This window comes from Metalysinibacillus jejuensis, from assembly GCF_003057615.1.
Lineage (GTDB): Bacteria > Bacillota > Bacilli > Bacillales_A > Planococcaceae > Metalysinibacillus > Metalysinibacillus jejuensis.
Window position 1 is genome coordinate 1 of the sequence record NZ_QAFW01000006.1, and the last position, 57671, is coordinate 57671.

At 43.0% G+C, this 57671-nt stretch carries 53 protein-coding genes, 2 pseudogenes and 4 riboswitches (1 of these 59 running past the window's edge); of the genes and pseudogenes, 44 read left to right on the forward strand and 11 right to left on the reverse strand.

Annotation, left to right across the window (positions count from 1 at the left end; all coding sequences use genetic code 11):
* Nucleotides 1-131: 131 nt before the first annotated feature.
* From DDE80_RS15665 to DDE80_RS03475, 4 genes and pseudogenes are all read left to right on the forward strand, one after another.
* A pseudogene (locus tag DDE80_RS15665) lies at nt 132-1202 on the forward strand (methyl-accepting chemotaxis protein); the annotation flags it as partial.
* A gap of 116 nt (nt 1203-1318) precedes the next feature.
* Complete coding sequence (locus tag DDE80_RS03465; protein WP_108306293.1) at nt 1319-3088, forward strand: dynamin family protein; 1770 nt, start codon at nt 1319-1321, stop codon at nt 3086-3088.
* Nucleotides 3089-3120: 32 nt separating this feature from the next.
* The gene (locus DDE80_RS03470; RefSeq protein WP_108306370.1) at nt 3121-3540 is read left to right on the forward strand and encodes an acyl-CoA thioesterase; all 420 of its coding nucleotides are present in this window, start codon (nt 3121-3123) and stop codon (nt 3538-3540) included.
* Nucleotides 3541-3634: 94 nt separating this feature from the next.
* Nucleotides 3635-4444: a cobalamin-binding protein gene (locus DDE80_RS03475; RefSeq protein WP_108306294.1), complete on the forward strand. Its 810-nt coding sequence runs from the start codon at nt 3635-3637 to the stop codon at nt 4442-4444.
* Nucleotides 4445-4484: 40 nt separating this feature from the next.
* Here DDE80_RS03475 and DDE80_RS03480 read toward each other — a convergent pair whose 3' ends face one another.
* Nucleotides 4485-5780, reverse strand: coding sequence for a TrkH family potassium uptake protein (locus tag DDE80_RS03480; RefSeq protein ID WP_108306295.1), 1296 nt, complete (start codon nt 5778-5780; stop codon nt 4485-4487).
* Nucleotides 5781-5991: 211 nt separating this feature from the next.
* Between DDE80_RS03480 and DDE80_RS03485 the strand changes: the two genes are divergently transcribed.
* Entirely contained in the window at nt 5992-6843 is an 852-nt protein-coding gene (locus tag DDE80_RS03485) for a DegV family protein (RefSeq protein WP_108306296.1), read from the forward strand.
* Between the two features lie 38 nt (nt 6844-6881).
* On the opposite strand, the gene DDE80_RS03490 is transcribed toward DDE80_RS03485, so the two are convergent.
* From DDE80_RS03490 to DDE80_RS03505, 4 genes are read right to left on the reverse strand one after another with little or no spacing between them, the layout of a single operon-like run.
* A complete protein-coding gene (locus DDE80_RS03490) occupies nt 6882-7706 on the reverse strand; it encodes an energy-coupling factor ABC transporter ATP-binding protein (protein ID WP_108306297.1) in 825 nt (274 codons plus the stop codon).
* Nucleotides 7700-8494 (reverse strand): cobalt ECF transporter T component CbiQ, encoded by a 795-nt coding sequence (cbiQ, locus tag DDE80_RS03495; protein WP_108306298.1) that lies wholly within the window; start codon nt 8492-8494, stop codon nt 7700-7702. Before cbiQ ends, DDE80_RS03490 begins: the two co-directional genes overlap by 7 nt.
* Nucleotides 8494-8775 carry an energy-coupling factor ABC transporter substrate-binding protein gene (locus DDE80_RS03500; protein WP_201261488.1) on the reverse strand — a complete coding sequence of 94 codons (282 nt, stop codon included), beginning with the start codon at nt 8773-8775 and terminating at the stop codon, nt 8494-8496. Before DDE80_RS03500 ends, cbiQ begins: the two co-directional genes overlap by 1 nt.
* Nucleotides 8775-9524, reverse strand: a complete 750-nt coding sequence (locus DDE80_RS03505) for an energy-coupling factor ABC transporter permease (RefSeq protein WP_108306299.1) — start codon at nt 9522-9524, stop codon at nt 8775-8777. The genes DDE80_RS03500 and DDE80_RS03505 overlap by 1 nt, the downstream gene beginning before the upstream one ends.
* 131 nt (nt 9525-9655) lie before the next feature.
* Nucleotides 9656-9831: riboswitch (cobalamin riboswitch) on the reverse strand.
* Between the two features lie 165 nt (nt 9832-9996).
* Nucleotides 9997-10174: riboswitch (cobalamin riboswitch) on the forward strand.
* 125 nt (nt 10175-10299) lie between these two features.
* On the opposite strand from DDE80_RS03505, the gene DDE80_RS03510 reads away from it, so the two are divergent.
* The 19 genes from DDE80_RS03510 to DDE80_RS03600 are packed head-to-tail and all read left to right on the forward strand — an operon-like array spanning nt 10300 to nt 28379.
* On the forward strand, nt 10300-10665 hold the full coding sequence (locus DDE80_RS03510) for a (2Fe-2S) ferredoxin domain-containing protein (RefSeq protein WP_108306300.1): 366 nt from the start codon (nt 10300-10302) through the stop codon (nt 10663-10665).
* A gap of 16 nt (nt 10666-10681) precedes the next feature.
* Nucleotides 10682-12355: a precorrin-3B C(17)-methyltransferase gene (cobJ, locus tag DDE80_RS03515; RefSeq protein WP_108306301.1), complete on the forward strand. Its 1674-nt coding sequence runs from the start codon at nt 10682-10684 to the stop codon at nt 12353-12355.
* A 13-nt stretch (nt 12356-12368) separates the two neighbouring features.
* Nucleotides 12369-13319 (forward strand): sirohydrochlorin chelatase, encoded by a 951-nt coding sequence (locus DDE80_RS03520; protein ID WP_108306302.1) that lies wholly within the window; start codon nt 12369-12371, stop codon nt 13317-13319.
* Complete coding sequence (cobK, locus tag DDE80_RS03525; RefSeq protein WP_108306303.1) at nt 13316-14119, forward strand: precorrin-6A reductase; 804 nt, start codon at nt 13316-13318, stop codon at nt 14117-14119. Before DDE80_RS03520 ends, cobK begins: the two co-directional genes overlap by 4 nt.
* A complete protein-coding gene (locus tag DDE80_RS03530) occupies nt 14089-14745 on the forward strand; it encodes a precorrin-8X methylmutase (protein ID WP_108306304.1) in 657 nt (218 codons plus the stop codon). The genes cobK and DDE80_RS03530 overlap by 31 nt, the downstream gene beginning before the upstream one ends.
* Nucleotides 14746-14752: 7 nt before the next feature.
* Nucleotides 14753-15883: a cobalt-precorrin-5B (C(1))-methyltransferase gene (locus tag DDE80_RS03535; RefSeq protein ID WP_108306372.1), complete on the forward strand. Its 1131-nt coding sequence runs from the start codon at nt 14753-14755 to the stop codon at nt 15881-15883.
* A complete protein-coding gene (gene cbiE / locus DDE80_RS03540; RefSeq protein ID WP_108306305.1) occupies nt 15840-17057 on the forward strand; it encodes a precorrin-6y C5,15-methyltransferase (decarboxylating) subunit CbiE in 1218 nt (405 codons plus the stop codon). Before DDE80_RS03535 ends, cbiE begins: the two co-directional genes overlap by 44 nt.
* On the forward strand, nt 17054-17761 hold the full coding sequence (gene cobI / locus DDE80_RS03545; RefSeq protein WP_108306306.1) for a precorrin-2 C(20)-methyltransferase: 708 nt from the start codon (nt 17054-17056) through the stop codon (nt 17759-17761). The genes cbiE and cobI overlap by 4 nt, the downstream gene beginning before the upstream one ends.
* Nucleotides 17761-18549, forward strand: a complete 789-nt coding sequence (gene cobM / locus DDE80_RS03550; protein ID WP_108306307.1) for a precorrin-4 C(11)-methyltransferase — start codon at nt 17761-17763, stop codon at nt 18547-18549. Before cobI ends, cobM begins: the two co-directional genes overlap by 1 nt.
* Nucleotides 18542-19663: a cobalt-precorrin 5A hydrolase gene (locus DDE80_RS03555; RefSeq protein WP_108306308.1), complete on the forward strand. Its 1122-nt coding sequence runs from the start codon at nt 18542-18544 to the stop codon at nt 19661-19663. The genes cobM and DDE80_RS03555 overlap by 8 nt, the downstream gene beginning before the upstream one ends.
* 12 nt (nt 19664-19675) lie before the next feature.
* Nucleotides 19676-21031, forward strand: coding sequence for a cobyrinic acid a,c-diamide synthase CobB (locus DDE80_RS03560; protein ID WP_108306309.1), 1356 nt, complete (start codon nt 19676-19678; stop codon nt 21029-21031).
* Nucleotides 21028-21669, forward strand: a complete 642-nt coding sequence (locus tag DDE80_RS03565; protein WP_108306310.1) for a precorrin-2 dehydrogenase/sirohydrochlorin ferrochelatase family protein — start codon at nt 21028-21030, stop codon at nt 21667-21669. Before DDE80_RS03560 ends, DDE80_RS03565 begins: the two co-directional genes overlap by 4 nt.
* Nucleotides 21659-22402 (forward strand): uroporphyrinogen-III C-methyltransferase, encoded by a 744-nt coding sequence (gene cobA, locus DDE80_RS03570; RefSeq protein WP_108306311.1) that lies wholly within the window; start codon nt 21659-21661, stop codon nt 22400-22402. The genes DDE80_RS03565 and cobA overlap by 11 nt, the downstream gene beginning before the upstream one ends.
* A gap of 12 nt (nt 22403-22414) precedes the next feature.
* Nucleotides 22415-22978: a nitroreductase family protein gene (locus DDE80_RS03575; protein WP_108306312.1), complete on the forward strand. Its 564-nt coding sequence runs from the start codon at nt 22415-22417 to the stop codon at nt 22976-22978.
* A complete protein-coding gene (locus DDE80_RS03580; protein WP_108306313.1) occupies nt 22969-23508 on the forward strand; it encodes a cob(I)yrinic acid a,c-diamide adenosyltransferase in 540 nt (179 codons plus the stop codon). Before DDE80_RS03575 ends, DDE80_RS03580 begins: the two co-directional genes overlap by 10 nt.
* Complete coding sequence (locus tag DDE80_RS03585; protein WP_108306314.1) at nt 23508-24995, forward strand: cobyric acid synthase; 1488 nt, start codon at nt 23508-23510, stop codon at nt 24993-24995. Before DDE80_RS03580 ends, DDE80_RS03585 begins: the two co-directional genes overlap by 1 nt.
* A gap of 3 nt (nt 24996-24998) precedes the next feature.
* Nucleotides 24999-25832, forward strand: a complete 834-nt coding sequence (locus DDE80_RS03590; RefSeq protein WP_108306315.1) for a class I SAM-dependent methyltransferase — start codon at nt 24999-25001, stop codon at nt 25830-25832.
* Between the two features lie 50 nt (nt 25833-25882).
* Nucleotides 25883-26953 carry an iron-containing alcohol dehydrogenase gene (locus DDE80_RS03595; protein WP_282432378.1) on the forward strand — a complete coding sequence of 357 codons (1071 nt, stop codon included), beginning with the start codon at nt 25883-25885 and terminating at the stop codon, nt 26951-26953.
* A gap of 1 nt (nt 26954) precedes the next feature.
* The gene (locus tag DDE80_RS03600; RefSeq protein ID WP_108306317.1) at nt 26955-28379 is read left to right on the forward strand and encodes an NAD-dependent succinate-semialdehyde dehydrogenase; all 1425 of its coding nucleotides are present in this window, start codon (nt 26955-26957) and stop codon (nt 28377-28379) included.
* A gap of 164 nt (nt 28380-28543) precedes the next feature.
* Here the strand turns inward: DDE80_RS03600 and DDE80_RS03605 are convergent, their stop codons facing one another.
* Complete coding sequence (locus DDE80_RS03605; RefSeq protein ID WP_108306318.1) at nt 28544-28987, reverse strand: Dps family protein; 444 nt, start codon at nt 28985-28987, stop codon at nt 28544-28546.
* A 277-nt stretch (nt 28988-29264) separates the two neighbouring features.
* On the opposite strand from DDE80_RS03605, the gene acnA reads away from it, so the two are divergent.
* The 9 genes and pseudogenes from acnA (at nt 29265) to panF (ending at nt 42573) form a co-directional block, all read left to right on the forward strand.
* Nucleotides 29265-31964, forward strand: a complete 2700-nt coding sequence (acnA, locus tag DDE80_RS03610; RefSeq protein WP_108306319.1) for an aconitate hydratase AcnA — start codon at nt 29265-29267, stop codon at nt 31962-31964.
* A gap of 194 nt (nt 31965-32158) precedes the next feature.
* Nucleotides 32159-33142, forward strand: coding sequence for a diaminopimelate dehydrogenase (locus tag DDE80_RS03615; RefSeq protein ID WP_108306320.1), 984 nt, complete (start codon nt 32159-32161; stop codon nt 33140-33142).
* A gap of 162 nt (nt 33143-33304) precedes the next feature.
* Nucleotides 33305-34990, forward strand: coding sequence for a methyl-accepting chemotaxis protein (locus tag DDE80_RS03620; protein ID WP_108306321.1), 1686 nt, complete (start codon nt 33305-33307; stop codon nt 34988-34990).
* Between the two features lie 396 nt (nt 34991-35386).
* Nucleotides 35387-37129, forward strand: a complete 1743-nt coding sequence (locus DDE80_RS03625) for an ABC transporter ATP-binding protein (RefSeq protein ID WP_108306322.1) — start codon at nt 35387-35389, stop codon at nt 37127-37129.
* A pseudogene (locus DDE80_RS03630) lies at nt 37126-38854 on the forward strand (ABC transporter ATP-binding protein). The gene DDE80_RS03625 and the pseudogene DDE80_RS03630 overlap by 4 nt, the downstream one beginning before the upstream one ends.
* A gap of 1 nt (nt 38855) precedes the next feature.
* Complete coding sequence (locus tag DDE80_RS03635) at nt 38856-39560, forward strand: GNAT family N-acetyltransferase (protein ID WP_161952260.1); 705 nt, start codon at nt 38856-38858, stop codon at nt 39558-39560.
* Between the two features lie 73 nt (nt 39561-39633).
* Nucleotides 39634-40764: an S-layer homology domain-containing protein gene (locus tag DDE80_RS03640; protein WP_108306324.1), complete on the forward strand. Its 1131-nt coding sequence runs from the start codon at nt 39634-39636 to the stop codon at nt 40762-40764.
* A gap of 85 nt (nt 40765-40849) precedes the next feature.
* A complete protein-coding gene (locus DDE80_RS03645; RefSeq protein ID WP_108306325.1) occupies nt 40850-41110 on the forward strand; it encodes a YhdT family protein in 261 nt (86 codons plus the stop codon).
* Nucleotides 41110-42573 (forward strand): sodium/pantothenate symporter, encoded by a 1464-nt coding sequence (gene panF, locus DDE80_RS03650; RefSeq protein WP_108306373.1) that lies wholly within the window; start codon nt 41110-41112, stop codon nt 42571-42573. The genes DDE80_RS03645 and panF overlap by 1 nt, the downstream gene beginning before the upstream one ends.
* A 38-nt stretch (nt 42574-42611) precedes the next feature.
* Here the strand turns inward: panF and DDE80_RS03655 are convergent, their stop codons facing one another.
* Nucleotides 42612-43637, reverse strand: a complete 1026-nt coding sequence (locus DDE80_RS03655) for an NAD(P)/FAD-dependent oxidoreductase (RefSeq protein WP_108306326.1) — start codon at nt 43635-43637, stop codon at nt 42612-42614.
* A gap of 129 nt (nt 43638-43766) precedes the next feature.
* On the opposite strand from DDE80_RS03655, the gene DDE80_RS03660 reads away from it, so the two are divergent.
* A complete protein-coding gene (locus DDE80_RS03660; protein ID WP_108306327.1) occupies nt 43767-44354 on the forward strand; it encodes a GTPase in 588 nt (195 codons plus the stop codon).
* The gene (locus DDE80_RS03665; RefSeq protein WP_108306328.1) at nt 44338-45447 is read left to right on the forward strand and encodes a YcjF family protein; all 1110 of its coding nucleotides are present in this window, start codon (nt 44338-44340) and stop codon (nt 45445-45447) included. Before DDE80_RS03660 ends, DDE80_RS03665 begins: the two co-directional genes overlap by 17 nt.
* A gap of 16 nt (nt 45448-45463) precedes the next feature.
* Here the strand turns inward: DDE80_RS03665 and DDE80_RS03670 are convergent, their stop codons facing one another.
* Nucleotides 45464-46414 carry a bile acid:sodium symporter family protein gene (locus tag DDE80_RS03670; RefSeq protein ID WP_108306329.1) on the reverse strand — a complete coding sequence of 317 codons (951 nt, stop codon included), beginning with the start codon at nt 46412-46414 and terminating at the stop codon, nt 45464-45466.
* 46 nt (nt 46415-46460) lie between these two features.
* Nucleotides 46461-46835 (reverse strand): nucleotide excision repair endonuclease, encoded by a 375-nt coding sequence (locus DDE80_RS03675; protein WP_108306330.1) that lies wholly within the window; start codon nt 46833-46835, stop codon nt 46461-46463.
* Between the two features lie 110 nt (nt 46836-46945).
* Nucleotides 46946-47037: riboswitch (SAM riboswitch) on the forward strand.
* A 73-nt stretch (nt 47038-47110) separates the two neighbouring features.
* Between DDE80_RS03675 and metA the strand changes: the two genes are divergently transcribed.
* Nucleotides 47111-48019: a homoserine O-acetyltransferase MetA gene (metA, locus tag DDE80_RS03680; RefSeq protein ID WP_108306331.1), complete on the forward strand. Its 909-nt coding sequence runs from the start codon at nt 47111-47113 to the stop codon at nt 48017-48019.
* 34 nt (nt 48020-48053) lie between these two features.
* On the opposite strand, the gene DDE80_RS03685 is transcribed toward metA, so the two are convergent.
* On the reverse strand, nt 48054-48338 hold the full coding sequence (locus tag DDE80_RS03685) for a HesB/YadR/YfhF family protein (RefSeq protein ID WP_108306332.1): 285 nt from the start codon (nt 48336-48338) through the stop codon (nt 48054-48056).
* A 10-nt stretch (nt 48339-48348) separates the two neighbouring features.
* The gene (gene plsY, locus DDE80_RS03690) at nt 48349-48954 is read right to left on the reverse strand and encodes a glycerol-3-phosphate 1-O-acyltransferase PlsY (RefSeq protein ID WP_108306333.1); all 606 of its coding nucleotides are present in this window, start codon (nt 48952-48954) and stop codon (nt 48349-48351) included.
* A 203-nt stretch (nt 48955-49157) separates the two neighbouring features.
* On the opposite strand from plsY, the gene parE reads away from it, so the two are divergent.
* From parE to DDE80_RS03730, 8 genes are all read left to right on the forward strand, one after another.
* The gene (gene parE, locus DDE80_RS03695) at nt 49158-51110 is read left to right on the forward strand and encodes a DNA topoisomerase IV subunit B (protein ID WP_235612268.1); all 1953 of its coding nucleotides are present in this window, start codon (nt 49158-49160) and stop codon (nt 51108-51110) included.
* A 2-nt stretch (nt 51111-51112) separates the two neighbouring features.
* On the forward strand, nt 51113-53518 hold the full coding sequence (gene parC / locus DDE80_RS03700) for a DNA topoisomerase IV subunit A (protein ID WP_108306335.1): 2406 nt from the start codon (nt 51113-51115) through the stop codon (nt 53516-53518).
* A 35-nt stretch (nt 53519-53553) separates the two neighbouring features.
* Nucleotides 53554-53659: riboswitch (TPP riboswitch) on the forward strand.
* 57 nt (nt 53660-53716) lie between these two features.
* Nucleotides 53717-54721 (forward strand): ABC transporter substrate-binding protein, encoded by a 1005-nt coding sequence (locus tag DDE80_RS03705; protein ID WP_108306336.1) that lies wholly within the window; start codon nt 53717-53719, stop codon nt 54719-54721.
* 11 nt (nt 54722-54732) lie between these two features.
* On the forward strand, nt 54733-55023 hold the full coding sequence (locus DDE80_RS03710; RefSeq protein ID WP_036144863.1) for a thiamine-binding protein: 291 nt from the start codon (nt 54733-54735) through the stop codon (nt 55021-55023).
* Nucleotides 55023-55778, forward strand: coding sequence for an ABC transporter permease (locus DDE80_RS03715; RefSeq protein WP_108306337.1), 756 nt, complete (start codon nt 55023-55025; stop codon nt 55776-55778). The genes DDE80_RS03710 and DDE80_RS03715 overlap by 1 nt, the downstream gene beginning before the upstream one ends.
* A gap of 2 nt (nt 55779-55780) precedes the next feature.
* Nucleotides 55781-56524, forward strand: a complete 744-nt coding sequence (locus DDE80_RS03720) for an ABC transporter ATP-binding protein (protein WP_108306338.1) — start codon at nt 55781-55783, stop codon at nt 56522-56524.
* Nucleotides 56517-57248, forward strand: a complete 732-nt coding sequence (locus DDE80_RS03725; protein ID WP_108306339.1) for a TatD family hydrolase — start codon at nt 56517-56519, stop codon at nt 57246-57248. Before DDE80_RS03720 ends, DDE80_RS03725 begins: the two co-directional genes overlap by 8 nt.
* 12 nt (nt 57249-57260) lie before the next feature.
* Nucleotides 57261-57671: the 5' portion of a GNAT family N-acetyltransferase gene (locus DDE80_RS03730; RefSeq protein WP_108306340.1), read on the forward strand. 390 nt of this gene lie beyond the right edge of the window; 411 of the gene's 801 nt are visible here — the first part of the coding sequence; the start codon lies at nt 57261-57263; its stop codon lies beyond the right edge, outside the window.

Genomic DNA, 57671 nt, shown 5'->3' on the forward strand with positions numbered 1-57671 from the left:
TTTTGCTTGACGACACATATTGTTTTACCGATAGCATGGATTTGGCTATCGAACCTCATACAATATCTAGTTATCAACGAACGAGAATGTTTTAGAGACTTTTACTTGTCTATAGAGCAAGTGTACCACATTTACAAAATATTATTCGTAATAATAGTTCGACAGCGCGTCTCCGTCAGACGTTAACGGAGCATATTAAGCAAATATTTACGGGGCGGATTGATGAAGAGTACATCTCTGTACGTCGGAATGTAGCAAGAGTCCATGTCCGTATCGGTTTATATCCTAAGTGGTATTTGGCTGCATTCCAACGTCTAGAGGTGGATGTCCGCAACGTCATTTTACGTTTAGACGAAGCGCTCGACATCAAACTCCAACTTATCCATTCATTAGGTAAGCTTTGCAACTTTGAGCAACAGCTCGTATTAGAAGAGTATGACAAGTTTTCAGAACAGTTAGTCAAAAATAAGCAACAAGAAGTCAACCAGCGCGTGCGCGAGGAGCTCGGCTCGGTTTCTGGTCAATTAGAGGAGCAGTCGCGTTCTACAGCACATGCGGTTGCCGAACTTATGCAAAACACGTTAGAAGTAGAAGGCAACGTTAAAGTGAGCATGGGCGAAGCGGAAGAAACAAAACGCGCGTCTGAACAAGGCTATACGCAAATGCAACACTTAAGCAATCAAACGTTATTAATTCACGATAAAACGCAAGAGATGTCGGCGATGGTGCAAGCGCTTAACACGTCATCTTCAGAAATTAAAGATGTTATCGAAATCGTTAAAACAATTGCCAATCAAACGAACTTGCTGGCATTAAACTCAGCGATTGAAGCGGCGCGTGCGGGAGAGCATGGTAAAGGCTTCGCTGTTGTAGCTGACGAAGTGCGCAAACTAGCGGATCAAACGAAATCATCCGTTGAGCAAATTGCCATTTTAATCGAAGAATCTAACACCGTAACAGTCGGTGTAGTAGATGCCATTCGCGATATTCAAACATTAGTGGACGAAGGCAAGGCAGAAAATGAAAAGCTTACGTCGTCATTTGAAGTTATTTCAGAACGCATAACAAAAACCATTAACGATTTTGATGTCGTAGCAGAACAAATTACGAGTTTGTCTGAAGTCATTACGACGATGAACTCATCATCTGAAGAATTAGAAACGTCAGCCTCACGTTTAGACGAAACGATTCAAAATTTTTAATCGTTTGACGTAAATATTCCGACAAATTAGCCGATATATAAGAAGAATAGTGTCAACCTCTAATAGCGTACACGTTCTATTAGAGGTTGTTTTTTCGTAGGAAGGGAGAGACAAACATGGTAACACAACAACAGTTCTGGGACGAGATTTTGCCAGAACTTGCGAATAAGTTAGACCAAGTGTCACAAACGATTGCTTCTAATACATATATTGGCGAAACAAAACGTCAACTACGTAAAATTATAGAAGATGCACGCAGCGAAACATTGATTTTATTTATTGGCAATCGTGAAACAGGCAAGTCGACGATTATTAACGGCCTCGTCGGCAGAGAGGTTATTGCAAGAAAAGGAGGCGAGTTTGCGACGGCGAACACTTTTATTCGCTACGGTGAACAAGAGCAAGTGACGGCGTACTTTTACGATGACGTCGAAGAAACATTCGACCTTGATCGCCTACCGCTGCTTACGAGTTCGGAAAGCTACACGTCAAAATTATTACAAAGCCATATTGATTACATTAACGTTTACTTACAAGAGCCGATGCTACAACAAATGACGCTAATTGATACGTTGTCGGTAGAGCAAGAAGATGAGCTACCATTTTTATCACCGGCACTCCTTAACCGTGTGGACGAAATATTTTGGGTGTTGCGCCCAGATAAGCCGATCGGTAAAGAAGAGCTACGCGTCATTGAGCACTTGCGTGAGCGCGATATTCGCCCGTACTGCATCATTAACGAAATTGACGACCAAGCGCAAAATGCGGCTTTTGTGACCGACGTTAAAAACACATACGGTCATTTATTTGATGAAGTCATTTATGTGGCGGCACTAGAAATGGAGAGCTATTTAGCGACAAAAGACCCGATTCATTTAGAAGCGAGCCGTTTCAATGTTTTGCATGAGAAGCTTGCGCAGTTTGCGGAACATAAAGAAGCGCGCACGCGACGCATTTTACTACGCTTTATCGAATGGCTTGAGCGCTTCGAAATCGAAACATCGCTACTACCAGAGCGTGAGCCGCTATGCACAGCTGTCGAAGTGTTAAAACAATACGAACGCAACGTCATGCTCGCAACAGCCCAGGCGCAAGAAAGTATTGCGGCAGTCGAAATGCATCAGCAAGGCTATGAAGAAGTGGCGCAAATTTTTACAAATGTCAACACATTGTACCAACTGTTACAAGCGCTACATGAAGCGCCTTACTTATGCGATGAAGTCGTAACAGAGTTTATGATGAAGGCAGAGGCTTATTTAGATACGGTAGGGGCTTACCGTAAAGCGCATAAAGTGTACGAAGAAGCGCGCGAGGCGTTTGAGCAAGAGAAGGCACAACAAGCGGAGTCACTGCAAGCGGCGTATACGTATGCGGAAGAATGCTATCATAAAATGATGGTTAACTATACGGCGATTGCAGAGGCGGAGCAACATGTAACGAGTCGCTGGGAAGCGGTAGAAGAGCGCCTGCAGTATAATCACCGCATGGAGCTAGCGCATCACGAAAAAAGCGCGAGCCATTTAATTGCAACGCGCCAAAAAGAACTAGCGGCGTTAAAACTTAGCGTAGTGAAGATGGCGGAGTTTACGTGCTTAATTGAAGCGCAAGGTGTGCTACGTGATGTCGTATGGCGCTATATTAAAACGACTGCACTACCGTTAAGCGATAAGGAAAAAGCGTATATGGATGAGCTCATTCAAGCCATTTCGCGCGTAGACTTATCAGGCAATGGCATCGTAGCGCGCAGCGGGGCGACAACGGTCATCAATCAAAAAGTGGCGGATGCATCATTTTCGCGCTATACAATTGTGCCGCTACAGCTTGAAGAAAACGGCTTGAAATCAGCCGATATTCCACCAGTACCCGAAAAAGTGACGTTAGAATGATTTTTCGCTATACTAATAGCGAGGTGAGCAAATTGTATTGTAGTGAAGCTAAAGTAGAAGTACGTTACGGCGAAACCGATCAGATGGGCGTGGTATACCATGCCAACTACATCATTTATATGGAAGTCGGCCGCGTACAATTAATGAAAGATTTAGGGTTTGTGTATGCTGATTTAGAAGACATCGGCTACGTTTCCCCTGTAATGGATTTACAAGTGTCGTATAAAGCCGCGCTTCGTTACGGTCAAACTGTCACGGTACGTACGTGGATTGAAAAGCACGAGCGTGTGCGCACGACGTACGGCTACGAAATTTTACATGAAGATGGCACGGTTGCTGCAACCGCAACATCCGTACACGCACTCGTTACAAAAGATGGGTTGCGTCCTGTAGCTTTACGTAAAGTAGCGCCTGAATGGGACGCAGCTTACGTGAAGGCGGCAAAACAATAACGAAAGGCCGGTAAGCGATTGCTTATCGGTTTTTTTGTCTAGTTGCTTTTCCGCTACGTATCGGTGACAATAAAATGACAAAGGGGGAAGAGCTATGCGAATTGTTTCGATTTGTCCAAGCAATACGGAGTTGATCGCTCATTTAGGATTAACCGATCAACTTGTCGGGGTGGATAATTTTTCAGATTACCCACAAGAGGTAAAAGAGTTGCCGCAACTTGGCTCAGATTTAGCGATTAATATTGGACGGGTAAAGGCGTTAGCGCCCGATGTTGTCATTGCTTCATTAAGTGTACCAGGGATGGAACGTAATATTGCGGCGTTAGAAGAAGCCAACTTGCCACATTTAATTTTAAATGGGCAAAGCCTGAGTGACATTCAAGCCGATTTACTCGCTGTCGCACAACTGTGTAACGCCACGGCGCGCGCAAAGGCCATCAATGCACAAATTGACGAAAAAGTAGCGGAGCTTGCGGCAATTGCACAGCTTATTACACCGGTTAGCGTCTACTGGGAATGGTGGCCAAAACCAATTTTCACACCAGGGGGTGGCAACTGGTTAACGGAAATTAGCGCACTAGCAGGCGCACGCAATATTTTTGCCGCCAACGAACAGGCGAGTGTGCAAGCAACATGGGAGGAAGTTGTAGCGCATAACCCCGAAAAAATTTTAATGGCTTGGGTTGGCATTGCGCATGATAAAATGCAGCCGGCACTTATTAAAAAACGCCCACAAGCAGACGAGGTACAAGCGGTTGCACAAGATGCCATTCATTTACTAGAAGAGCATTTATATTGTCGCCCGTCACTGCGTTTACTTGAAGGCGCCATTCGCCTCGGTAAGCTACTACATCCGGCAGCTTACGCACACGTGACGCTACCTGAATTTTTACAACATGATTAAGCAAAACGCATGGCCATAAATTGCGCCATGCGTTTTTTTGTTAGCCGATTGCTACGTCTTCGTGCGGATAGCCAATTTTAGCAGGCTGTGCCTGTCCGAGTGCAAATAGTAAGGTTAACGGCCCAACTTTGCCGAGGATCATCGTCGCCATAATGAGTAATTTACCGATGATGCTTAACGAAGCGGTAAAGTTAACGGAGAGCCCAACGGTACCGAAAGCCGATACCGTTTCGACGACAAGCGTCAAAAACGGGGCATCTTCTGTAATGGTTAAGCAAAAAATGACAAAGCCAATCCAAAGTAAGCTCGTCGTCGTTAAGGCAAGTGCTTTACTAACGACGTCGCTACGAATCGTGCGGTGTAACACGACAACTTCTTTACGCGCCCGTAAAAAGTGAAACGTCGTCGCTAGTAAAATAATAAACGTCGTCACTTTAATCCCCCCAGCGGTAGAGGCGCTTCCTCCTCCGATAAACATCAATAGCACCATAATAACGAGCGCGCTATCAGGTAGGCTACCCATATCGACGGAGTTAAAGCCTGCGGTACGCGTAGTGACCGCTTGGAAGTATGCCTCGTAAAGCTGTTCGCTAACGCTACCTGCACGGTAAAGGAGCGCAAACAATAAGAGGGTAGCACCCACTTGTAAAAAGAGCGTTGCGCCAATCATTAGCTTACTATGCAAGCTGAGGCGTTTATGTGTTTTGTAATGCCAAAGGTCAACGAGTACGGTAAAGCCGAGCCCGCCGAGCGTAATGAGTACGCTAATCGGAAAAATGACGAGCGGGTCATGGGCAAATTGTACAAGGCTATCATCCCACAAGGCAAAGCCGGCATTGTTAAACGCTGAAATTGCGTGGAAGATGCTATAATAAATCCCTTTGCCAACGCCGAGAAGCGGGATAAAACGCACGGCTAAAAAGCTGGCAATTACCGCTTCAACGAGCAAACTATACACTAGCACGACGCGTATTAACCGCACCATGCCTGTCAGTGACGTTTGGTTAAACATAAACTGAATAGCGAGCCGCTTCTTTAAGCCGATTTTTTTACCGAGCAATACAAAAATAAAAATCGCAAACGTCATAATGCCGAGCCCACCTATTTGGATTAACAGCATAATAATGACTTGCCCAAAGTACGTAAAATCATAAGCAGTGCTTAGCGTAACGAGCCCTGTTACCGTCATCGCAGAAGTTGCGGTAAATGCCGCATCTAGCCAGCTAATAGGCGTAGTAGTGGCAATAGGCAACTTTAGCAGTAGCGTTCCTACGCCAATGCCGATTAAAAACAAGGTGATAAGTGAAATTGTGGGATTAGGTGTGTGTCTTTCCACCGCGCCGCCTCCTTTCGTGTGCGAATATGTATACGGTGTACCCGCTTTGCTTAAGCGTAAGCGTAAAAAAAGTGAGTTGTGTCAAAATTGTTATATTACAAAAGAAATTCACGGGCATATGATAAATGTCACTAGGCAAGGAAGAAATGGCTGTGTATAGTGGATGAAATAGGATAAAATGGCTAGCTTTGAAATTAGAGGAGTTGTCAGCATGACGGAAAAAATTGCTTGGGTTACAGATACCGCAGCATTGTTAGATCAAGCAACAATCGAAAAATATAACGTCCACGTGCTACCATTGCACATCGTGTTTACTGATATGGATATTCGCGAAACGATTGATATAACGAGTGAAAAATTTTACGAAAAACTACAGCAGACGAAAGAGCACCCGAAAACATCGCAGCCGCCAATTGGTGAAGTGATTGCTTTATACGAGCGCTTAAAAGAAGAAGGCTATACGTGCGCAATTGCGGTCCATACGTCAAAGCATTTATCAGGTACGTACCAAACCGCGTTTGCCGCAGCAGAACAAGCGGGCTTTACCGTTTATCCCATCGATTCTAAAATCGGTTCATTCCCGATGCAAAAAATGATTGAAACCGGCTATGCTTTAGCAGAGCAAGGCGTAGCACCACAGCAAATTGCCGCATCATTAACTGATATGGCAGAGCGCACGCGCTTATCCTTTATTCCGACGAGCTTATCGCAACTGCATAAAAGCGGGCGCGTGTCAGGCACGCAATTGTTTTTAAGTAATTTACTGAATATTAAGCTAGTCATTAGTTTTGAAGACGGCGTGGCGACGATGAAAGAAAAGGTACGTGCCGATAAACGAGCGCGCGCTTACGTCGTAAACCAAGTGGGCGAAGATATTTTACACCACGGTGTAACAGAAGTGGCGATTATTCATTGCAATAACGAACAAGGCGCAGAAAAATGGCATGAAGAATTAAAAATTGCTTTCCCGAACGTGACATTTATTGTTACGGAACTGAGCATTTGCGTAGGTGTCCATGCAGGTGAAGGTACACTTGGCTTAAGTTGGGTACAAGGCATATAAAAAAGACTCGTCTCCTATTAGGAGCGAGCCTTTTTTCGTTAACCGAGCGTTTTCGTACGAAGAAAATCTTTTAACGCAGCGCGTGTACGCGGTAGTGGCGTAGGTGCACCTAGCGTAGTAGCTACGTCAAACACCCAAGGTTTTTCAAGATGTGCTTTTTGAAGCAAGTCATCTTGAGAAAAAATATCGTACGGGTTGCCGTCATAAATAATCGTACCTTCATGTAGTACGACGATGCGGTCAGCCCATTCATACGCCAGTTGTGTGTCATGCGTAGACAGGAGCACCGTGCGCTCTGGCGTTTCGAGTTGCCGTAATAACGAAAATATTTGATTCGCATAATAATGGTCGAGCCCAGCGGTCGGTTCATCTAAAATTAATACGGCAGGTTGCATTGCCAGTACTCCAGCAATAGCGACGCGCTTTTTTTGCCCTAAGCTTAAAAAATGAATCGGTTTATCGGCTAATGAATCGATTTCAGTTTGCGCAATCGCCCAGTCAACGCGTGCCTGTACTTCTTGTTGCGTTAATCCTAAATTGGTCGGTCCAAAGGCAATATCTTGTTTTACATTGCCTGAAAATAGTTGGGCATCCGGATCTTGAAAGACGATGCCCACATGTTCACGCACACGTTTTAACTCTTTTTTACGATAGCTCATCTTTTGGCCATTGAACAGCACTTCACCTGTAGTTGGCTGTAAAATACCGTTTAATTGTTGAAATAATGTGGATTTCCCAGCACCGTTATGACCAATTAAGGCGATGCGTTCCCCGCGACCAATCGTGAGTGATAAATCGCGTAAAGCGTGCGTGCCATCAGGGTAGCGGTACGAAATATTAGCGAGCTCAAAATAATTTACCATTGTCTACCTCCTACATAAACCGCAACAATCGCACCGAAAATAACCGCTATACCTAGCCAGTTGCGCTTACGAAATTGCCACTGTTCTTCAAAATAGAGCGGCGTCGTATTGCTTGGGTCATAACCGCGCGATAGCATGGCGCTCGTTAGCTCGGTGGAGCGTTGCAACACCTCAATAAATAAAGCAGAAACAAGTAAGCCGACCGAGCGTAGCCATTGCCGCGGAGATTGGTAGCCGAGGCGTGATTGCTGCGCGATATAAATTTTTTGTGTATTTTCTAAAAAGATAAAAATGAAGCGGTACGTCATCTCACACAGTTCGACAAAAAGCGGTGGGATGCGCCATTTATACAGCACGTAGCAAATAGCTTGTACCGACGTCGTTAAAATTAAAAAGTACAGGGCGCTAATGCTCGCGAGCACGACAAAAAATAATTGCTTAGCGACTGCGACACTCGCTACGCCAATAAACAGCTGAAAGCGCGTAAAGGACAACGCAAAAATATGCGGTGGTAAAGCGCTCGTAGGGCCGGCAAATGATACGAGTATGGCAAGCAAGCTCGTCAGTAAAAAGAAAGAGGGGAGCAACAGTAATTTCACGTAGTACCGCCATGGAATTTTTGCCCCAAAAATGATAAAAGCACTCATCACAATAAATGTGATGAGTGAGATAAGTTGGTCCCGCACCGTTAGTGAAAATAACAGTAATAAAGCGGTGAACACCATTTTTTCCATAGGGTGTACGTCTTTTAATCGATTGATATAAGCATATTTATCGATTAATAACATTACAGCTCTTCTTTTTTACGATGCTTACCGCGTGTAAAGCCTACGAAATAGCCGATGAAACCTGCGCCAATCGCTGCTTGTAACACGAATAATAAGCTTTCAATTTCGCCGCTTGGTGGCTCCCAAAATGACTCAAACCACGGTTCGTAGCCTGCGTTAATTTCACCAATCGCTTCTTCAGCCTCGCCGTCTGCGCCTTCAAACTCTGCATCTTTTAACATAAAGATCGGAATGATAGCTAATAAAATAACAATGGCAAGTAACAGGATGTTTTTCTTCATTACTGTGCAACCTCCTTACGTGGCAACACACGTAGTGATTTTAGTTCTGCAAAATTGTATTTCTTTAAGAAATTCATCACGATAACCGTTAAAATCCCTTCGCTAATTGCGAGTGGAATTTGTGTTAAAGCAAAAATACCTGCGAATTTAGAAAATGAAGCGAAGAAACCGCCAACTTCAGAAGGGAAAGCGAGTGCTAATTGTAGGGACGTTACGACATACGTACCAAGGTCACCTAAAAACGCTGCGAAAAATACCGCAAGTGAGAAAGATAAGCCCATTTTAAGCGCTGCTTTATACGTAAAGTACACTAAAAACGGTCCGACAACGGCCATCGAAAAGGCGTTAGCCCCAAGCGTTGTTAACCCGCCATGTGCTAGCAGTAAAGATTGGAATAACAATACGATAGAGCCGATAACGCTCATCGCAAGTGGGCCAAATAATACCGTACCTAAACCTACACCAGTAGGGTGCGAGCAACTGCCGGTAACAGAAGGAATTTTTAAGGCAGATAAAACGAAAGCAAAGGCACCAGAGAGCCCTAAAATCATTTTTGTTTCGGGATTTTCTTCGATTGTCTTTTTAATAGAGCGTAAACCTAAAATAATAAATGGAATGGTTAGCAACCACCAAAAGATGGCCCAGCCAACAGGAAGGTAGCCTTCCATAATGTGCATAGCGTATGCACGCTCGGGCAGTAGCAGTAAAATCGCTGCGAAATAGCCGAGCTTCGGTACAAATTTCAACATAACAAAATCCTCCTAATAAAATTTATGGATGAGGACATAAAAAAAAACACTCTTGCTTAAGAGTGCACATGACAAAGTAAAGCAAGTCATAAAGACCGCTTTGTTTCGTACACCCATCCTCGTAGGTTGAAACGTTCACAAGTATTGTGGTAGGTCTCCTGGCTCGACTTCAACGCAATACATGGCCTTCCCGTTTTACCAGTGGCACGTCATGTTTGCTCCATCTTACAGTGGCGGGACCGCGTCGGAATTTAACCGAACTTCCCTGTTACGTTGCAATGGCAACACCAAAATACGTAAGTTGTGATCATTCAAAATAAGCTTAGCACGCAAAATAAATTTTGGCTATATGATTTTTTATTATTCTGAAAATCGGGCTAGGTAGAAAGTTCTGAAAACAGTTCGCGCATAGCATGAGAAAAAAAGTCAGTTTGAAAAATAGTGAAAGTAGTATATGATAAAGAAAATGAATAATGACAACTAAGTTAAAAGTGTTTGCGAGTCGCAAATAAAAGGGAAATTGGTGCAAATCCAATACAGCCCCCGCTACTGTAATCGTGTTGCCATACTAATACCACTGAATAATTATTCGGGAAGGAGTTATGGCGTAGAGCGTAAGTCAGGAAACCTGCTTTTAATTTTTGTTTCGCTAATTTTCGGAGGGAAAATGACGGATAACGAATTGCTATGCTTTTTTGCGTACTTTTTATTTGAAGTCTTGACGCCTCCGACCGTTAAGGCTTTTTTTGTTGTGTAAATTAAAGGGGGAACACGTATGACAACTTGGGATTTAGTAGGAACGTCGCACCATATGTTAATTTGTAATGGTGGCACGTGCATGAAAAAAGGCGGCGAGGAAATAACGCTAGCCATTCGCGAGACAATTGAGGCGCTCGGCTTAGATGAGGCGATTCATACGTCGCGTACAAAATGTAACGGACGCTGTAAAGATGCTTGTGTAGTAGTCGCATACCCAGCAGGTAACTGGTATAACGTACCTGATGAAGCGGCAGCACGCACAGTCGTTACACAATTGATGCAAGATGGTCCTAAGGCACATCGCGTTTATACGATAGAGGACGGTGCGCTCGTTCGCACAGAGGAAACACCTGCTATTAAAGGCATAGCAAAGAATAAGTAAGTTGGAGAGTGAGAGTATGACACAGAAAAAAGGAAAGTTACTCGTTGTGGGCTTCGGTCCTGGCGATTTTAAACATATTACGGCGCGGGCAGTTGAAGCGCTAAAAGAAAGTGACTTAATTATCGGCTATAAAACGTATGTCGATTTAATCCAAGACATTTTAACGCCCGAACAAGAAATTATCGGCACAGGCATGACCGAGGAAGTAGCGCGTGCACAAGAAGCGTATAAAAAAGCGCTAGAAGGCTATACAGTTGCGGTTATTTCAAGTGGTGACTCAGGCGTTTACGGTATGGCGGGCTTAGTGTATGAAGTATTAGTCGAAAAAGGCTGGACTGAAGCGGACGGTATTGAAGTTGAAGTTGTACCGGGTATTTCTGCGATTAACTCCTGCGCAAGCTTACTCGGCGCACCTGTAATGCACGACTCATGTACGATCAGTTTAAGTGACCACTTAACACCGTGGAACTTAATCGAAAAGCGTATTGAAGCAGCTGCAATGGCAGACTTCGTCATTGCGCTTTACAACCCAAAAAGTGGTCGCCGTACACGTCAAATTGTAGAAGCACAGCGCATTTTACTAGAGTACCGCTCACCAGACACACCAGTAGGGTTAGTTAAATCAGCGTACCGCGAAAACCAAAACATCGTGATGACTAACTTAGCAGACATGCTAAACCATGATATCGGCATGCTTACAACGGTCGTTATCGGTAACTCATCTTCTTTCTATTATGATAATAAAATTATTACGCCGCGCGGTTACCAACGTAAATATACGCTAGGTGACGAAAAGCAACCGCTTAAACCGCACCAACGCTTAAAGAAAGAAGCTGAGCCTTGGGCATTAGACCAAGAAACAGGCGAGGCAAGCCTTGATTACTCTAACAAAGATTTAATGCGTGAGAGTGAGGCAGCACCGCACCAATCTGTAAAAGTTGAGCAACAAGCGCCAAAAAAGAGCGCACTTGAAATGGCATCCGCTGCACTCGCGATGGTGACAGGGACTGCACCTAAAAAGCTTGTACAGCAACAAATGACGTCCATTTTCGAGTTAGCGGTCAGTCCTGGTGTGGCAAATAAATTTTTCACACCACAGCAAATGACAACGCTCGCAGAAGTCGTGGGCGAAAAGGGTACGATGGAGTACACACCTGACCATCAGATTATTTTAAAGATTCCTACAACAGATCCGCAAGCTATAACCGACAAGCTCAGCGCGGTTGATTTTTATTTAGAACCTGTAGGTGACGTGCTACGCGTAAAAGCGTGTGACTTCTGTTACGGCGAAAAAACCGAGTCCATTCCAGTGGCGAATGAACTTTATGATAAATTAGCCGGCACTACGCTACCAAAAGAGTTAAACATCGGCTTTAACGGCTGCGGTATGGCGTGCTATAAAGCGACGTTTGAAGATATCGGCATCGTCTACCGTAAAGGTAAATTTGATTTGTTTATTGGCGCTAAGCCAGTAGGACGTACCGGACACGCTGGGCAACCAGTGCTTGAAGGGATTCCTGCTGATCAAATTATTCCGATGGTTGAAGAAATCGTTCAGGAGTACAAGGCAAATGCTCATCCAAATGAGCGCCTGTTTAAATATTTCCGCCGCGTCAAAGAAATTGGCGGCTTTAGCTTTATTGATATGATGTCAAAAATTAAAGTAGAACCTGCACCTTGTGGGGACTGAGGGAGAGAACAACATGAAAGCAATTTTATTCGTAGGACACGGCAGCCGCTTACCAGCAGGCAATGATGAGGTACGTAATTTCGTACAACAAATGACACCGAGCATTTCAGATGAGTATATCGTCGAAACTTGCTTTTTAGAGTTTGAAAAACCGAACATTCCAACCGGTATTAAAAACGCGGTAGAACGCGGCGCAACAGAAATTTATGCGATTCCGATTATCTTACTACAAGCGGGTCACTCAAAAATCCATATTCCGCATGAAATTGACGAAGCTAAAGTGGATTATCCGAATGTGAAATTTACGTACGGTCGCCCAATTGGTATCCATGAAGAAGTTATCGAAATCTTATTATCACGCCTACAGCAAACAGGCTTTGCTATTGAAGAAGAACATAAAGATACAGCGATTTTACTAATCGGTCGCGGTGGTAGTGACGCGGATGCTAACAGTGATTTTTATAAAATTAGCCGCTTATTATACGAGCGTTTACACGTGGCGACAGTTGAGCCAGCCTTTATGGGTGTAGCTGCACCGTTAGTAGATGAAGGGATGGAACGCTGTTCACGCTTAGGCGCTAAAAAAGTCATTATGCTACCGTACTTCTTATTTACAGGCATTTTAATGGAGCGCATGGCAAAAATGAAAGCGCGCTATAACGTTGATTACCCTGAGCTAGAAATCGAGTTAGCGGAGTACTTTGGCTACCACGATAAATTAAAAACAGTACTGCATGACCGTATTAACGAAGCGGTTGCGGGCGAAGTGAAAATGAACTGTGATACTTGCCAGTACCGTATTAATGCAATGGACTTTATCGACCACCATCACCATCATGATGATGACGACCATGACCACCACCACGGCCATAGCCATTCGCATTCACACGATCATGATCATGACCACGACCATGCTTGTGACGGACACGACCACGATCACTGCCATGCGGAGACAAAAAATTGATTTTATTTTTAGCAGGTACATCCGATGCGCGTGAATTAGCGATTCAAGTTAAAGCGGCGGGCTATGAGCCGACAGCAACGGTCGTGACAGAGTCGGCGGAGAAGAGCCTAAAAGAAGCGGGCCTTAACGTTAAAGTAGGACGCAACACGGCAGATGATATGGTACAAATGATTGCAAATGAAGGTTACCGCGCAGTTGTCGATGCGAGTCATCCTTTTGCGGAAGAAGCTTCAAAAAATGCCATGGCAGCGGCTAAAACAGCAGGTGTACCGTATATTCGTTTTGAGCGTGAACGCGAATTTTACAGTCACCCACTCGTAACCGTAGTAAAAGATTACGAGGAGGCGGCGCAACTCGCTAAAGCAAAAGGCGGCGTCATTATGCTGACAACGGGCAGTAAAACCTTACAAACCTTTACTAATGTATTAAACGACGTAGAAGGTGTGCGCTTACTGGCGCGCATGCTTCCGCGCCTCGATAATATGGAAAAATGCGCGGCGCTTGACGTGCCACAAAAAAATATTATTGCGATACAAGGGCCTTTCTCAAAAGAACTTAACGTCGCACTTTACAACCAATACGGCGTTGACGTTATGGTAACGAAAGAGAGCGGCAAGGTAGGCTCAGTTGATGAAAAGCTTGAAGCGGCAATTGAATGTGGCATCGAAACGATTATGATTGCGCGCCCAGACATCGCATATGGGCATACGCATGCGACATTTGAAGGCGTTATTAACGAATTAAACGAAACTTTAGGAGGAACAAACGAATGGATTTCCAAACAGACTTTAAACCACTAACAGTAGACCCAGATAAAATTTACGACTACTCTTTCTCAATTATTGCAGAGGAATTTGGTCCGCATGATTATACAGAAGATGAATGGCGTGTCGTACGTCGTGTTATCCACGCATCAGCAGACTTTGATTTAGGACGCAGTGTTGTCGTGCACCCTGACGCAGTAGCAGCAGGTGTTGCAGCAATTCGTGCAGGTAAACCTGTTATTGCAGACGTACAAATGATTGAGGCAGGTTCGGGTCGCAAACGATTCCAAAAACATGGTGGCGACTTACACTGTCATATCGCAGACCCTGACGTAGCAAAAGCGGCAAAAGAAGTAGGAGCAACACGCGCTATTATGTCGATGCAAAAAGCAGCAAAACTTTATGACGGCGGCATTTATGCGATCGGTAACGCACCGACAGCACTACTTGAGCTTATTCGTTTAGTAAAAGCAGGCGAAGTAAAACCTGACTTAATTATCGGCATGCCAGTAGGCTTCGTATCAGCAGCAGAGTCAAAAGAAGAACTGCTTAAACTTGAAGGCATTCCGTTTATTACAAACCGCGGACGTAAAGGCGGTAGTACGGTAACAGTAGCTGCATTAAATGGTTTATCTTTACTCGCTGACGCTAAGGACGAGTAAGATGAGCATGCAACAACCAAAAAAAGACCCAAAGGAAATGCGTCATGGCTATACCACAGGCTCGTGTGCCACAGCAACGGCACGCGCAGCTTTACTAGCATTAATTACAGGTGAAGCGCAAAAAGAGTCAACCATTTATTTACCTATTGGGCGTTACCATACCTTTACGATTGAAGAAAGCGTCTTTAGTGAAGGTGCCGTACGTTGTGACACGATTAAGGATGCAGGCGATGACCCAGATGCGACGCATTTAGCGGTCATCCAAGCGACAGTAAGTTGGGCGGATACGCCAGGCATTCATTTAGACGGAGGTATTGGGGTCGGGCGCGTAACAAAGCCCGGCCTTAACGTGCCTGTAGGTGAGGCAGCCATTAACCCAGTACCGCGCAAAATGATTTTAACCCATGTGCAAGAAGTATTAGATGAATACCAAATTGAGCGCGGGGTGAACGTAGTCATTTCTGTACCTAAAGGGGAGGAAATGGCGAAAAAAACACTTAACGGGCGCTTAGGCATTTTAGGCGGCATTTCGATTTTAGGCACGCGCGGCACCGTCGTACCATTTTCGAGCTCAGCGTATATGGCGAGTATTGTACAGGCGATTAGTGTAGCACGCGAGGCAGGTTGCGATCACTTAGTCATTACAACAGGTGGACGTAGCGAAAAGTACGGCATTGCCGAATACCCTGAGCTCAAAGAAGAAGCCTTTATTGAAATGGGCGACTTTGTCGGCTTTACGCTAAAGCACTGCAAACGCTTAGGCATACGTAAAGTATCGCTTGTCGGCATGATGGGTAAGTTTTCGAAAGTGGCCCAAGGTGTAATGATGGTGCACTCCAAAAGCGCGCCCATTAACTTTGAATTTATGGCCAAGCTTGCCGAAGATGTAGGCGCAACAGGTGAAGTACTAGAGCTTGTAAAAAATGCAAACACCGCTTCGCAAGTAGGCGAAATTATGGCAGAGCATGGCTTTGACCAATTTTTCACACATTTATGTGAGGCTTGTTGCTACGCGGGGCTTAACCACGTACGCGGCGGTCTTACGCTCAGCACTTCGATTTATACGATGAAGGGCGAGCTACTCGGAAAGGCGGATGACATTGACGAAATCGATGAAGCTAATTGGCATAGGGGATAACGGGATAGCTAGCCTACTCCCGCAATATATAGAGTGGATTAACCAAAGTGAAGTATTAGTCGGTGGCGAACGCTTACTAGCATTCTTCCCGCATTACCAAGGCGAAAAAATCGCTGTTAAAGGCGGCTTAAAAGCATTGGTACAACGACTTGAGCAAGAGACGCGTAACACCATTATTTTAGCATCAGGTGACCCATTATTTTACGGCATCGGCAGCTATTTAGCAGCGAAGCTTCCTATCGAAGTTTACCCGTATATGAGCTCTGTACAGCTAGCATTTAGCCGTATGGGCGAGGGCTGGAGCGATGCGTATATTACGAGCGTGCACGGTCGTCCGATTAAAGGGTTAGCACAGCGTATTGATGGCAAGAAAAAGGTTGCGCTATTAACAGACGAAACGAATAGCCCAAACGCGATCGCAAGCTACCTTAAACAATTCGGCATGACGGAGTATAAGGCGTTCGTAGCTGAAAACCTACAAGGTGAGCAAGAAAAATGCGGTTGGTATACGTTAGACGAGATGGAAGTCGGCAATTTTTCGCCATTAAATGTCGTCATTTTAAAGCAAACCGCACCTGCTCGTGTGTGGCCGCTAGGCATTGACGACGAGGAGTTTTCGCAGCGTAAGCCTGAAAAAGGGCTGATTACGAAAAAAGAAATCCGCGTGTTAACACTGCAAGCGATGCGTTTGCATGAGCGTAGCATTATGTGGGATGTTGGCACATGCACAGGCTCCATGGCAATCGAAGCGGGTAAAATTGCGCGTGAGGGGCAAGTATTTGGCGTCGAAAAAAACGCGCCTGATCTTGAAAACTGCATGGCCAATCAAAAAAAATTCCGTGTGGATATGACAGCCATTCATGCGAAAGCACCAGAAGGGCTTGACACCTTCCCAAATCCCGACAGTATTTTTATTGGCGGTACAGGCGGCGAAATGACCGATTTAATTGCGCTATGCTGTGAGCGTTTAAACGAAGGCGGCACCATTGTGTTAAACGCCGCAACCATCGAAAACCTTTACCTTGCTGTAGAGGCATTTAAAAAAGCTGATTTTAATGTTTCTGTTACGCAGGCGCAAATTGCACGCAGTAAGCCAATCTTACACATGACACGTTTTGTGCCACTTAACCCGATTTATATTATAGCGGCTACGCGAAAGGAAGAAGAAAATTGACAAACTACGGTACATTATGGGGGCTAGGCGTAGGCCCAGGCGACCCTGAGCTTATTACAGTAAAGGCTTTCCGTTTATTACAGGAGTGCCCTGTAATCGCTTATCCTAAAAAAATGCGCGGCAGTAAAAGCTACGCACACCGCATTGTAGATGTGTATATTAACCCTGATGAAAAAGAAATGCTAGGGCTTGTCTTCCCAATGACAAAAGACCCTGCCATTTTAGAGCGCGACTGGGTGAAAGCGGCTGAAGCGATGCACGAAAAATTAGCAGAAGGCAAGGACGTAGCATTTGTTACAGAAGGCGACCCTATGCTGTTTTCGACGTTTATTCATGTGATGCGTATTTTTGAAGATAAATACCCTGACGTACCAACAAAAACAGTTGCGGGTATTTCTTCTTTCAATGGCTCAGCTAACCGTTTAAATTTACCATTAGCGGACGGTGATGACCGCGTAGCGATGATTCCTGCGTACGATGATTACGACGCGATGCGTGAAGCGATCGAAACACATGATGCTATTGTCTTTATCAAAGTAGCAAAAGTGCTTGATTTAATGCTTAACGTGTTAGATGACCTAGGCATACGCGATAAAGCGCATGTTGTTACAAAAGTAACGTCAGATGAGGAAATCATTTGGGATATTAACGAGCTAGACGGTGTAGAACTTAATTACTTATCATTAATGGTGGTGCGAAAATAATGGAAAAATTCATTTATATTGTAGGCTCAGGTCCCGGAGATCCGGATTTGATTACCGTAAAGGGCTTAAAAATTTTACAACAAGCCGATGTTGTGATGTACACAGACTCATTAGTGAGTGAAGAGCTTATTAAAAATGCTAAGCCAGATGCTGAAGTCGTTAAAACAGCAGGTATGCATTTGCAAGAAATGGTGGACTTTATGGTAGCGCGCGTTAACGCGGGTAAAGTCGTAGCGCGTATGCATACAGGTGACCCTGCGATGTACGGTGCAACAATGGAACAAGTAGCATTGCTTAAAAAAGAAGGCATTGGCTATAAAATCATTCCAGGTGTAAGCTCGGTATTTGCCTCAGCAGCAGCTGTTGGCGCAGAGTTAACAGTACCTGATTTAACACAAACGCTTATTTTAACGCGTGCAGAAGGACGTACACCTGTACCTGAATTCGAAAAACTACGCGATTTAGCGAAGCACCATTCGACAATTGCGCTATTTTTAAGTGCAACATTAACGAAAAAAATCGTTAAAGAATTACAAGATGCGGGTTGGAGCGATGATACACCAATCGCAGTCGTGCAACGTGCGACATGGCCAGACGAAAAAATCGTGCGTACAACGCTCGTTAATTTAGATGAGGATATGCGCAAAAACGGCATCCGTAAGCACGCGATGATTTTAGCGGGCTGGGCGCTTGACCCTTCGATTTTAGAGAAGGATGAGTACCGTTCTAAGCTGTATGACAAAACCTTTACGCATGGCTTCCGCAAGGGTGTGAAGGATAATGATTGAGCTACAAGAGGGCATTATTCCAGAAGTAGATAAGCGCCACGACTACGCCATTGTTTCGATTACGAAGCATGGCGTAGAAATGGGACGCAATCTGCACCAAACCTTCCCCAATGCTGATCTTTACTATATGGCAAAGTTTGAGCGCGGGGACGAAAAACAGCGTCATATCCAACTGTTTACAGGCACAGTTCGTTTATTATTACCTGCATTATTTAAGCAGTATAAAGGTTTAATTTTAATTATTTCATTAGGTGCGGTTGTCCGTATGATTGCGCCAATTTTAGTTGATAAAAAGACAGACCCAGGCGTAGTCGTTGTTGATGACCGTGGTGAAAACGTCATTAGCGTACTATCCGGTCACTTAGGCGGCGCAAATGAATTAACATATGAAGTAGCAGCAGCAATGAACGCGCGCCCTATTATTACAACAGCATCAGACGTGCAAAAAACGATTCCGGTTGATTTATTTGGCTCGCGTTTTGGCTGGACATGGGATAGCGACGAAAAGCTAACGCCTGTTAGTGCTTCAGTTGTGAATGAAGAACATGTGGCTATTATTCAAGAGACAGGTGAGCGTGATTGGTGGATGCGCGATGTACCAATGCCCTCGCATATTAAAATTTACCCGAATTCGGCAGCGGTTATTGAGGCCAAGCCAGATGCGACGCTATGGATTACCGACCGTATCATTGAGCCGCATGAAGAAGTATTGCTAGAGAATGGTACGATTTTCCGACCAAAATCCATTGTCATTGGTATGGGCTGTAACCGCGGTACATCAAAAGAGGAAATCCAAGCCGTTATTCAAGAGACGTTAGCGGAGCTTAAATTATCCGAAAAAAGCGTTAAGGCGCTTTGTACGATTGACTTGAAAAAAGATGAGGTCGGTTTCTTAGAAACAGTAGAAGAGAAAGAATGGGAGTTTATTACGTACACGCCAGAGGAGTTAAATGAAATTGACTTTAACAACCCATCTGACGTTGTTTTTAAATATACAGGCGCGTACGGTGTGAGCGAACCAGCAGCACTGCGCTACTCAGGTGCAAGTGAATTAGTGCTCGAAAAGAAAAAGTCAGGCAATGTGACGATTTCTGTAGCTAAAATACCGTTTTAAAGGGGGAGTTGTATGCAAACGAATCGTTTTGTGATTGCAGGAACAGGTAGTGGTGTCGGCAAAACGACGTTTACGATTGGTTTACTCGCGGCGCTAAAACGTCGTGGTAAAACTGTACAAGGCTTTAAATGTGGGCCTGACTATATTGACCCAACGTATCATACGGCGGTTACAGGCCGCCCATCACGGAATATCGATAGCTTTATGTTTAGTGACGAAGCGGTGCGCGATGTCGTAGCACGCGCGAGCGCTGATGCAGACGTTGCAGTGATAGAAGGTGTTATGGGCTTTTACGACGGCAAATCACCGCTAGATGATAAGGGCTCGACCGCCGATATTAGCGTAATTACCGAGAGCCCTGTCATTTTAATTGTCAATGCGGCAAGTATGGCGCGCAGTGTGGCGGCCATCGTTAAAGGTTTCCAAACCTTATCCGATAAGCCTAATATTGTTGGGGTCATTGTGAACCAATTAGGAAGTGAAAGCCACTATAACATTGTAAAGACTGCGATTGAACAAGAGTGCCACATTCCAGTGCTAGGCTATTTAAAAAAGAATGCGGTATTAACCGTACCAAGTCGTCATTTAGGGCTAGTGCCTGCGATTGAACGCGGCGAGTTAGCTGACTTTTTTAACACATTAGCCGACGCTATTGAAGAAAACATTGATATCGACAAGCTACTAACCGTAACAAAAGCACCAAAACTTAAAAAAGTAGCGAGTGTATTTGATGATAACGTAGCAAAGCGTGCTGTCATTGCGGTAGCACGTGATGCGGCTTTTAACTTTTATTACGAAGAAAACCTTGCCATTTTACGTGCCCGTGGTGCCGAACTCAAGTTCTTTTCACCATTAGCTAATGAGCCAGTACCAGCAGATGCACAGGGGCTTTACCTTGGCGGTGGCTTCCCAGAGGAGTACGCGGCCACATTAGCGCAAAATACGATAGCAAATGATGCGATTAAACAAGCGATTGCGCGCGGGGTAGTGACGCTTGCAGAGTGCGGCGGTTATATGTATTTAACCGAAGCAATTACGACAACATCAGGTGAACGTATACCGATGCTTGGCATAATTGCGGGAGAAGTCGCGATGCAACAAAAACTTGCGGCGTTAGGCTACCGCGAAATTTTTGGGCGGAAAGGTAACTTTTTACTCGGCGAAAATGAAGAAGCGCGTGGGCATGAATTTCATTATTCAAAATATACAGGTGAGCAACAGCCTGCCTATGCGACAAAAGGGCGTTTCGGTAAAAAAGAAGAAGGCTATTTAACGCCGACACTTGTAGCAGGATATGCCCATTTCCACTTCTTATCAAACCCGGCGATGGCAGACAATTGGCTAACGGCATGTGAGGCAGTGCAATGACACATGTACCGGTAATGCTAAACCTTACGAATCAGGCGGTATTACTTGTCGGTGGTGGGCACGTCGCTTGGCAAAAGTATCGTACACTCGCCCAAAGTGGTGCGCGTATTACCGTAGTGAGCCCTGAATTGCATCCTAAAATGCAAGCGCTTTGTGAAGAAGGGGCATTTGTGTGGCAAGCACGTGCGTTTGAAGCAAGCGATGTTGTAGGAAAGCTCGTTATTTTTGCGGCAACAGACGACGAAGCAGTCAATGCAGCGGTGCAAGAAGCGGCACTACCGACACAACTCGTCAATCGGACGGATAAGGCGATGCATAGTAATTTTTTATCGACCGCTACTGTACAGCGTGGCGACTTAGTAATTGCTGTGTCAACGAATGGCGCAAATCCAGGACTTGCGCGCAAAATTAAGCAACAGTTAGACGAGCAATTTGACGACCATTATGAAGCGTATGTCGCATTTTTAGCCGAGGCGCGTTTACGTATTCTCGCAGTTACAGAAAAGGGCGTGAAGCGCAATGTTGCGTTACGCCAATTGTTAGACGATCAAATTTTAACATGGGTACAACAAGGGAACAGGCAAGCATGCGATGACTTTGTGGCACAGCTCATAGAAGGAGTAAGATATGACAGGTAAAGTATATTTAGTAGGTGCAGGCCCAGGCGACCCGAAGCTTATTACAGTTAAAGGGCTAGAGTGCATTCAACAAGCAGATGTCATTTTGTATGATCGCTTAGTCAATAAAGCATTGCTTGAACATGCTAAGCCAACAGCTGAGTTAATCTTTTGTGGCAAATCCCCAGGCAGACACCATTTAATCCAAGACGAAATCCATGAGGTACTCGTGGAAAAAGCGAATGAAGGTAAAGTGGTTACACGTTTAAAAGGCGGCGACCCTTGTGTGTTTGGTCGCGGCGCAGAAGAGGCAGAAGTTTGCGCCAATGCCAATATCCCATTTGAATTTGTGCCAGGGATTACAGCAGGCATTGCAGCACCGCAGTATGCAGGTATTCCGGTTACGCATCGTGACCATGCGGCAAGCTTTGCGATTGTTACAGGGCATGGCCGTGCCGAAAAGGGACAGGATTATTTAAACTGGGAAGCACTTGCAACGGGCATTGATACCATTGCCTTTTATATGAGCGTTGGCAACCTTGCTTATATTACTTCACAACTCATTGCCCACGGACGCAAAGCAACAACGCCAGTTGCGGTAATCGAGTGGGGCACAACAGAAAAACAGCGTACAATTACAGGCACACTCGAAACGATTGCACAGGATATTGTAGCTAGTGGTTTGCAAAATCCATCTATGGTGCTCGTGGGTGATGTCGTAAGCATGCGCGAAAAAATTAAATGGTTTGAATAAGGAGAGAGACAAATGTCAATTTTCACAGCATTAGAAAAGCGTCGTGCCATTCGTAACTATACGGATCAGCCAGTAGAACGCGAAAAAATCGAACAAATTTTAGCGGCAGCTGTGCAAGCGCCGAATGATAAAAATCGTGAGCCTTGGCGCTTTTACGTCGTACAAGGCGATGCACTGAAGCGCTACGAACAAGTGGCAACCGCTTATTTAGAGGAGCGCTTCCCGACGAAGCCACATTTAGTAGAGAGCTCATTAAAAGTCATTAAAACAACACCGACTGTCATCGTCGTAACGTCGGCTATCGTTGAAGGTGACGAGGGCGCAACAAAGGATAACGTCTTTGCGGTATGTGCGGCAATTCAATCGATGTGGTTAGCGGCAGATGAGCTAGGACTAGGCTTTGTTTGGCGTACACGCGGCGTTGGCTTAGTACATGACGTACGCATGCACCAGTTTATTAATGCAGGTGAAGACGAACAAGTTGTCGGTACCATTTTCATGGGTTACCCAGCAGAAGACAATAAACTCGGCGACAAAAAACGTACGCCAGCTGAGGAGAAAACCGTATGGCTGTAAAACGAGGTTTATTTTTAATGTATACCGGCGATGGTAAAGGTAAAACAACAGCTTCACTCGGTGTAACTTTACGTGCGATTGGGCGTGGCTTAAACGTGCGCTATATGCAATTTATTAAGTCACCTGAGCGCACGTACGGCGAAAAAATCGCCTTAAAAAAGCTCGGCGTTGAGATGGAACAAATGGGCATTGGCTTTACGTGGACAAAAACGCCAGAGGAGCACCGCGAGGCATTACAAATCGCGTGGGCCAAAGCCAAGGCAGCCTTAGCGGATGAGTCTATTGATTTACTCGTACTCGACGAACTAAATAATGCGTTAGCGATCACGAAGTTTCCGATTGACGATGTATTGCCTTTAGCTGAAGTAATTGAGGCCATTCAAAACCGCCCAGCAGGCATGCATTTAGTCATTACAGGTCGTAGCGCTAAACAACAGCTAATTGATTTAGCAGACTTAGTGTCTACCATTGAAGCAACTAAACATTATTACGAGGAAGGTATACCTGCAGTAAAGGGGCTGGAGTTTTAATGGCAACTTCTATTATGGTACAAGGTACTGCGTCAGACGTCGGCAAAAGCATGATTTGCACGGCGCTCTGCCGCATTTTTTTACAAGACGGCTATAAAGTGGTGCCGTTTAAATCACAAAATATGGCGCTTAACTCCTTCGTGACACAAGACGGTGGCGAAATTGGGCGCGCGCAAGGCGTACAGGCGGAGGCAGCGGGCGTAGTAGCGGATACGCATATGAACCCGATTTTACTCAAGCCTAAGCAAGATATGGTATCAGAGGTCATTGTACACGGCAAACATTTTTTAGATATGACAGCGACAAGCTACCGTAATGAGTTTGTACATAAAGCGCTACCCATTATCGAAAAATCCGTGCGTAAATTACAGGCAGAGTACGACATTATTGTGCTAGAGGGCGCAGGTAGCCCAGCTGAAATTAACTTAAAAGACCGTGACATTGCCAATATGCGAATGGCGCATATGAGCGATGCTGCTGTAGTATTAGTTGCTGATATTGACCGCGGTGGCGTTTTTGCGTCAATTATTGGTACGTTGGCATTACTTGATGAGGATGAGCGTGCGCGTGTCAAAGGGTTAATTATTAATAAATTTCGTGGCATGCGTGAGTTATTAGATGATGGCATTGAGTGGGTAGAGCGCGAAACAGGCATACCTGTGCTTGGCGTTGTGCCATATATTGATGTCAATATCGAAGCAGAAGACTCACTTGCGCTATCTTCACTGCGTTTTAAAAAGCCAAAAGCAGGCGAGTTTGCGTTAGATATTGTGATGATTCGTTTACCGCGTATTTCAAACTTTACAGATATTGACCCGTTCTTTGACGAGCCAGAGGTTGGCGTACGTTTAGTAGCTAAGGTGCGTGAGCTTGGTACACCTGATTTGATCGTGCTACCTGGCACAAAAGCTACACTCGATGATTTGGCATGGCTACGCAAGGAAGGATTTGACGAAGCCATTCAGGCGCTAGCAGCACGTGGCACAAAAATCATTGGTATTTGCGGTGGCTTCCAAATGCTTGGCGAGACGCTAACAGATCCTGATGCCGTTGAAGGCGACGGCACAGCAGCTAAAGGGCTAGGGTTACTCCCAGTAGCGACGGTTTTTTCGGCAGGCAAAAAAACGGTACAAATGACAGGAGAGCGCAACGGCTTATCATTAACAGGGTACGAAATTCATTTAGGCGAAACGACGTTACTTGGTGGCGAGCCATTTATGACATTAGCCGATGGTCGCGTAGACGGAGCTGTTGTGAATAACGAACAAATTATTGGTACGTATTTCCACGGCTTATTCCATAACCGTACGTATACCCGTGCTTTAGTAAACGCAATGCGTGCGGATAAAGGATTATCCCCATTACCTAGTGACGTGAAAAGTGATAGTGAACGCCGCGAGGAAGCCTATAATATGGTGGCTGACCACCTGCGTGAACACGTAGATATGGCAAAAGTGTATGACATTATGAACATTGAAAGAGGTTAAGCGATGAGACGTGGACCATTAGCGATTGATTTTGCAGATTTATGGCGAGAAGGCATGAAGGACTGGACAGGTAAGTTACCAGAGCGCATGGTAGATGATAGCCTAGAGGAAGCCTTTTGGGCACAATCGATGGCAAAAAAACAAGCAGGTAAAACCGATCCTTACGCGGACGAAATTTTTGCGGTACTGAGTAAACATATTGCACTGCACCACCACGTGGCGGAAATTGGACCAGGTTGGGGTAACTATACCTTTCCCACACTCGAAACAGCACAGCACGTAACGTGTATTGATAGCTCGGAGGCCGTACTGAGCTACCTGCAAATGTGCTGCGGTGAGATGCTGTTAGACAATGCAGATTTTGTGCACGCCAAGTGGGAGAGCTATGACGTACCAAAAACGTATGACGTTATTTTTGGCGTTAACTGTTTTTACCGCATGCTAGATATTAAAGAAACACTTGAGCGCATGAATCAATTCGCCACAGAAAAAGCCATTATCGGCATGACCAGTGGTCCCATTCAGCCGCATTATTTAGCGCTTGAGCGCATGGGTTACACTATCAAGCATCCGCGCCGTGACTATATTGACTTAGTTAATATTTTATATGGCATGGGCATATTTGCTTCTGTGGAGTTAGTGCCATTAAAGCGCACGTATGTGTATGATACGCTCGATGAATTACTCCAAAAACAAAGTGTAAAGGCATTAGACAAACCCTTCACCCGTGAAGATTTACTAACCGCCTTAACCCCATTTATTGAAGAAGTCGATGGCAAATGGCATTACCCGCATGATTTCCATGCGGCACTCATTAGTTGGATACCACAAAATTAACAACTGTGCGAACCCCAAGTGCCCATAAAAAGGCTAGGAGGTTCGCACAGTTGTTTTGCCTTAAAAGTCACTTACCCAACCATGTGATTGCCCCGTTAGAGGAGCTTGGCATGACATACGAGGTCTACACAGAAGTAGTACCTGAGCCGCCACTTGCGGTTGGTGAAAAACTTGTAGCGTTTACACGCGACAATCATTTTGATGCCGTTATCGGTATTGGTGGCGGTAGCGCCCTAGATTTAAGTAAACTTGCGGGTGTACTATCACAGCATGAAGGTTTAGTAGCGGATTACTTAAACTTAACAGGCTCACGTCAAGTAACGCATAAAGGTTTACCAACCATTTTAATTCCTACAACATCAGGCACTGGCTCTGAGGTAACAAATATTTCGGTATTAGCGCTTGAAACAACAAAAGACGTTGTGGCACATGATGCATTAATCGCTGACGTCGCAATTGTTGACCCTGAGTTAACCATGTCTTTACCACCTAAAGTAACAGCAGCTACAGGTGCAGATGCGCTAACACATGCGATTGAGGCATATGTCTCGAAATTTGCGAGCCCTGTTTCTGACGCATTAGCACTGCAGGCGATTCGTTTAATTAGCGCATCTATCCGTACAGCTGTACACCAAGGTGACAATAAAGAAGCGCGTACAAAAATGAGCTATGGTAGCTACTTAGCAGGTCTTGCTTTCTTTAACGCAGGCGTTGCAGGTGTACATGGTTTAGCTTACCCATTAGGTGGTCAATTCCACTTAGCGCATGGTGAGTCAAACGCGGTATTATTACCCTATGTGATGGGGTATATTCGTTCAAGTTGTGAGGAGCGCATGAAGGATATTTACGAAGCAATGGGCTTCAGTCCATCAGGCATGTCACAAACCGAAGCATCACAAGCTTGTGTGCGTGAGCTTAAGCGTTTAGTAGAGGATATTAATATCCCTTCAACATTACAAGAATTTTCGATTCCTAAAGAAGCCATCCAATCATTAACGGATGATGCGATACTGCAAACGAGAATTTTAGCGCGAAGTCCGTTAAAATTAGAGTTGGAAGATATTTTTACCATCTACGCAGCAGCTTACGAAGGTAAAGTTGTTGAAAAGGGAGAGAAGTAAAATGAAAAACTACGAACTTTTAATTAATGGTGAATGGGTAGGTAAGGACTGGAAGCAATACGAGGTCATTAACCCAGCCACAAAACAACCAATGGCATCTGTACCATACGGTGGTGAAGCAGAAGCAACAGCAGCAGTAGATGCAGCTGCTGTTGCTTTCACAACATGGAAAAAGAAAACCGCACAAGAGCGTTGCGACATTTTATATCGCTGGTACGAGCTTGTAAAAGAAAACGAACAAGAAATTGCAGCTTTAATGACAGAGGAGCAAGGTAAACCACTCGCAGAAGCATTAGGTGAAGTACGCTATGCGAATGCTTATATCCAGTGGTATGCCGAAGAGGGTAAACGCGTATACGGCGAAACAATCCCAGCTTCTGCACCAGATAAACGCATGCTTGTACTACGTCAACCAATCGGTGTTGTAGCGGCAATCACGCCTTGGAACTTCCCAGCGGCAATGATTACACGTAAAATCGCACCCGCTTTAGCAGTAGGTTGTACAGCTGTACTTAAACCTGCTAGTCAAACACCACTAACCGCGATTAAATTAGTGGAATACGCAGAGCAAGCAGGCGTACCAAAAGGCGTTATTAATATCGTAACAGGTTCGGCACGTGCGATTGGCGGTGCTTGGACAAGCGACAGCCGTGTGCGTAAATTAACATTTACAGGCTCAACAGAAGTTGGTAAACAATTAATGAAGGACTCTGCAGATACAATGAAAAAGGTATCACTTGAATTAGGCGGTCACGCACCATTTATCGTACTAAAAGACGCTGATCTTGAAGTAGCAGTTGCAGGTGTACTGGCATCTAAATTCCGTAATGCGGGTCAAACATGTATTTGTACAAACCGTGTTTACGTGCATAAAGATATCGAAGAAAAATTTGTAGCGCTAGTAGCAGAAAAAGTAAAGGCAATGAAGGTCGGTAACGGCTTAGATAAAACAACAGACATCGGTCCAATGATTGATGAAAATGCAGTTGACAAAGTAAACGAACACGTAGAAGATGCACGCAATAAAGGTGCAGTAGTCGAAACAGGCGGTAAGCGCGCAGCAGGCGAAGGTTATTACTACGAGCCAACAGTAATGTCTGGCGTAACAGATGACATGCAGTGTATGTCAGAAGAAACATTTGGCCCATTACTACCAATCGCTACGTTTACAGATGTTGATGATGCGATTGCACGTGCGAATAACACACCATTTGGTTTAGCAGCCTATGTTTTCACAACGAATCTTTCTGAGGCGTTTTATGTAAGTGAAGCGCTTGAATACGGCATCATCGGTTTAAATGACGGTGGTCCTTCAGCGGCACAAGCACCATTTGGCGGCTGGAAAGAAAGCGGTACAGGACGCGAAGGCGGACGTCAAGGTATGGAAGACTACCTTGAAACAAAATATATTTCGATTAAATTATAAGAGCTAAACAGTCACTCCGGTGGCTGTTTTCTTTTACATTAACATAACAAATTAAGCGACACTATTTTTATTAAAAATAAAACAAACAAGCTATTAAAAAATTATACCTAAGCCCAACAAAAAAGCAGCGTCCTCATTTAAAAGGAACACTGCTTTTCTAAAAATTATTTGCCTAAGTAGGCGTTTAACATCCATGTATGCTTTTCTAAACTTTGGAACTGGGCATTTAATAAGTCTTCTGTGCGATCGTCACCAGCGTCGGCTGCAAGCGTCATACCATTGTCTAACGCCTTCATAATTGTTTTGAAGTCAGCGACTAGTTTTTCAACCATCTTCGTTGCGTCCTCTTTACCTGACGCCTCTTTAATTAGTGACAACTCAAGGTGCTCTTTTAATGTCGCAACCGGCTTGCCACCTTTTGATAAAATACGTTCGGCTAAATCATCCAAGTTTAATGTTACTTCATTATATAACTCTTCAAATTTAACATGCAGTGTGAAAAATGATGGGCCACTTACGTACCAGTGATAATTGTGTAGCTTAGTATAAAGTACTGACCATGTTGATACTAACTCATTTAATTGTTTGTCTAAGTTTTCCGTTTTCATTAGTAAATCACTCCGTTTCATAATTAACTTTACCCTTACAAAATCGTGCATAAACCTATTTTTATGCTAAAGATTAATAAATTAACGCATTCAGAAATTATCATACTATTGAGAACGTTTCGCAAGTGTAATTTATCATCAGTGATAAGTTTAACTTATAGTAAAATATAAAATTAATGTAATTTACTTATGTCGCAAAATCGGGTATCATAGGTGTTGGAGGAAAGTAGCTGAGACATCAGCCTTTTCAATAAGAATTATTAGGGGGAAACCGTAAATGGCAAATTTACACAACAGCCGCGCTTCATTTGATGTAAACGGCAAAACGTATAACTACTTCCGTTTAGGCGCAATCGAAGAAGCAGGTATCGCAAAGGTATCAAACCTTCCTTACTCAATTAAAGTATTATTAGAGTCAGTTTTACGTCAATATGATGGTTATGTAATTAAAGAAGATCACGTTGACAACTTAGCAAAATGGGGTAAAGACGCTGACGCAGAAGCAGAAGTTCCTTTCAAACCATCTCGCGTAGTATTACAAGACTTCACTGGTGTACCAGTAGTAGTTGACTTAGCTTCATTACGTTCAGCAATGAAAGAAATGGGCGGAGATCCAGCTAAAATCAACCCAGCTATCCCAGTTGACCTTGTAATTGACCACTCTGTACAAGTAGACAAGTATGGTAACCAAGCAGCTTTACAAGCGAACATGGACTTAGAGTTCGAACGTAACGCTGAACGTTATAACTTCCTTAAATGGGCGCAAACTGCTTATGACAACTTCCGCGCTGTACCACCTGCAACAGGTATCGTACACCAAGTTAACTTAGAGTATCTTGCACCAGTTGTACACGTTTACGAAAATACTGACGGTACTTTCGAAACATTCCCAGACTCAGTAGTAGGTACTGACTCACATACGACAATGATCAACGGTCTTGGCGTACTTGGATGGGGCGTTGGTGGTATCGAGGCTGAAGCAGGTATGCTTGGTCAACCATCTTACTTCCCAATTCCTGAAGTAATCGGTGTTAAATTAACTGGCGACCTTCCTAACGGAACAACAGCTACTGACTTAGCACTTAAAGTAACTCAAGTTTTACGTGCTAAAGGTGTAGTAGGTAAATTCGTAGAGTTCTTCGGTCCTGGCGTTCCACAATTACCATTAGCTGACCGTGCTACAATTTCAAACATGGCGCCTGAGTATGGTGCTACTTGTGGTTACTTCGCAATTGACGAAGAATCACTTAACTACATGCGTTTAACTGGCCGTGACGAAGAGCACTTAGCAGTTGTTGAAGCTTACCTTAAAGCTAACGACATGTTCTTTGACCCAACATTAGAGCCTGTATACACTGACGTAGTAGAAATTAACCTTGCTGACATTGAGCCAAACCTTTCTGGCCCTAAACGTCCACAAGATTTAATTCCACTTTCAGAAATGCGTGCACGCTACAAAGAAGCAGTTACAGCACCAATGGGCGTACAAGGCTTCGGTTTAACTGAAGACGAGTTCGCTAAAACATCTACAGCTAAATTCGCTGAAGGCGACGTAGAAATCCCAACAGGTGCAGTAGCAATCGCTGCTATTACATCTTGTACAAATACATCTAACCCATACGTTTTAATCGCTGCAGGTCTTGTAGCTAAAAAAGCGGTTGAGTTAGGCATGGAAGTTCCTAAATGGGTTAAAACTTCTTTAGCACCAGGTTCAAAAGTTGTTACAGGTTACCTAGAAGATTCAGGTCTTCAAGAATACCTAAACAAAATTGGCTTTAACACTGTAGGTTACGGCTGTACAACATGTATCGGTAACTCAGGTCCTTTACTTCCAGAAATCGAAGAAGCGATTAAAGACAACGACTTATTCGTAACTTCTGTACTTTCTGGTAACCGTAACTTCGAAGGCCGTGTTCACCCACTTGTAAAAGCTAACTACCTTGCTTCACCACCATTAGTAGTTGCATACGCATTAGCTGGTACTGTAGACATCGATCTACAAACAGACGCTATTGGTAAAACAGCTGACGGTAAAGATGTATTCTTCAAAGACATCTGGCCTGCAACTGAAGAAGTAAACGAAGTATTAAACAAAGTAGTTACTCGTGAATTATTCCAAAAAGAATATGAAACAGTATTCACTGCTAACGAAGCTTGGAATGCAATTGAAACGTCAACTGAATCTCTTTACACATTCGATGACAAATCAACTTACATCCAAAACCCACCATTCTTCCAAGGTCTTGCAAAAGAGCCAGGCTCAATCCAAAGCCTTGACAACATGCGTGTAATCGCTAAGTTTGGTGACTCAATTACAACTGACCATATTTCTCCAGCTGGTGCCATCGGTAAAGATACACCTGCAGGTAAATATTTAATCGAAAATGGCGTTGCGATTCGCGACTTCAACTCATACGGTTCACGTCGTGGTAACCACGAAGTAATGATGCGCGGTACATTCGCTAACATCCGTATCCGTAACCAAGTTGCTCCAGGTACTGAAGGCGGCTTCACTACGTACTGGCCAACTGGCGAAGTAGAGTACATCTACGACGCTTGCATGAAGTACCAAGCAGACGGCACTGGCTTAGTAGTATTAGCTGGTAACGACTACGGTATGGGTTCTTCACGTGACTGGGCTGCAAAAGGTACTAACCTTTTAGGCATTAAAACAGTTATCGCACAAAGCTACGAGCGTATTCACCGTTCTAACCTTGTAATGATGGGTGTTCTACCTCTTCAATTCATGGCTGGCGAATCTGCTGAATCTTTAGGCTTAACTGGTAAAGAAGAAATCTCTGTTAACATCGCTGAAGGCGTTAAACCTCGTGATATCCTAACAGTAACTGCTAAATCTGAAGACGGTACAGTTAAAGAGTTCAAAGCTTTAGCTCGTTTCGACTCAGAAGTAGAAGTAGACTACTACCGTCACGGTGGTATCCTACAAATGGTGCTTCGCGCGAAAGCTGCAGAATAAGCAACCAATTGAAAAAGGGCTGTCCTCTATGGGCAGCTCTTTTTTTGATTATTACTCTACCGATGGTTACAAGAAACTTCCTTCTAATTATGCAATGTATTAATTAATAATACTGAAATTTTTGTATTTTGAACGTAAAGTATTGTGAATTTTTTGCATACACCGTATGATACTAACGTAGAGGAGGCGTTAAGATGAGTAAAATTAAAGTAGGTATTGTCGGATACGGCAATTTAGGTCGCGGCGCAGAGCAGGCGATTACGCAAAACGACGATATGGAGTTAGTGGCAGTATTTACACGTCGCGATCCTTCAAGCGTAGTGATTGCGACAGAGAGCGCGCAAGTTTGTCATTTAGACGACGTGCTACAATTTAAAAATGACATCGATGTAATATTACTATGCGGTGGTTCTGCGACAGACTTACCAGAGCAAGTACCAGCGCTAGCAAAACATTTTACAACAGTAGATAGTTTTGATACCCATGCATTAATTCCGAAGTTTTTTGACGAAGTAGATGTCGCCGCGCAAGCAGGGGGCAACGTATCGATTATTTCTGTAGGATGGGATCCAGGCTTATTCTCGCTTAACCGTTTACTCGGCGAAACTGTGCTACCACAAGGCGAGACATATACATTTTGGGGAGAGGGCTTAAGCCAAGGTCACTCAGACGCTGTACGACGCATTGAGGGCGTTAAACGCGGTGTTCAATATACATTACCAATCGAAGAAGCTGTTAACCGTGTACGAAGCGGTGAAAACCCTCAGCTTACGACGCGTGAAAAGCATGCGCGCGTTTGCTATATTGTAGCTGACGAAGGTGCTGATCAAAAGGTTATCGAAGAAACCATTGTGACAATGCCAAACTACTTCGCAGACTATGATACTACGGTTCATTTTATTGATGAGGCAACGTTTGAAAAAGAGCATACAGGCATGCCGCATGGTGGTTTTGTCATTCGTAGTGGTGAAAGCGCACAAGGCGACAAGCAGATTGTCGAGTTTTCATTAAAGCTTGGCAGTAACCCTGGCTTTACTTCAAGCGTACTTGTAGCCTATGCACGTGCAGCTCACCGTTTAACACAAAAAGGTGCGACGGGTGCACACACCGTATTCGATATTCCGTTCGGTTTATTATCACCGAATGACCCCGCAGAACTTCGCAAACGATTATTATAAACGACAAGAAAGTGTATGACTAACATGCACTTTCTTTTTTTGTTTAAATTGTACATATTTCGTAAATATGTGTAAAACTATTGAACTTATAGACCTATTATTGTTAAACTAGTTAATAGGTAAAATATCTTACACTCCGTCTTACGAAAGGATGCTAAAAAAATGTCTTTACGAACGAAACTGAATGTACTTGTCATGTCTTTTATTTTATTAATCAGCTTAATTTTAGGCGTGGTGACGTATGTGCAATCAGATAAGTTAATGCGCAACAACTATGAAATGAGTGTTACCAAACTTTCTAATTTAAGTTATAGCTTACTTGATGAAAAACTACCAGGTGACTGGGCCATTAAAAATAACGAGCTATACAAAGGTACCGAAAAAATAACAAATCACGTCGCTTTAATTGATGACCTAGGGCAACAAATGGATGGTGGTGTCACCGTCTTTCAAGGTACTAAAGGGCTTATTACTACGCTCGAACTTGATGGACAACGCCTCACTGGCAAAGATGCTGACCCTGTGGTAATTGAAGCGGTTATGAATAAAGGTGAAACGTATATTGGAGAAGCAGACGTAGTAGGCACTAAGTATTTAACGCTCTACTCACCGCTTAAAAATGCGCAAGGAGACATTGTCGGCATGTGGTTTGTCGGCGAAATCATCGACGAAATTAACCAGATTCTTATAAGTTTCATTACTAAAATAGTTGTCGTCATGATTGTAGTGCTACTCATTGCGTTCGTTGTGAGTTCATTATTAACAGGACGTATTTTACGACCACTTGCACGCATGAAAGAACAAATTCAAACGATTGCAGCAGGGGAAGGCGACTTAACAAAGCAACTTGATATTACAGCAAAAGATGAAATTGGCGAAGTAGCGCAAGGTTTTAATCAGATGATTGCAAGTTTGCGCACAATGATGACAAATATCGCATCTACCGCTACTGACGTTACCCATGCTTCTAACAGCTTAACAACGAGCGCCTCAACGACTTCAGCTGCTACCGAACAAGTGACAACAACGATGCAAGCTGTAGCAGGTGGCGCAGAGCAATCCGTAACGAGCATTACAGAAAGTGTAACAGCTCTACAAGAAATGGCTGTAGGTGTTCAACAAGTAGCCGAAACTACTGCGACAATTTCAGATGCTACGAGTACAACGAGTAAAGAAGCACTCGAAGGTAACGAGGCGCTTAATCGCGTTAGAGAACAAATGAATGCGATTAACACCTCATCTAAACAAGTCGCTACGGCTATTGGTAAACTGGATGAGCAATCGAATGAAATTGGTAATATTGTAGCTGTTATTACCGGCATTGCAGACCAAACTAATTTACTGGCACTAAACGCTGCGATTGAAGCCGCACGCGCGGGGGAACAAGGTAAAGGTTTTGCGGTTGTTGCAGACGAAGTACGCAAACTAGCCGAGCAATCAAAACATTCGGCAGATCAAATTGCTTCGTTAATTACGCAAATTCAAACTGATACAAAATCTGTTATAAAAGCAATTGAAGGTAATGCACGTGAAACAGCGGCTGGTATGGACGTAGTCGTTGATACACAACAAGGCTTTGCGAAAATCAAAAATTCAATCGATAGCGTAAACGCACAAATTCATGAGGTGTCAGCTGTTACCGAACAAATGTCAGCGGGTGTTGAAGAAATCACCGCTTCTACCGAAGAAGTGGCGCGTATTTCAGGTACAATTTCGGATAATATGATCCACGTTGCTTCGTCTTCTGAAGAACAGCTTGCTGCGATGACGGATATCGACCGAGCGGCTCAAGAAATGGCACGTATGTCTGCATCTTTACAGCAACTCATTAATCGATTTACGTACTAATTTAACAAGGTGAAGCGCGCAAATGTTGCGCACTTCACCTTTTATTTAGCATAGCAAATTAAAAATATGTTGACAATTTTCAAAAAATTATGTTAGCCTAAAAGAGCATTAAACAACGAGGAGGTAAGCGCAATGAAAACATCAATGACACACATCTATGAATTTCATACTACCTTACCATGCTTCCGTTATTTCGATATTTATAGTTAGGAATGAGTGTGGAAACTTATTCTTTTTTACGGCGCAGGCTCTAAAAGAGTTGGCGTCTTTTTTTATTCTCTTTTATCGAAACAATGCAAAAAATAAACAAAGGAGTCGAGTATTATGAACATTTTAGTACAACGCAAAACATTAAAAAAGGAATCAACAGAAGACGGTTAGTGAAGGAGCACAATAATGTTTGAAGTATTAGGAAAATTAAGTTGGTTTTACAAAATTTCATGGAAGAAGTACACCGTAGCGGTACTCCTTTTATGCGTAGCTAATTTACTCGGGATTTTACCTCCGCTACTCGTAGGTAAAACAGTAGATGCTATTCATCAGGGCGTATTAACCCCTGGATTTTTACAACGACAAATCATTTTTTTAGCGAGCGCTATTATTGTGATGTATGTAGTGAGCTTTATTTGGCAATATCAGCTATTCAGCGGTGCCAATAGCTTAGAAAAACAGTATCGCTCTCGCTTAATGAAAAAGTTTTTAAACATGAGCCCCTCTTTTTATGAGAAAAATCGTACAGGGGACTTAATGGCAAGAGCAACCAATGATTTAAGCGCTGTCGCAGCCACAGCAGGTTTTGGTATTTTAACGCTAGCTGATTCGACGTTATATTTGATTACTATCATCATTACAATGGGTGTGATGGTGTCATGGAAACTAACATTACTAGCGGTATTACCACTTCCCATTTTAGCGCTCGCTATGAAAATACTCGGTAAAAAAATTCATGAGCGTTATATGCTGGCGCAAACAGCGTTTGGTGAAATGAATGATGGTGTACTCGAAGCAGTTGAGGGCGTACGCGTTGTACGTGCCTACGTACAAGAACGTGATATGGAAGAAAAATTTGCTCAAATGACGGAGGATGTATACCAAAAAAATATTCAGGTTAAACGTATTGAAGCGTTATTTAACCCGCTTACTAAAATTGTCACGACGCTGAGTTATATGATTGGGCTTGGCTACGGGGCAGTACTCGTCTCTCGCGGTGAAATGACCGTCGGTGGGCTTGTGATGTTTAACGTTTACCTTGGCATGATTGTATGGCCAATGTTTGCGATTGGTGAGCTTATTAATGTTATGCAGATGGGTAACGCTTCGCTTGATCGTGTAGAAGAAACACTACAAACTACAGAAGCTGTCGTAGACCCACTTGAGCACATCATTACGAGAGAACCCAATGACATTCACTTTAAAGGATTGGCCTTTACGTACCCACAGTCCGAAACGATGAACTTACAAAATATCAACGTACGCATTAAACGTGGTGAAACATTAGGCATCGTAGGGAAAACAGGTAGCGGTAAAACGACGTTTATTAAACAGTTACTGCGCGAATACCCTAAAGGAGACGGTGAACTTGCCTTAGGTGAACAGGCGATTGAAGCGCACAGTAAAGCGCAAGTGCGTCAGTTAATTGGTTATGTGCCCCAAACACATACTTTATTTTCTCGTTCGGTACGCGAAAATATTTTATTCGGTAAACCCGATGCCACAGAACAGCAACTACAAGAAGCGATACGTTTAGCTGACTTTGATAAAGATCTTGCGCGTTTACCTGAAGGCATTCATACAATCGTCGGCGAAAAAGGGGTAGCCTTATCCGGTGGACAAAAACAACGAATTTCAATTGCGCGTGCGCTCATTCGTGAACCAGAGATTTTACTATTAGATGATTCGCTATCAGCAGTGGATGCTAAAACAGAAGCGCGCATCATTGCTAATATTCGACAAGTACGCTCGCAAAAAACGACAATTATTGTAACGCATCGACTTTCTGCCATTCAACATGCGGATCAAATTATCGTATTAGAAGATGGCCACATTATAGAGCAAGGCACACACGAACAATTGCTAACGCTCGGTGGGTGGTATAAAGAACAATATGACCGCCAACAACTTGAGGAGGTGACGTCATGACAACGACACAACGTTTGATCAAGTACGCCCTTCTTTATAAAAACACTTTGCTACTCGGTATCTTTTTATTGCTGATTGCCGTTGCAGCGGACGTATCAGGACCATTTATCGCAAAAAAGATTATTGATGAGCATATTGCAGATGCTACAAGCATCAATGTTAAGCCGTTACTTATGCTACTTGGGCTATTTTTCGGCTTAGCTGTTATTGCAGCACTGTTTCGCTATTGTCAAGCGTTACTACTGCAAAAAGGAGCTAACCGCATCATTCAAACGATGCGTAACGATGTGTATGAACATGTACAAACTTTGCCAGTGCGCTATTTCGACAATTTACCAGCGGGTAAAGTCGTTTCACGCATTACCAATGATACCGAAGCCGTGCGTAATTTATTTGTTACCGTACTTGCCAACTTTGCGGCGAGTGGTATGACGATTATTGGCATTTACATTGCGCTCTTTATTTTAGACTGGCGCATGGCGATGATCGCCTTACTGCTCATCCCTATACTTGCGATTTGGATTGTGCTTTACCGTAAAATCGCTTCAAAATACAATCATGTTGTACGCAGTAAACTGAGCGACATGAATGCACGTATTAACGAGTCTATTCAAGGCATGCCGGTCATTCAAGCCTTTGGTCAAGAAGACAAAATGCTAAAGGAGTTTGAAGAAAGTAACGATGAGCATTTCCGCTATCAAAATAAGCTACTCGTGTTAGATGCTGCTACCTCTCACAATTTAGTAGATACGTTGCAGTCACTAACTTTAATGGCTTTTATCATCTACTTTGGTAACCAAGCACTCGGTGCAGAGGCGGCCATTTCCGTTGGGTTATTGTATGCATTTGTTGATTATATTACGCGCATTTTTAGCCCTGTTATGGGCATCGTCAACCAGCTACCACATTTAGAGAAGGCTAAAGTATCATCTGAGCGTGTTTTTGAACTACTCGATGAAAAAGGGGAGCCATTGACAGACGAAACGTTGCCACGCTATGAAGGGAATGTGCGCTTTGAGCACGTATGGTTTGCCTACAACGAACCTGATTATGTATTAAAAGACATTAATTTCGAAGCGAAAAAAGGCGAAACCGTAGCACTTGTTGGTCATACAGGCTCTGGGAAAAGTTCCATTATGAATGTGTTATTCCGCTTCTATGATCCCGTAAAAGGACAAATTACAATTGACGGTGACCCAATTACAGCGCATTCTCGCCAAGCGATTCGTCAACATATGGGTATTGTATTACAAGACCCTTATCTCTTTACAGGAACTATCGCTTCTAATATTAGCTTAAATGACCCTCGCATTACACGCGAAAAAATCGAAGCGGCGTTAAAAGCGGTAGGGGGCGAACGAGTTATTCAAACCCTACCAAAAGGCTTAGACGAACCTGTTATTGAAAAAGGTAGCACGCTCTCCGCAGGTCAGCGCCAACTCATTTCCTTTGCGCGCGCTCGCATTTGATCCTGCGATTTTAATATTAGATGAGGCCACGTCTAATATTGATACCGAAACAGAAGAAATTATTCAGCACGCGATGGACGTATTAAAAAAGGGGCGCACGACATTTGTCATTGCCCATCGTCTATCTACCATTAAGCAAGCAGATAAAATACTTGTACTAGAAGCTGGCGAAATTGTAGAGAGCGGCTCTCACCGAGAATTACTCGCTTTAAATGGTCGCTATGCTGAAATGTATCAATTACAGGCAGGTGAATAATATGATTGATTTTTGGACGGTTAATCGCTATGGCACTGCCTATAAAATGCCTGATTATATCCGCTTCGTTGATAAAGAAGTTCCGAGCCGCTACGATAGTAACGGCATGGTTATTACAACTGACATAACGAAAGAACAACTGCTAGTACTTGCAGAAGAGCAACTTGCTACACAAGCACATGTGAAATTTACCTTTCCGCCCAACATAACTGTACCGATGCTCGAAGACTATGAATTAAGCGAGCTTGAAATTTATGAGCTAACAACCCCGATGTTTGCGGTCAATGAAGCCATTACTGTACAGTTTGTAGATGCAGCGACAGTGCCAGACTTTTTGCGACTCAGCTATGACGAAGCGCTGCCTTTTGGTGAAAAGTATGCTAAAGAACGTGAAGCTTGGCTTTGTCGTAAATTACAGCAAGATTTCGTTGCTGTCATTGCGTACTATCAAAACGAAGCGGTCGGTGCCGTAGAACTTATCGTGCAAGAAAACACGGTAGAGTTAGATCAATTTTTTGTACGTGAAGCTTTCCAGCGCCAAGGTATTGGTAGTACAATTCAAGCGTTTATCGAAGCACACTTTTTATACCATACAATTTTTTTAGTAGCCGATGCCTCAGATACACCGCGCGAAATGTATCAACGCCAAGGGTATGACTACTGCGCTACGTTTTATGAACTTACAAAACAGCCTCCTTCTTTATGAAGCGGCTGTTTTTTCATGCATAAATCATGTATTATAAAAATGGTAACAAAAATATTTTTTGGGAGGAATAGGAATGAAGAAAATAACTATATCGGTCCTCGCTTTATTACTTGCTGTGATTTTCACAGTAACGCCAGCAAGTGCTAGTAATTTTAAAGATGTTTCATCAAAGCATACGTTAAAAATTGAAATCGACTACCTTGTTGAAACAGGTGTCATTGGTGGGTATCCTGATGGTACGTTTAAACCAAATCAACTTATCCAAAAAAAGCATATTGCCAAGATGATGGCAGCAGCACTTCAATTACCAAAAGATCAGCTAAAACACCCTAACTACAAAGATGTAAGCCGCAGCCATCCGTATTACGAAGACATCGCAGCGCTTTACACAGCAGGCATTTTTAGTGATGCACCTTACTTTAAGCCAGACTCTTATATTTCACGTGCCTTTATGGCTAAAATACTAGCGGAAGCTTTCGATTTAAAATCGATTTCGCAAAACTCAGTTACTTATCGTGATGTGAGCCAAAACCATGCATTTTATCGCCCGATTCAATTAGTAGCTATGAATAATGTGGCAAAAAGCGTCCGTGCAAACGATGGTTCACTTTATTTTCAACCGAATAAAATGCTCACACGTGCGCATTTCTCAGCCTTTTTAGCACGTGCTATGACACTTAACAAAGGCGATTATTTACCAAATCCAAATTATGACTACTATTATACGGATAACACGGCTTTATTATTTAAAGAATATCAAAATCTTGATTTTGGTAAAGCTACAGGCTGGAATTTTTTTAATCCGCAAACAGGTAGATACGGACTCGTTTCTTATGGTTTAATAGGTGGTTCTTGGAGATTTTCTATCCCTCAAACTGATGCAAGTACATCAATAGCTTATCCTTTCACTATTGGATTAAATCCGGATTATTTAAATAAACTAGGTATGTTAGGAATAGCTGCTTCGTCATTAGAAAAACAAGAAATTATTAACACGAATGAAACGCTGACAATAGAAGGCCATACTTTTACAAATGTTGTAGCAATTAAAACAACTTATCCTAAATATATGGAAAATAACAAAGGTGAATACTATGAAGATAAAGTAGAATTCATTCTTTATCTTGCACCTGATTATGGACCAATCGCCAACTATTCAAATGGTAAATATGAATACAAAATTAGCCATCGCATTGCCCGCTAACTACTAAGAGCCGCTTCCTTTGTGAAGTGGCTCTTTTCTTTACCTTATCTTATGAGTACAATAAACAAATGAGGAGGGGATAAATATGGAGGATAAACGCTTTAAAATCGCCAATCGGGAAGCGCTTATTGGTGTAGGGCTCGTCATGATTAACTTCGCGATTTGGTTCGGCTTTGCGTACGGCCTCGGAAGCGGTGACCCCGCAAATTACACATATGTGCTGGGCTTTCCTGCCTGGTTCTTTTATAGCTGTATAGCAGGTACCATTTTTATGATTGTACTGCTGTGGTTTGTACTTACATTTTTCTTTAAAGATGTGCCGTTTGATGAGGAGGATGCACAGTGATTCATTGGCAAGTTATCGTACCACTCGTTCTTTTTCTCATCATTATCTTTATGATCGGTATATGGGCAAATACTAAAGTGCGTACGACAGATTCATTTTTACAGGAGTATTTTTTAGGCGGTCGTGAAATGGGCGGCTTTATTTTAGCGATGACCATGATTGCGACGTATGGTAGCGCAAGTAGCTTTATTGGCGGGCCTGGGGTAGCATATACCAAAGGTTTAGGCTGGGTGTTATTAGCAATGGCACAGCTACCTGCGGGTTACTTTGTGTTAATGGTACTTGGTAAAAAGTTTGCGATTATTGCGCGTAAATTTCAAACGATTACCTTAATCGACTTTTTACGTGTACGTTATAACAGTGATTTTATTGTCATTATGTCTGCCATTGCAATTATTGTCTTTTTATTTTCATCTATGATGGCGCAGTGGGTAGGCGGTGCGCGTTTAATCGAATCATTAACAGGTCTTAGCTATACGACCGCACTCTTTATTTTTGCAAGCTCGGTATTAATTTATGTCATTATTGGCGGCTTTAGAGCCGTAGCATTAACAGATGCCGTCCAAGGATCAATTATGGTCATTGGCACCGTCATTTTACTTATCGGTACAATTATTGCGGGTGGTGGTATTGATGCGATTATGGCAGCACTCGTTGCCGAAAACCCTAACTTTATTACACCGTACGGGGCAGAAGGGGAGTTAACCCCTTTATATGTATCTACCTTTTGGATTTTAATCGGCGTGGGTGTCGTCGGTCTTCCTCAAATTGCGGTCCGTGCGATGAGTTATAAAGATGCGAAAAGTATGCATCGCGCCATTTTAATCGGGACCATTGCGATTGGTACAATTATGTTTGGTATGCATTTAATCGGTGTCTTAGCGCGCCCTGTGCTACCTGGAATCGACATTGGCGATAAAGTCATGCCGCTCCTAACACTAAAAGTATTACCGCCTGCTGTAGCTGGCTTCGTATTGGCTGCACCGATGGCAGCAACGATGTCTACCGTAAATGCACTACTCATTTTAGTTAGCTCGACTGTCGTAAAAGACATTTACTTAAATTACATTAAGCCTGAAGCAAGCGATGCTCAAATTAAAAAGGCGAGCTTTATCGTCACGACGACTATCGGCTTAGCTGTCGTATTATTTGCGATGAACCCACCTGATTTAATCGTTTGGTTAAATTTATTTGCGTTCGGTGGCTTAGAAGCGGTATTTATTTGGTCTGTAGTACTTGGGCTCTATTGGCCTAAAGCTAACCGTTACGGTGCGATTGCTTCAATGATTACCGGCATGGGGTTATATATTGCGATTGATTGTCTTGCTCCTCATATTTTTGGGATGCATACGGTAACACTGCCTATTATAAGCTCATTGCTTATCTTTATTATCGTAAGCCTTGCTACCCATAGTAAAGTAGCGCAAGAGCCCCATTGGTTAACAAACAAAACAAAAAGTTGAAGCGATATCTAAGCGCTTCAACTTTTTGTTTTATGCGCTCATAAATAGTTTTGGAGCACTTGTTTATTTTTTTCTTTAAAACGTTCATTATGACTCGACACACGACCATTTTCACGAGCGGTAGGCTCAATATATTGCTTCGCTAAATTCGCTGCATTTGCCGCATCATTAAAAGCGCTCGCAATTAAGTGGACTTTAGCTGGGTGCTTCACGATGTCGCCGCAAGCAAAAATACCGGCTACCGAGCTACTAGCATTGCCTTGTCCTTGAATGTAAAAATCATCATAACGTTCGAGCTGTATAGTTGCTTGATCAAGCAACGACGCATCGCGATTAAAACCATGGCTAATAATCACTTCGTCGACCGCTATTACTTCTGTCGTATCACCTTGCGTCAGCTCAACTTTTTCAATGCGCTGACCTGTAGCATCAGCCATCAACTGTGTAATTACTGTCCGCTTCTTTTCAATAACACCAAGGCGAGCAAGTTCTTCTTTCATATGTTCATGGCCTGAAATTTCATCTTTACGGTAACATAGCACAACGCTTTTAGCATGAGGCGCTAGTGTCACTGCCCAGTCAAGCGCAGCATTGCCGGCACCCGAAATCACAAGCTTTTTATCCTTATATTTTTGTACAGACTGCACGACATATTGTAAATTGGTTACTTCATAACGCGTCGCCCCTTCAATTTCGAGAGTTAATGGCTGAATGATGCCACCACCGACTGCAATAATGACCGCTTTAGAATGAAAACTTGCGCCACTTGCTGTCGTCACAACGAAGTGATGTTCCTCAAATTTTTCGATATTGATAACGCGCTCATTTAAATGCACATCAGGCGAAAAATGTAAGCCTTGCGCGACAATGTCCTCAATGATTTCATAGCTTGGCTTAGGTGGAACCCCACCAATATCCCAAATGATTTTTTCAGGATAGACGTGCATTTTACCCCCTAATTTATCTTGAAATTCAATAATTTGTACTGACATGTCGCGTAACCCACTATAAAAGCTCGCAAACAATCCTGCGGGTCCTCCGCCAATAATCGTAATATCTTTCATTCGTAACCTCCTGCATTCGTAATACCCTCATCTTATCGAAAATGAAAATCATTATCAACTAAAATATTTTTTATCGATAAGGATTGATGTTGGCAAAACGAGGGAATAATAAAAGGAAGGAGGTAACGCATGAAAAAACAACTTTATTTTCACATCGTCGTTATCGGTCAAACAGGCGCCGGTAAATCCACATTAATTAATTATCTTACTGGGCAATCTTTACGCGCTACAGGTGTAGGCTTGCCTGTTACAGAGAAGGGGTTTCATGCAACAGATGTACAGCTAGAAGATATGCACGTCACGCTAACGGATGCCTGGGGTATTGAACAAGGCAGACTCGAGGAATGGGAAAAATCATTTACGAAATTTGCAAAAGCCACAACGATTGATTTAATTATTTATTGTATCGATGCGAGTAGGGCTCGTGTACAAACGACAGATCAGCGCATCATTAGCGCCTTGCTTGAACATTATCCGGTCGTAGCTGTCTTAACAAAATCCAATACGTTAAGCCAACAAGACATTCATAAAATGGCTGCACTCATTCCGTGTCGCACATTGGCCGTAAACAGTTTAGAAGAGCGCTATTATGATGGCTCACAAAGCGTGACCTATGGACGAAATCGCGTAATAAATGCGATTCGTACGTATTATCATGCACCCGTCGAAAAAAAGAAAAGCTTTTTAGGAGGGCTACGTTTTGGGAAAAACCACTGATATTATTGTCAATCAAGCTGTAGAAAAAGCGATGGCAGGTTTTTTAGAAGAACAAGAAAAAACGAATATTTTAGTTGTAGGGGCTACAGGCTCAGGTAAAAGTACGTTAGTTAACCGCGTATTCCAAGTTGATTTTGCGAACACCGGGGTAGGTACACCTGTCACACAAGCCACTACAAAATATGAAATTGATGAATTTCCGATTACGTTATTTGATACGAAGGGCTATGAGATTGCGACAGATGAGCATCAACGATTTACAGAGGAAATGACAAATTATATGCACGATGCTACCCAACCCGTAGAAGCACAAATTCATATGGTATGGTATTGCATTGCAGCAAGCGGTCACCGTATTACGCCGATGGATATTACGATGCTTAAAAAATTTAGAGCGACTAATAAACCGATCTGTGTCGTATTTACTAAATGCGATATCGCTTCTGTAGAAACGGTAGACACATTAATGAATGTAATCGCAGAAGAGGGCTTCGCAAGCTTTGCTGTTTCGTATAAATTACCGCTTCAGCTACCACAGCTTATCGAATGGACATACAACCATTTGGATACGGCAGTCCGCTTTTCATTTTTACGTGCACAACAAGTAGATGTAACGTTAAAGCGTGAAGAAATAAATAAAGCGATTCGCCAACACGCCAGCGTCTCATTCGGTGTAGGCTTTACACCGATTCCCTTTGCAGATGGCCCCATTTTACTTGCCAATCAAGGCGTAATGATTAATCGTATTTTAAAAGGTTACGGCTTAGACGGTTTATTTAGTAATTTTGAAAGTTTAATCGGCACACTCGGTATAGGTGAGATTGTATCGCAGCTTGGTCGCTATCTTGTCGCACAAGTATTAAAGTTCGTTCCGGGTGTTGGTACGCTTGCAGGTGGCGTCATTAATGGCTCAGTAGCTACTTCTATAACTATCGCTTTAGGTTTAACCGTTTCAGAAATTAGTTACCGCGTAGCACTCGCTAAGCTACAAGACGAAAACTTAGATGTGGAAAGTTACATGAAAAATAATATTCCACTCGATGAAATTAAAGGCTTATTTGAGAAGTTTGTCAAAGAGGAATTAAAAAAATAAACAACGGCGACGGCAATTAAGCTGTCGCTGTTGTTTGTAGCGGTGGTTTCGTTAATTTACTGAAAGTAGAAGCTAAAATTTGTTGGAATAGCATACCGAACACGACCGGCATAGCAACTTTGGCAGGGAAGTAACTCGTAGCAATTACTACGCCTACTGAGATATTACGCATACCGCCAATAAACATAAAGGTTGTCGCCACATCAGGTTGCTTTTTGTAAAGTAAACGCCCTGCAACATATGCGAAGGTGTAGCCCGTTACCGATACGAGCAATACGGTCGCAATGATACCTGCTAGCTCCCGTGTAGGCTCTTTAATATACGGAGAAATCGCGCTACCATTAATAAAGACGACAGCAAATAAAGCTAACTTCGAAAAAGGGGCTAATTTAGGCGACCATTGCGTTTGAATGCGCCCTTTCGTTACTTCATTTAACACAATACCAAGCAACGTCGGAAGGACAATCATCCATAATAAATCAATGAGTAGCCCTGCCGTATTTACTTCAATTGCAGCACCTACAATAATATGGAGTAATGTTGGCATAATAATTGGCGCAAGCAATGTATCAATTAAAATAATGGCTAACGCAAGTGGTAAATTGCCTTTACAAACTGTAACCCATATAACACTCGTTACGCCTGTAGGTACAGCTACCGCCATCACAAATCCTACCGTTAACATAGCATCATTAAATAATGTTATTGCCACTATGTAGGCAAAGAGTGGCATAAGGATATGCAAAAAAGCGATGCTTAGTAAAATGGTTTTAGGATAACGCGTAAAAACTTTTACGTCGCGCGCACGCATGCCGAGGCTCCCGACAAATGTCATAAAAGCAAAGAGCCAAGGGACGGCAAATAAATAATTTTCACCAAGGGTATGAAGCGCAACCCCTAGCAGTAAACTTAGTGGTGTTAACAGCGCAATATACTTTTGCAAGAAAACGTTTAATGTAGCTGTCATTATAGTCCTTCTTTCTGTTGAAAAAAAGATGCCCTAAAAGGACATCTTAATCACGATAAAATACTTTATCAATATTATATTTCGCTTTTAACGTGTTGATCGCATACGTTTCGTAAATTTCACGTTCCATCGGTGTTTCGACTTCAAACACTTCGATTTTATGAATTTCGTCACGGTGCTTCACCATTAAACCATTGTCGTTAAAATGCTTTTTAATACGTTGGCGTAATTTACGTGCCTTACCTACAAATAATAGCTCGTTATCTTCGTTGAAAAACATAAAGATACCGCCTTTTTCACGGCTAATTTTATCTAAATCAATGAAGCCATAGACCGGTGTAATCGGCACGTCGCCCTCTTGTAGCTTCTGTTCACGTTGACGAATTACTAAATCTGGTTTTGGTAGTTCAATTTTAATCATCTTTTCACGTCCTCATTCTTTACTAAAGGTATATGCTACCATAAAAAACAGGAGAAAGCTATGCATTGCAATAAAATACCCCGCGTGCTATTATAGCAATAATCTAAATATTCTTATCGAGAGAAGCCGAGGGACAGGCCCTAAGACGCTTCAGCAACCTCTTGCTTAGGCAAGAAAGGTGCTAATTCCTATGAGATAAGAGAGGCTAGCATCGACACTCTCATTCTCACAAAGAATGAGGGTTTTTTTATTACTTAGGAGAGGAAGACTGCACAATGCCTATTAACATCCCAAAAAACTTGCCTGTAGGTGAGCACCTACGCGCTGAGAAGATCTTCGCTATGGAAGCGGAGCGCGCTTCTACACAAAATATTCGCCCATTAAATATTATTATTTTAAATTTAATGCCTGAAAAAGAAAAAGCCGAACTTCAGCTACTGCGCCTATTAGGCAATACGCCGCTTCAAGTAAATATTACGTTTTTAAACACTGCAACCTACGTATCAAAAAATATTAGTAAATCACATCTCGATGCGTTTTATACGACGTTTGATGAGATTAAACATAAACGCTATGACGGCATGATTATTACAGGCGCGCCTGTCGAAAAATTAGCGTTTGAAGATGTTGATTATTGGCAAGAAATGCAGCAAATTATGGACTGGTCCGAAACTAATGTCACAAGCGTGCTCCATATTTGTTGGGGTGCTCAAGCTGCACTTTATCATTATTACGGTATTGGCAAATACGAACTAGCCGAGAAATGTTCAGGCGTGTATGGCCATGTCATTACAGATGTTACCCATGACTTAGTACGTGGCTTTAGTGATGTCTTTACGGCCCCTCACTCGCGCCATACTTCTGTATCTATCGACGAAGTACGTCAGCATCCCGATTTAGAATTATTATCCTACTCTGATGAAGTCGGCGTATTTATTGTGGCATCGAAAAATCACCGCAACATTATGGTGACAGGTCACTTAGAGTATGATGCACATACATTAGCGGAAGAGTACGAACGTGACGTTGCGAAGGGCTTGAATCCCGCGGTACCTGCGCACTACTTCCCAAATGATGACCCGACGAAAACACCACAAAACACGTGGCGTGCTCATACGCATTTATTGTTTTCAAACTGGCTAAATTATTATGTTTATCAATTAACGCCTTACGATTGGGCATAAAAAAGTAAAACGTGATTCGCTCACGTTTTACTTTTTATTTATAAGTGTACGTTAATTCATCATTCGTATCGACAGCGACATAGAGGTCATGTTCATTAAAAAACCAAAGGTCATCTTGTTCGATAAAATACGTCACGCCGTCAATCTGTGTTTTAGCACCGCTATGGAGCGGCTCGTCACGTGTCATGCCGATTGAAAAACCTTCGTGAAATGGACTCGAGCCGCCATATCGTGCATAAAAGCGAATCGTATCGCCCGCTTCGACTTCCATCTCTTCTACAAACCATGCTTTAGCATCATCGTTTATAATAATTTGCATTTCTTCACTCCTATAACCATTTGACTTTTGGTTCCGTACCATTTTTAATCCGACCAATGTTAGCACGGTGACGCACCATAATAAAGCTAAACAAAAAGAAGATTAAAATAAATAAGGCATAATCGCCTGTAACAAAATAATAAATGATACTGTAAATTAAAGCGACTGAAGCGGCTACCATCGAAGTTAAACTTACCATCTTAGAAATTTTTAACGTTGTGAAAAACACAACGAATAAGATCAAAAATAATACAGGTGCATACCCTAACACAACACCAGCAGAGGTTGCCACAGCTTTACCCCCACGAAAACCTGCAAATACAGGAAACATATGGCCAACAACTGCAATAATACCTAGCAGTAGCGGATGTACTCCGGTGTTTGAGAACAAAGGAATCGCGGGTAATAACACAGCAGCTGTCCCTTTTAAGACATCCATAATTGTTACAACGAGCCCTGCTTTTTTACCTAAAATACGAAAGGTATTGGTGGCGCCTAAATTGCCGCTACCATGTTCACGAATATCCGTATTAAAAAACAATCGTCCAATCCATAAACCTGACGGGATTGAACCGATAACATATGCACTAATGAGCACAAGAACTAAATTTACCATAGAAAACTCCTTTATTATGACGTGGTACTAAAAACTATTGTAAGCTACCAACTGCATTCTGAAAAGATGATAAGTGTAACTTCTCTCAGCGTATTTTGCTAAAATGGGGAAGTATGCGATTTTCATTGACTAATACGCAATGAGGGATTACGATTAATTGTAGGATTTAACAAGAACGAACGTTCTCTTTTGGAGGGATTTTTTTGACAACAACTTATAATGAAGATGATATTCAAGTACTCGAGGGGTTAGAAGCTGTACGTAAACGCCCGGGGATGTACATCGGTTCAACCGATAATCGCGGGCTCCATCACCTCGTATATGAAATTTTAGATAACGCTGTCGATGAGGCACTCGCAGGTTTTGGAGATCGCATTGTCGTTACCATTTTAAAAGACCAAAGCATCTTGGTACGCGATTACGGTCGCGGAATGCCAGTTGGTATGCATAAATTAGGAAAACCCACACCAGAAGTTATTTTAACAGTACTGCATGCGGGAGGTAAATTCGGGCAGGGTGGTTATAAAACGAGTGGTGGTTTACACGGCGTTGGTTCGTCTGTTGTAAATGCACTATCTCGTTTTTTAACGGTTACAATTTATCGCGACGGCCAAATTTACGAACAACGCTTTGAAAATGGAGGCAAGCCTGTTACTACATTAGAAATTAAAGGAAAAACACGTGAGACAGGTACAGCCATTCACTTCTTACCAGATGATACGATTTTTTCAACGACTAAGTACCATTACGATACGCTTGCTGAACGCTTACGCGAATCTGCTTTTTTATTAAAAGGCTTAAAAATCGAGCTTATTGACGAGCGCGGTGAAGAACCGAAGCATGATATTTTTTATTATGAAAATGGTATTGAAGCTTTCGTAGAATATTTAAACGAAGAAAAGGACACACTGCATCCTGTTCGTTATGTAGAAGGTGAGCATCATGCTATCGAAGTAGAGTTTGCTTTTCAGTATAATGACGGCTATGCAGAAACCATTTTATCTTTTGTTAACAATGTGCGCACACGTGATGGCGGCACGCATGAAACAGGTGCAAAAGCGGCTATGACACGTGTGTTTAATGAATATGCACGTAAAATTGGGCTGCTCAAAGAAAAAGACAAAAATTTAGACGGTGCAGATATCCGCGAAGGGTTATGTGCGATTGTTTCTGTGCGCATCCCTGAAAACATTTTACAATTTGAAGGACAAACGAAAAGTAAGCTCGGTACATCTGAAGCGCGTTCAGCTGTAGATACCGTCGTTGCCGAACAAGTACTTTATGTACTCGAAGAAAACGCCGAACTATCTGCTTCCTTAGTTCGTAAAGCCATTCGTGCGCAACAAGTGCGTGAAGCAGCGCGCAAAGCTCGCGAAGATGCACGAAGCGGGAAGAAAAACAAAAAATCCACCTTATTATCAGGTAAATTAACACCAGCACAGTCTAAAAACGCGGCAAAAAACGAGCTGTACTTAGTCGAAGGTGACTCCGCTGGGGGTTCAGCAAAACAAGGGCGAGACCGCACATTCCAAGCGATTTTACCATTGCGTGGTAAAGTCATTAATACCGAAAAAGCTAAGCTTGAAGACATCATGAAAAACGAAGAGATTTCAACGATCATTCATACGATTGGTGCTGGCGTTGGTAGCGACTTCTCCCTAGAGGATGCCGCCTACGACAAAATTGTCATTATGACCGATGCCGATACTGACGGCGCGCATATTCAAGTATTATTACTTACTTTTTTCTACCGTTATATGCGTCCGCTTATTGAAGCTGGGAAAGTATATATCGCCTTACCGCCCCTTTATAAAGTGAGTAAAGGTAGCGGCAAAAAAGAAGTGTTCATGTATGCTTGGACCGAACGCGACCTTGATGCGGCGATTAAGAAAATTGGCAAAGGTTATGTCATTCAGCGTTATAAAGGTTTAGGGGAAATGAATGCCTCTCAGCTTTGGGAAACGACAATGGACCCTGCAAGTCGTACTTTAATTCGCGTCCGCATTGAAGATGGTGCGCGTGCCGAGCGACGTGTGACGACATTGATGGGTGATAAAGTAGAGCCTCGTCGTAAATGGATTGAAGCGAATGTAGACTTTGGCATGGAAGATGATGCTAACATTCTCGAAAATGAATTCATTAGTGAGGAGGACTAATTATGCAAGAAAAATTTCAAGATTTACCATTAGAAGAAGTTATGGGTGACCGCTTCGGTCGCTATAGTAAATATATTATTCAGGACCGTGCATTACCCGATGCACGAGATGGCTTAAAGCCCGTACAGCGCCGTATTTTATATGCCATGCATACAGAGGGTAATACGCAAGAGAAACCGTTCCGTAAATCCGCAAAAACGGTCGGTAACGTCATTGGTAACTATCACCCACATGGTGATACATCCGTTTATGAAGCTATGGTGCGCATGAGTCAAGATTGGAAAGCGCGCCATATGTTAATTGAGATGCACGGTAATAACGGTTCCGTAGATGGTGACCCGGCTGCAGCTATGCGTTACACAGAAGCAAGATTATCTGCGATTGCGGGCGAATTACTACGCGATATTACAAAAGATACGGTAGATGTCGTACCAAACTTTGACGACCAAGATACAGAGCCTACTGTCTTACCTGCACGCTTTCCTAATTTACTCGTTAACGGCTCTACCGGTATATCAGCGGGTTACGCAACCGATATCCCGCCGCATAACTTAGCCGAAGCAATCGATGCCGTATTAATGCGCTTAGATCAACCGAATGCGAGCGTAGATGAGTTAATGACGGTCATAAAAGGGCCTGACTTCCCAACAGGAGGCATTATCCAAGGTACCGACGGCATTAAAAAAGCGTATGAAACAGGGCGCGGCAAAATTGTCGTACGTGCAAAAACCGCAATTGAAACGCTAAAAGGTGGTAAAGAACAAATTGTCGTTACCGAATTACCTTATGACGTCAATAAAGCGAATTTAGTAAAAAAAATCGATGAGCAACGCCTTGATAAAAAGTTAGAAGGCATTGCCGAAATACGCGATGAATCTGACCGCACAGGCTTACGCGTCGTTATCGAATTAAAGAAAGACATACCGGCACAAGGGATTTTAAACTACCTGCTTAAAATAACCGATTTACAAGTGACTTATCACTTTAATATGATTGCCATTCATCACCGCCGCCCAACGATGATGACACTGTCATTACTGCTCGATGCGTATATTGAGCATCAAAAAGAAGTAGTAGCACGCCGCACAACCTTTGATTTAGCTCGTGCTAAAAAACGCATTCATCTCGTAGAAGGTTTAATTAAAGCGCTCTCTATTTTAGACAAAGTCATCGCAAAAATTCGTAGCTCTAAGGATAAACGAGATGCTAGAGAGGGCATTATGGCCGCATTCGATTTCTCTGAGGCGCAAGCTGAGGCGATTGTTAACTTACAACTTTATCGATTAACGAATACAGATATTACAGAGTTACGTCAGGAGCATGAGGCACTTCAACAAGAAATCACGACGCTAGAAGGCATTTTACAAAGTCCTGCGAAATTAATTGCGGTCATTAAACGCGAACTAAAGGCCACACGTAAGCAATTTGCTGAGCCGCGCCGTTCGGTATTGCAAGCTAAAATTGAAGAGCTAGAAGTAACGCTCGATGTACTTGTACCGAGTGAAGAAGTCATTGTAAGTGTTACGAAGGACGGTTACGTCAAACGTACATCACCACGTTCCTATAATGCGTCGAACGGTAAAGATCTTGCGATGAAAGAATCAGATTATGTGTTATTCGAACAACCAATGAATACGCAACACCATCTGTTACTGTTCACTAATCGCGGGCAATACATTTATCAGCCTGTCCACGAGTTACCAGATATCCGCTGGAAAGATTTAGGTCAACATATTTCGAGCATTGTGCCACTCGAAGCGGAAGAAGAAATTATTGCGGTCCATGGCTTTAAAGACTTCAGCAGTACCGAAACATTTGTGATGACCGTAACAGCGGCTGGTCAAGTAAAGCGTACGGTGCTGAGCGAATATAAAGTTTCACGCTATTCACGCGCACTAAAAACGATGAATGTCAAAGCAGATGATGCCATGGTAGCTGCCTTTCTTGTCACGGAACAAGATGAAGTTACACTTATTACGACGGAAGGGCAGGCGCTCCGCTTCCTCGTTAATGAGGTGCCTCCTACAGGGTTACGTACCGGTGGTGTAAAAGGAATGACGCTTAAAGACGAAACGATTGTCTTTGCGGCTCAAGTAGATGCTAACGAACGTCTCGTTATTGTGACACAACGTGGGGCTGTTAAAAAAATGGGCATTGAAGAAGTGGTGACGAGTAACCGTGCTAAACGCGGCGTACAAATTTTAAGTTTACTAAAGGCACAGCCGCATAAAATTATTGCTGTAGAAAAAGAACGTCCGCATGCCGTACTCATTATCGAAACGGAAAAACATCAAGAAGAAATCACAATGCAAGATTTACCGAAAAACGAACGCCTTTCAAACGGTTCATTTAAAGTAGATCCAAAAACAGACGGTGCCATTCGCGCAGTCTACTCGATAATTAAATAGTATAAATATGCTATAGCTGTTATAATGAACGGTAAATAGTAATGTGGGGGAGCTCAAACATGAGCTGAGAGACCGAAATGTAGGAATACCCTTAGAACCTGATATGGTAAAACCATCGTAGGGAACATGTAGGAAGCCTTAAGCGGGTAGTACATGCCCGCTTAAGGCTTTTTTTAATATGAAGGAGGCGGAAGACGAATGAAAAAATGGGTTATTACCCTCATGTTAGCAATGGCTGTAGTAGCGCTTGCTGCATGTCAATCGAAAGAGGAGCCGAAAAAAGAAGAAGCGGCAAAAGACCAACTTGAAAAGGTAACAATGGTGCTTGACTGGACACCTAATACGAACCATACCGGTTTATACGTAGCACAAACACAAGGTTTCTTTGAAGAACAAGGATTAGATGTTGATATTATTCAACCAGGAGATGCAGGAGCCGATCAGCTCGTAGCCTCTGGTAAAGCGGATTTCGGTATTAGCTATCAAGAAGGCATTACATTAGCACGTACCCAAGGTGTGCCGATCGTATCAATTGCAGCGATTATCCAACATAACACTTCAGGGTTTGCAGCACCAAAAGAAAAAGGCATTGCTTCGCCTAAAGATTTTGAAGGCAAAACTTATGGCGGCTGGGGTTCTCCTATTGAAAAAGCTGTTATTGAAACGATTATGAAAGCAGATGGCGGTGACGTCGAAAGAATTGCTATCATTAATGCGGGTGACGCAGACTTCTTTACAATGACTGAAAAAGATGTCGATTTCGCTTGGATTTACTATGGTTGGACAGGGGTAGAGGCAGAGCTACGTGGTAAAGATATCGATATGATTTATTTAACCGATTATAGCGAAAAACTTGACTACTACACGCCTGTGCTTTCAACAAATGAAAAAATGATTGACGAAAAATCAGACATCGTTAAAAAAATGGTAGCAGCTGTTGCAAAAGGCTACGAATATGCGATTGAAAACCCTGAAGATGCAGCGAATATTTTACTCGTAGCAGCACCAGACCTTTCACAAGATCTCGTAATCAACTCTCAAAAATGGTTAGCAGATAAATATCAAGATGATGCTGAGCAATGGGGCGTACAAAAACTAGACGTATGGAAAAACTATGCCGACTGGATGACAGAAAATGGCGTGCTAGAAGGCGACTTTGACCCAGAGCAAGCATTTACTAACGAATTTTTACCAAAAAAATAAGAGGTGACATCATGACAAACTCATTAATTAGTGTACAAATCATTCCTAAAACGGAGAACGTAGCAGATGTAATCCCAGCAGTAGACGCAGCAATCGCTGTAATTGACGCTTCAGGCGTTAAATACGAAGTACATCCACTCGAAACAACGATGGAAGGCGATTTAACAACATTGCTAGCGATCATCGAAAAAATGAATGTAAAAATGGTTGAACTCGGCTGTGTCAACGTCATTACACAAGTGAAAATCTTATACCAACCATCAGGTATTACGATGGACACATTAACGGAGAAATACCGCTAATGCATAATGTGATGAAACGAGGGGGAGCGGTGGTGTTCCTTCTCGTTTTATTTATCATTTGGGAAGCGGTCGTTTGGTGGCGCGACATCCCGATGTGGCTATTACCCGCTCCGAGTGCGATTATAGCTGAAGGGTATCGTTCATTTGGCGACTTTTCTGTGCATATTTTAGCTACAACTAAACTTACATTGCTAGGGCTAACGATTGGCGCAAGCATCGGCTTTATCATTGCACTGCTTTTGCACCGTATGCCGCTTATTAACCAAATGGTATACCCGTTACTCATTTTATCGCAAAACGTACCGACCATTGTGTTAGCACCACTCCTTATTATTTGGTTTGGCTTCGGGCTATTACCTAAGCTTATTATTATTAGCTTAGTTTGCTTTTTCCCTATTGTCGTAGCGATGATGGATGGCTTAAAAAATACCGACCCTACATTAAAGCACTATATGCAAATGATTGGCGCAAATCGCGGGCAAACATTTTGGAAGCTAGAGCTACCGTATGCTATGCCATCTTTATTTTCAGGCTTAAAAATTGCGGCTACGTATAGTGTAATGGGTGCTGTCATTTCCGAATGGCTAGGTGCTAAGCAAGGCATCGGCGTGTATATGACCTATGCGCAGTCATCCTTCCGCATTGACCGTGTTTTCGTTGCAATATTCGCCATTATGTTACTTAGCATGGCATTGTTCGCGCTCATTCAGCTAATAGAGCGTATGATTGTAAAAGGGCAAACGAGGGAGGTATAATTATGTTACTAGAGATTACTGATTTATCTAAAAACTTCGGTGCTACTGAAGTGTTGCAACATGTTAATTTACAAGTAGCTGATGGCGAATTCGTTGCGATTTTAGGGCCTTCTGGCAGTGGTAAAAGTACGCTCTTTCAATTAATTGGCGGGATTATAACCCCTACAGCTGGCGAAATTTTGCTTAATGGTAAAGCCATTAGTGGTGAAAAAGGGCATATTAGTTATATGCCACAGCAAGCATCGCTATTTCCGTGGCGTACTGTTTTACAAAACGTCGTGCTCGCACAGGAAATCCAAAGCAAGGCCAATTATACTCAAGCAGAAGATTGGCTTGAGCGAGTAGGACTAGCTCAGTTTAAAGAAGCATATCCTATCGAGCTATCAGGTGGGATGAAGCAGCGTGTCGCTTTTATTAGGGCACTTCTAAGTGAGCAAAACTTACTCTGTTTGGACGAGCCTTTCTCTGCTTTAGATGAATTTACGCGTCTCGATATGCAAAACTGGTTGCTGTCTGTTTGGGAAGCGCATCCCCGCTCCGTACTATTTATTACGCATAGTATAGAAGAAGCCATTTATTTAGCAGATCGTATTATTATTTTATCGAAACGTCCTGCTCATATCAAAGAGGAGATAAAGGTACCTTTTGCGCGACCACGCCACCCGGCAATGCTTGCTACCGCGGAATTTATCGCATTAAAACAACATATTTTCGCACAAATGGAAACGAGGAAAACAAATGATTGATGCCCATATCCATCTTGATCAGTACGCTACCCATGAGCAGGCAACTTTGCTTGCCAGTGGGGCGCCATTTATTACAGTATCTACAAATTATTTATCTTGCTTAGCTAATTTACAGTTAGCACAACACCCTAATGTACATAGTGCGCTCGGCTACCATCCAGAGCAGCCTGTCGCGAGCGCACAAGAGGAAGCGGCAATTTTTGCGTTAATCCGTGCTAATCGAGATAGGATTGTAGCGATTGGCGAAGTAGGCTTGCCCTATTATGAGCAAGTTGACCGCGATGCGCACATTGCTTTACTTGAGCGCTTTATTGCGTTAGCAAAAGAGCTAGACAAACCAATTGTTTTGCATGCTGTCTATGAAGATGCGCAAGTAGCTTGTAATTTACTCGAAAAGCATCAGCTAACACGCGCGCACTTCCACTGGTTTAAAGGCGATGCTACAACTATCACACGCATGATTGAAAACGGTTACATGGTATCGATTACGCCTGATATATGTTATGAGCCTGAAATACGTAGCCTTGTTGCACGTTACCCGCTCTCACAGCTCATGGTCGAAACGGATGGCCCGTGGCCTTTTGAGCAGGAGTTTTCGGGTCAACTTACAGCACCTACCATGATGGCACGCAGCATTGAAGAAATCGCACGCCTTAAGCAATTGCCAACAGAGCAAGTCGCAACACAACTTTACAACAACACCACAACATTTTATCGATTATAAGGAGGGTTTAGTATGGCATTTTTATCACTACAACAACTACCGTTACCACAAGTGACAAAGCTATGGAACGGAGCCTTTGTTAATTATATGAAGCCAATGAGTATTACAGAGGATGTATTACAAGCGCGTATGCAACAGTACGCTATCTCACCAGCGTATTCTACTGTTGTTACTGTCGAGGATGAGTATGCAGGCGTTATGCTATTTGGGGTAAAAGATCAATTAGCATGGATTGGAGGTATGGCAACGTTACCAAACTATAGAGGCTATGGCATTGGTCGTTCACTCGTAGCACACGCGATTTCCTTAGCCCAAACACTACATGTTAAAGAACTTCGCCTTGAAGTGATAGTCGGCAATGATAAAGCAGAAAATTTATATCGCTCTACTAATTTCACTCTAATTAATACGCTCGCGGTAGCA

Bases quoted from the DNA above. Each gene is read 5' to 3' on its own strand.
- acnA (WP_108306319.1), top strand. From the start codon at position 29,265: ATGGCAAATTTACACAACAGCCGCGCTTCATTTGATGTAAACGGCAAA.
- DDE80_RS03710 (WP_036144863.1), top strand. From the start codon at position 54,733: ATGACAAACTCATTAATTAGTGTACAAATCATTCCTAAAACGGAGAAC.
- DDE80_RS03635 (WP_161952260.1), top strand. From the start codon at position 38,856: ATGATTGATTTTTGGACGGTTAATCGCTATGGCACTGCCTATAAAATG.
- parC (WP_108306335.1), top strand. From the start codon at position 51,113: ATGCAAGAAAAATTTCAAGATTTACCATTAGAAGAAGTTATGGGTGAC.
- DDE80_RS03475 (WP_108306294.1), top strand. From the start codon at position 3,635: ATGCGAATTGTTTCGATTTGTCCAAGCAATACGGAGTTGATCGCTCAT.
- plsY (WP_108306333.1), bottom strand. From the start codon at position 48,954: ATGGTAAATTTAGTTCTTGTGCTCATTAGTGCATATGTTATCGGTTCA.
- cobA (WP_108306311.1), top strand. From the start codon at position 21,659: ATGACAGGTAAAGTATATTTAGTAGGTGCAGGCCCAGGCGACCCGAAG.
- DDE80_RS03575 (WP_108306312.1), top strand. From the start codon at position 22,415: ATGTCAATTTTCACAGCATTAGAAAAGCGTCGTGCCATTCGTAACTAT.
- DDE80_RS03585 (WP_108306314.1), top strand. From the start codon at position 23,508: ATGGCAACTTCTATTATGGTACAAGGTACTGCGTCAGACGTCGGCAAA.
- DDE80_RS03490 (WP_108306297.1), bottom strand. From the start codon at position 7,706: ATGGTAAATTATTTTGAGCTCGCTAATATTTCGTACCGCTACCCTGAT.
- cbiE (WP_108306305.1), top strand. From the start codon at position 15,840: ATGACATTGACGAAATCGATGAAGCTAATTGGCATAGGGGATAACGGG.
- DDE80_RS03645 (WP_108306325.1), top strand. From the start codon at position 40,850: ATGGAGGATAAACGCTTTAAAATCGCCAATCGGGAAGCGCTTATTGGT.
- DDE80_RS03600 (WP_108306317.1), top strand. From the start codon at position 26,955: ATGAAAAACTACGAACTTTTAATTAATGGTGAATGGGTAGGTAAGGAC.
- DDE80_RS03510 (WP_108306300.1), top strand. From the start codon at position 10,300: ATGACAACTTGGGATTTAGTAGGAACGTCGCACCATATGTTAATTTGT.
- DDE80_RS03720 (WP_108306338.1), top strand. From the start codon at position 55,781: ATGTTACTAGAGATTACTGATTTATCTAAAAACTTCGGTGCTACTGAA.
- DDE80_RS03500 (WP_201261488.1), bottom strand. From the start codon at position 8,775: ATGAAGAAAAACATCCTGTTACTTGCCATTGTTATTTTATTAGCTATC.
- metA (WP_108306331.1), top strand. From the start codon at position 47,111: ATGCCTATTAACATCCCAAAAAACTTGCCTGTAGGTGAGCACCTACGC.
- cbiQ (WP_108306298.1), bottom strand. From the start codon at position 8,494: ATGTTATTAATCGATAAATATGCTTATATCAATCGATTAAAAGACGTA.
- DDE80_RS03530 (WP_108306304.1), top strand. From the start codon at position 14,089: ATGGATTTCCAAACAGACTTTAAACCACTAACAGTAGACCCAGATAAA.
- DDE80_RS03555 (WP_108306308.1), top strand. From the start codon at position 18,542: ATGATTGAGCTACAAGAGGGCATTATTCCAGAAGTAGATAAGCGCCAC.
- DDE80_RS03625 (WP_108306322.1), top strand. From the start codon at position 35,387: ATGTTTGAAGTATTAGGAAAATTAAGTTGGTTTTACAAAATTTCATGG.
- DDE80_RS03715 (WP_108306337.1), top strand. From the start codon at position 55,023: ATGCATAATGTGATGAAACGAGGGGGAGCGGTGGTGTTCCTTCTCGTT.
- cobM (WP_108306307.1), top strand. From the start codon at position 17,761: ATGGAAAAATTCATTTATATTGTAGGCTCAGGTCCCGGAGATCCGGAT.
- DDE80_RS03620 (WP_108306321.1), top strand. From the start codon at position 33,305: ATGTCTTTACGAACGAAACTGAATGTACTTGTCATGTCTTTTATTTTA.
- DDE80_RS03725 (WP_108306339.1), top strand. From the start codon at position 56,517: ATGATTGATGCCCATATCCATCTTGATCAGTACGCTACCCATGAGCAG.
- DDE80_RS03505 (WP_108306299.1), bottom strand. From the start codon at position 9,524: ATGTTGAAATTTGTACCGAAGCTCGGCTATTTCGCAGCGATTTTACTG.
- DDE80_RS03655 (WP_108306326.1), bottom strand. From the start codon at position 43,637: ATGAAAGATATTACGATTATTGGCGGAGGACCCGCAGGATTGTTTGCG.
- DDE80_RS03580 (WP_108306313.1), top strand. From the start codon at position 22,969: ATGGCTGTAAAACGAGGTTTATTTTTAATGTATACCGGCGATGGTAAA.
- DDE80_RS03590 (WP_108306315.1), top strand. From the start codon at position 24,999: ATGAGACGTGGACCATTAGCGATTGATTTTGCAGATTTATGGCGAGAA.
- DDE80_RS03485 (WP_108306296.1), top strand. From the start codon at position 5,992: ATGACGGAAAAAATTGCTTGGGTTACAGATACCGCAGCATTGTTAGAT.
- DDE80_RS03535 (WP_108306372.1), top strand. From the start codon at position 14,753: ATGCAACAACCAAAAAAAGACCCAAAGGAAATGCGTCATGGCTATACC.
- DDE80_RS03640 (WP_108306324.1), top strand. From the start codon at position 39,634: ATGAAGAAAATAACTATATCGGTCCTCGCTTTATTACTTGCTGTGATT.
- DDE80_RS03660 (WP_108306327.1), top strand. From the start codon at position 43,767: ATGAAAAAACAACTTTATTTTCACATCGTCGTTATCGGTCAAACAGGC.
- DDE80_RS03615 (WP_108306320.1), top strand. From the start codon at position 32,159: ATGAGTAAAATTAAAGTAGGTATTGTCGGATACGGCAATTTAGGTCGC.
- DDE80_RS03675 (WP_108306330.1), bottom strand. From the start codon at position 46,835: ATGATTAAAATTGAACTACCAAAACCAGATTTAGTAATTCGTCAACGT.
- DDE80_RS03560 (WP_108306309.1), top strand. From the start codon at position 19,676: ATGCAAACGAATCGTTTTGTGATTGCAGGAACAGGTAGTGGTGTCGGC.
- DDE80_RS03685 (WP_108306332.1), bottom strand. From the start codon at position 48,338: ATGCAAATTATTATAAACGATGATGCTAAAGCATGGTTTGTAGAAGAG.
- DDE80_RS03520 (WP_108306302.1), top strand. From the start codon at position 12,369: ATGAAAGCAATTTTATTCGTAGGACACGGCAGCCGCTTACCAGCAGGC.
- DDE80_RS03605 (WP_108306318.1), bottom strand. From the start codon at position 28,987: ATGAAAACGGAAAACTTAGACAAACAATTAAATGAGTTAGTATCAACA.
- DDE80_RS03565 (WP_108306310.1), top strand. From the start codon at position 21,028: ATGACACATGTACCGGTAATGCTAAACCTTACGAATCAGGCGGTATTA.
- DDE80_RS03705 (WP_108306336.1), top strand. From the start codon at position 53,717: ATGAAAAAATGGGTTATTACCCTCATGTTAGCAATGGCTGTAGTAGCG.
- DDE80_RS03465 (WP_108306293.1), top strand. From the start codon at position 1,319: ATGGTAACACAACAACAGTTCTGGGACGAGATTTTGCCAGAACTTGCG.
- DDE80_RS03670 (WP_108306329.1), bottom strand. From the start codon at position 46,414: ATGACAGCTACATTAAACGTTTTCTTGCAAAAGTATATTGCGCTGTTA.
- cobJ (WP_108306301.1), top strand. From the start codon at position 10,682: ATGACACAGAAAAAAGGAAAGTTACTCGTTGTGGGCTTCGGTCCTGGC.